Source organism: Actinomyces sp. ph3 (genome assembly GCF_000308055.1).
In the GTDB taxonomy this organism is placed as follows: Bacteria; Actinomycetota; Actinomycetes; order Actinomycetales; family Actinomycetaceae; genus Pauljensenia.
This window is the reverse complement of the sequence record NZ_CAGY01000007.1, coordinates 57,672-115,342: the sequence shown is the minus strand read 5'-3', so window position 1 is coordinate 115,342 and position 57,671 is coordinate 57,672. Positions and strand designations below refer to the sequence as shown.

At 56.2% G+C, this 57,671-nt stretch carries 49 protein-coding genes and 1 tRNA gene (2 of these 50 cut by a window edge); 32 read left to right on the top strand and 18 right to left on the bottom strand.

Features of this window, described 5'->3' with window-relative positions:
• Both HGAS_RS07220 and dnaE read left to right on the top strand, forming a co-directional pair.
• Positions 1–732, top strand: partial view of an RluA family pseudouridine synthase gene (locus HGAS_RS07220; protein WP_019127143.1) — the 3' portion only. Its footprint begins 183 nt before the window's first position; 732 of the gene's 915 nt are visible here — the last part of the coding sequence; the start codon falls outside the window, past its left edge; it ends in the stop codon at positions 730–732.
• Positions 733–789: 57 nt separating this feature from the next.
• Positions 790–4,338, top strand: a complete 3,549-nt coding sequence (gene dnaE, locus HGAS_RS07215; protein WP_026066712.1) for a DNA polymerase III subunit alpha — start codon at positions 790–792, stop codon at positions 4,336–4,338.
• A 74-nt stretch (positions 4,339–4,412) separates the two neighbouring features.
• Here dnaE and HGAS_RS07210 read toward each other — a convergent pair whose 3' ends face one another.
• The gene (locus HGAS_RS07210; RefSeq protein WP_009747979.1) at positions 4,413–4,646 is read right to left on the bottom strand and encodes an RNA-binding S4 domain-containing protein; all 234 of its coding nucleotides are present in this window, start codon (positions 4,644–4,646) and stop codon (positions 4,413–4,415) included.
• A 160-nt stretch (positions 4,647–4,806) separates the two neighbouring features.
• Between HGAS_RS07210 and HGAS_RS07205 the strand changes: the two genes are divergently transcribed.
• The 6 genes from HGAS_RS07205 to HGAS_RS07180 all read left to right on the top strand — a co-directional run bounded on the left by HGAS_RS07205 (position 4,807) and on the right by HGAS_RS07180 (position 8,593).
• Positions 4,807–5,415 carry a hypothetical protein gene (locus HGAS_RS07205; protein WP_051007870.1) on the top strand — a complete coding sequence of 203 codons (609 nt, stop codon included), beginning with the start codon at positions 4,807–4,809 and terminating at the stop codon, positions 5,413–5,415.
• Positions 5,415–6,179 carry an SseB family protein gene (locus HGAS_RS07200; protein WP_019127140.1) on the top strand — a complete coding sequence of 255 codons (765 nt, stop codon included), beginning with the start codon at positions 5,415–5,417 and terminating at the stop codon, positions 6,177–6,179. Before HGAS_RS07205 ends, HGAS_RS07200 begins: the two co-directional genes overlap by 1 nt.
• A gap of 241 nt (positions 6,180–6,420) precedes the next feature.
• Positions 6,421–7,095: a translation initiation factor IF-3 gene (gene infC, locus HGAS_RS07195; RefSeq protein ID WP_009747982.1), complete on the top strand. Its 675-nt coding sequence runs from the start codon at positions 6,421–6,423 to the stop codon at positions 7,093–7,095.
• Between the two features lie 43 nt (positions 7,096–7,138).
• The gene (rpmI, locus tag HGAS_RS07190; RefSeq protein WP_009747983.1) at positions 7,139–7,333 is read left to right on the top strand and encodes a 50S ribosomal protein L35; all 195 of its coding nucleotides are present in this window, start codon (positions 7,139–7,141) and stop codon (positions 7,331–7,333) included.
• 29 nt (positions 7,334–7,362) lie between these two features.
• Entirely contained in the window at positions 7,363–7,743 is a 381-nt protein-coding gene (rplT, locus tag HGAS_RS07185) for a 50S ribosomal protein L20 (RefSeq protein ID WP_009747984.1), read from the top strand.
• Between the two features lie 7 nt (positions 7,744–7,750).
• Entirely contained in the window at positions 7,751–8,593 is an 843-nt protein-coding gene (locus HGAS_RS07180; protein ID WP_019127138.1) for a TrmH family RNA methyltransferase, read from the top strand.
• A gap of 98 nt (positions 8,594–8,691) precedes the next feature.
• On the opposite strand, the gene HGAS_RS07175 is transcribed toward HGAS_RS07180, so the two are convergent.
• From HGAS_RS07175 to rpmB, 3 genes are all read right to left on the bottom strand, one after another.
• The gene (locus HGAS_RS07175; RefSeq protein WP_019127137.1) at positions 8,692–9,993 is read right to left on the bottom strand and encodes an MFS transporter; all 1,302 of its coding nucleotides are present in this window, start codon (positions 9,991–9,993) and stop codon (positions 8,692–8,694) included.
• A gap of 19 nt (positions 9,994–10,012) precedes the next feature.
• A complete protein-coding gene (gtfA, locus tag HGAS_RS07170) occupies positions 10,013–11,518 on the bottom strand; it encodes a sucrose phosphorylase (RefSeq protein WP_019127136.1) in 1,506 nt (501 codons plus the stop codon).
• A gap of 338 nt (positions 11,519–11,856) precedes the next feature.
• Entirely contained in the window at positions 11,857–12,048 is a 192-nt protein-coding gene (rpmB, locus tag HGAS_RS07165) for a 50S ribosomal protein L28 (protein ID WP_019127135.1), read from the bottom strand.
• 239 nt (positions 12,049–12,287) lie between these two features.
• Here rpmB and HGAS_RS07160 point away from each other — a divergent pair, with 239 nt between their 5' ends.
• Genes HGAS_RS07160 through HGAS_RS07125 form a run of 8 tightly spaced genes read left to right on the top strand, consistent with a single transcriptional unit; the run spans position 12,288 to position 19,807 of the window.
• Positions 12,288–13,895: a hypothetical protein gene (locus HGAS_RS07160; protein WP_019127134.1), complete on the top strand. Its 1,608-nt coding sequence runs from the start codon at positions 12,288–12,290 to the stop codon at positions 13,893–13,895.
• On the top strand, positions 13,892–16,048 hold the full coding sequence (locus tag HGAS_RS07155) for an ATP-dependent DNA helicase RecG (protein ID WP_019127133.1): 2,157 nt from the start codon (positions 13,892–13,894) through the stop codon (positions 16,046–16,048). The genes HGAS_RS07160 and HGAS_RS07155 overlap by 4 nt, the downstream gene beginning before the upstream one ends.
• Before the next feature lie 14 nt (positions 16,049–16,062).
• The gene (gene rsmD / locus HGAS_RS07150) at positions 16,063–16,635 is read left to right on the top strand and encodes a 16S rRNA (guanine(966)-N(2))-methyltransferase RsmD (protein WP_019127132.1); all 573 of its coding nucleotides are present in this window, start codon (positions 16,063–16,065) and stop codon (positions 16,633–16,635) included.
• The gene (gene coaD / locus HGAS_RS07145) at positions 16,632–17,141 is read left to right on the top strand and encodes a pantetheine-phosphate adenylyltransferase (RefSeq protein WP_019127131.1); all 510 of its coding nucleotides are present in this window, start codon (positions 16,632–16,634) and stop codon (positions 17,139–17,141) included. Before rsmD ends, coaD begins: the two co-directional genes overlap by 4 nt.
• A complete protein-coding gene (locus HGAS_RS07140; protein WP_019127130.1) occupies positions 17,134–17,850 on the top strand; it encodes a hypothetical protein in 717 nt (238 codons plus the stop codon). Before coaD ends, HGAS_RS07140 begins: the two co-directional genes overlap by 8 nt.
• Positions 17,843–18,406, top strand: a complete 564-nt coding sequence (locus HGAS_RS07135; RefSeq protein ID WP_019127129.1) for a YceD family protein — start codon at positions 17,843–17,845, stop codon at positions 18,404–18,406. Before HGAS_RS07140 ends, HGAS_RS07135 begins: the two co-directional genes overlap by 8 nt.
• The gene (gene rnc / locus HGAS_RS07130) at positions 18,406–19,158 is read left to right on the top strand and encodes a ribonuclease III (protein ID WP_019127128.1); all 753 of its coding nucleotides are present in this window, start codon (positions 18,406–18,408) and stop codon (positions 19,156–19,158) included. The genes HGAS_RS07135 and rnc overlap by 1 nt, the downstream gene beginning before the upstream one ends.
• Positions 19,159–19,192: 34 nt before the next feature.
• Positions 19,193–19,807: a response regulator gene (locus HGAS_RS07125; protein WP_034234131.1), complete on the top strand. Its 615-nt coding sequence runs from the start codon at positions 19,193–19,195 to the stop codon at positions 19,805–19,807.
• Between the two features lies 1 nt (position 19,808).
• On the opposite strand, the gene HGAS_RS07120 is transcribed toward HGAS_RS07125, so the two are convergent.
• The 5 genes from HGAS_RS07120 to HGAS_RS07100 all read right to left on the bottom strand — a co-directional run bounded on the left by HGAS_RS07120 (position 19,809) and on the right by HGAS_RS07100 (position 27,719).
• Positions 19,809–21,449: a GAF domain-containing sensor histidine kinase gene (locus HGAS_RS07120; RefSeq protein ID WP_019127126.1), complete on the bottom strand. Its 1,641-nt coding sequence runs from the start codon at positions 21,447–21,449 to the stop codon at positions 19,809–19,811.
• Complete coding sequence (gene cydC / locus HGAS_RS07115) at positions 21,446–23,239, bottom strand: thiol reductant ABC exporter subunit CydC (RefSeq protein WP_019127125.1); 1,794 nt, start codon at positions 23,237–23,239, stop codon at positions 21,446–21,448. Before cydC ends, HGAS_RS07120 begins: the two co-directional genes overlap by 4 nt.
• A complete protein-coding gene (gene cydD / locus HGAS_RS07110) occupies positions 23,236–24,945 on the bottom strand; it encodes a thiol reductant ABC exporter subunit CydD (protein ID WP_019127124.1) in 1,710 nt (569 codons plus the stop codon). Before cydD ends, cydC begins: the two co-directional genes overlap by 4 nt.
• Before the next feature lie 87 nt (positions 24,946–25,032).
• Positions 25,033–26,154, bottom strand: a complete 1,122-nt coding sequence (gene cydB / locus HGAS_RS07105) for a cytochrome d ubiquinol oxidase subunit II (RefSeq protein WP_019127123.1) — start codon at positions 26,152–26,154, stop codon at positions 25,033–25,035.
• A gap of 14 nt (positions 26,155–26,168) precedes the next feature.
• The gene (locus HGAS_RS07100; RefSeq protein WP_019127122.1) at positions 26,169–27,719 is read right to left on the bottom strand and encodes a cytochrome ubiquinol oxidase subunit I; all 1,551 of its coding nucleotides are present in this window, start codon (positions 27,717–27,719) and stop codon (positions 26,169–26,171) included.
• A gap of 417 nt (positions 27,720–28,136) precedes the next feature.
• Here HGAS_RS07100 and HGAS_RS07095 point away from each other — a divergent pair, with 417 nt between their 5' ends.
• The 10 genes from HGAS_RS07095 to HGAS_RS07050 all read left to right on the top strand — a co-directional run bounded on the left by HGAS_RS07095 (position 28,137) and on the right by HGAS_RS07050 (position 37,475).
• Positions 28,137–30,584, top strand: coding sequence for an Rne/Rng family ribonuclease (locus tag HGAS_RS07095; protein ID WP_019127121.1), 2,448 nt, complete (start codon positions 28,137–28,139; stop codon positions 30,582–30,584).
• Between the two features lie 174 nt (positions 30,585–30,758).
• Positions 30,759–31,079 carry a 50S ribosomal protein L21 gene (gene rplU, locus HGAS_RS07090; RefSeq protein ID WP_034251010.1) on the top strand — a complete coding sequence of 107 codons (321 nt, stop codon included), beginning with the start codon at positions 30,759–30,761 and terminating at the stop codon, positions 31,077–31,079.
• Between the two features lie 29 nt (positions 31,080–31,108).
• On the top strand, positions 31,109–31,369 hold the full coding sequence (rpmA, locus tag HGAS_RS07085; protein WP_009748005.1) for a 50S ribosomal protein L27: 261 nt from the start codon (positions 31,109–31,111) through the stop codon (positions 31,367–31,369).
• 98 nt (positions 31,370–31,467) lie between these two features.
• The gene (gene obgE, locus HGAS_RS07080) at positions 31,468–32,991 is read left to right on the top strand and encodes a GTPase ObgE (RefSeq protein WP_019127119.1); all 1,524 of its coding nucleotides are present in this window, start codon (positions 31,468–31,470) and stop codon (positions 32,989–32,991) included.
• Entirely contained in the window at positions 32,992–34,101 is a 1,110-nt protein-coding gene (proB, locus tag HGAS_RS07075) for a glutamate 5-kinase (RefSeq protein ID WP_019127118.1), read from the top strand.
• Between the two features lie 3 nt (positions 34,102–34,104).
• Complete coding sequence (locus HGAS_RS07070) at positions 34,105–35,385, top strand: glutamate-5-semialdehyde dehydrogenase (RefSeq protein WP_019127117.1); 1,281 nt, start codon at positions 34,105–34,107, stop codon at positions 35,383–35,385.
• A 9-nt stretch (positions 35,386–35,394) separates the two neighbouring features.
• Positions 35,395–36,006 carry a nicotinate-nucleotide adenylyltransferase gene (nadD, locus tag HGAS_RS07065; RefSeq protein WP_019127116.1) on the top strand — a complete coding sequence of 204 codons (612 nt, stop codon included), beginning with the start codon at positions 35,395–35,397 and terminating at the stop codon, positions 36,004–36,006.
• A gap of 93 nt (positions 36,007–36,099) precedes the next feature.
• Positions 36,100–36,525 (top strand): ribosome silencing factor, encoded by a 426-nt coding sequence (gene rsfS, locus HGAS_RS07060; protein WP_009748010.1) that lies wholly within the window; start codon positions 36,100–36,102, stop codon positions 36,523–36,525.
• Positions 36,522–37,301: a histidine phosphatase family protein gene (locus HGAS_RS07055; protein ID WP_019127115.1), complete on the top strand. Its 780-nt coding sequence runs from the start codon at positions 36,522–36,524 to the stop codon at positions 37,299–37,301. Before rsfS ends, HGAS_RS07055 begins: the two co-directional genes overlap by 4 nt.
• A 101-nt stretch (positions 37,302–37,402) precedes the next feature.
• Positions 37,403–37,475 (top strand) — tRNA-Ala (locus tag HGAS_RS07050).
• A gap of 166 nt (positions 37,476–37,641) precedes the next feature.
• Here the strand turns inward: HGAS_RS07050 and HGAS_RS07045 are convergent.
• A complete protein-coding gene (locus tag HGAS_RS07045) occupies positions 37,642–39,663 on the bottom strand; it encodes an OPT family oligopeptide transporter (RefSeq protein WP_019127114.1) in 2,022 nt (673 codons plus the stop codon).
• A 169-nt stretch (positions 39,664–39,832) separates the two neighbouring features.
• On the opposite strand from HGAS_RS07045, the gene HGAS_RS07040 reads away from it, so the two are divergent.
• Positions 39,833–41,113 carry an MFS transporter gene (locus HGAS_RS07040; RefSeq protein WP_233993738.1) on the top strand — a complete coding sequence of 427 codons (1,281 nt, stop codon included), beginning with the start codon at positions 39,833–39,835 and terminating at the stop codon, positions 41,111–41,113.
• Between the two features lie 66 nt (positions 41,114–41,179).
• Here HGAS_RS07040 and pepN read toward each other — a convergent pair whose 3' ends face one another.
• Complete coding sequence (pepN, locus tag HGAS_RS07035; RefSeq protein WP_019127112.1) at positions 41,180–43,738, bottom strand: aminopeptidase N; 2,559 nt, start codon at positions 43,736–43,738, stop codon at positions 41,180–41,182.
• 144 nt (positions 43,739–43,882) lie between these two features.
• A complete protein-coding gene (locus tag HGAS_RS07030) occupies positions 43,883–45,847 on the bottom strand; it encodes a M13 family metallopeptidase (RefSeq protein ID WP_051007869.1) in 1,965 nt (654 codons plus the stop codon).
• 201 nt (positions 45,848–46,048) lie between these two features.
• Between HGAS_RS07030 and glpA the strand changes: the two genes are divergently transcribed.
• From glpA to HGAS_RS07010, 4 genes are all read left to right on the top strand, one after another.
• Complete coding sequence (gene glpA, locus HGAS_RS07025) at positions 46,049–47,716, top strand: anaerobic glycerol-3-phosphate dehydrogenase subunit GlpA (RefSeq protein WP_026066708.1); 1,668 nt, start codon at positions 46,049–46,051, stop codon at positions 47,714–47,716.
• Positions 47,709–48,956: a glycerol-3-phosphate dehydrogenase subunit GlpB gene (gene glpB, locus HGAS_RS07020; protein ID WP_019127109.1), complete on the top strand. Its 1,248-nt coding sequence runs from the start codon at positions 47,709–47,711 to the stop codon at positions 48,954–48,956. The genes glpA and glpB overlap by 8 nt, the downstream gene beginning before the upstream one ends.
• A complete protein-coding gene (locus HGAS_RS07015) occupies positions 48,953–50,227 on the top strand; it encodes an anaerobic glycerol-3-phosphate dehydrogenase subunit C (RefSeq protein WP_009748025.1) in 1,275 nt (424 codons plus the stop codon). The genes glpB and HGAS_RS07015 overlap by 4 nt, the downstream gene beginning before the upstream one ends.
• A 64-nt stretch (positions 50,228–50,291) precedes the next feature.
• Positions 50,292–51,050 (top strand): SDR family NAD(P)-dependent oxidoreductase, encoded by a 759-nt coding sequence (locus tag HGAS_RS07010; protein WP_019127108.1) that lies wholly within the window; start codon positions 50,292–50,294, stop codon positions 51,048–51,050.
• Positions 51,051–51,094: 44 nt separating this feature from the next.
• On the opposite strand, the gene HGAS_RS07005 is transcribed toward HGAS_RS07010, so the two are convergent.
• The 4 genes from HGAS_RS07005 to HGAS_RS06990 form a co-directional block, all read right to left on the bottom strand.
• On the bottom strand, positions 51,095–51,910 hold the full coding sequence (locus HGAS_RS07005) for a sulfite exporter TauE/SafE family protein (protein ID WP_019127107.1): 816 nt from the start codon (positions 51,908–51,910) through the stop codon (positions 51,095–51,097).
• On the bottom strand, positions 51,900–53,183 hold the full coding sequence (locus tag HGAS_RS07000) for an anaerobic sulfatase maturase (RefSeq protein WP_019127106.1): 1,284 nt from the start codon (positions 53,181–53,183) through the stop codon (positions 51,900–51,902). Before HGAS_RS07000 ends, HGAS_RS07005 begins: the two co-directional genes overlap by 11 nt.
• Positions 53,180–54,337, bottom strand: coding sequence for an ROK family transcriptional regulator (locus HGAS_RS06995; protein WP_019127105.1), 1,158 nt, complete (start codon positions 54,335–54,337; stop codon positions 53,180–53,182). The genes HGAS_RS07000 and HGAS_RS06995 overlap by 4 nt, the downstream gene beginning before the upstream one ends.
• Before the next feature lie 68 nt (positions 54,338–54,405).
• On the bottom strand, positions 54,406–55,935 hold the full coding sequence (locus HGAS_RS06990; protein ID WP_009748030.1) for a sulfatase-like hydrolase/transferase: 1,530 nt from the start codon (positions 55,933–55,935) through the stop codon (positions 54,406–54,408).
• A 257-nt stretch (positions 55,936–56,192) separates the two neighbouring features.
• On the opposite strand from HGAS_RS06990, the gene HGAS_RS06985 reads away from it, so the two are divergent.
• Positions 56,193–56,879, top strand: a complete 687-nt coding sequence (locus tag HGAS_RS06985) for a hypothetical protein (protein ID WP_019127104.1) — start codon at positions 56,193–56,195, stop codon at positions 56,877–56,879.
• A gap of 51 nt (positions 56,880–56,930) precedes the next feature.
• Here HGAS_RS06985 and HGAS_RS06980 read toward each other — a convergent pair whose 3' ends face one another.
• Together HGAS_RS06980 and HGAS_RS06975 are read right to left on the bottom strand one after the other, a co-directional pair.
• Positions 56,931–57,662 (bottom strand): TIGR03943 family putative permease subunit, encoded by a 732-nt coding sequence (locus HGAS_RS06980; RefSeq protein WP_019127103.1) that lies wholly within the window; start codon positions 57,660–57,662, stop codon positions 56,931–56,933.
• Positions 57,659–57,671, bottom strand: partial view of a permease gene (locus HGAS_RS06975; protein WP_019127102.1) — the 3' end only. Its footprint extends 1,001 nt past the window's final position; 13 of the gene's 1,014 nt are visible here — the last part of the coding sequence; its start codon lies beyond the right edge, outside the window; the stop codon is at positions 57,659–57,661. Before HGAS_RS06975 ends, HGAS_RS06980 begins: the two co-directional genes overlap by 4 nt.

The following is a 57,671-nucleotide window of genomic DNA, read 5'->3' as shown; positions in this document are numbered from 1 at the left end:
GAAATTACGATCCCTGAACCGGAAACTCCTGTAACTCCAGTAGTGGGGATGGATATTCTCTACGACGATGACGATATTGTCGTTGTCAACAAGCCGGTTGGTGTTGCAGCGCACTCGGGTCCAGGATGGACAGGACCTACCGTTGTTGGCAACCTCGCGGCAGCGGGATATCGAATCACTACTCATGGACCAGTTGAACGTCAAGGAATTGTTCATCGACTGGATGTAGGAACCTCGGGCGCAATGATGGTGGCCAAGTCTGAACTCGCGTACTCGGTGATGAAGCGCGCCTTCAAGGAACGGACTGTACGCAAGATCTACCACGCGGTGGTTGCAGGACACCCAGACCCGGCCTCGGGAACGATTGACGCACCGATTGGACGCCACCCCTCGAGGGAATGGCGCATGGCGGTGATTGACGGGGGAAAGCGAGCGGTGACGCACTACGACACCCTCGAGCTCATGCCGGGTGCCGCGCTCTTGGATGTGCATCTGGAAACGGGACGTACTCACCAGATTCGTGTGCATATGGCTGCTATCGGCCATCCCTGTGTCGGTGATGTCTTCTATGGGGCCGACCCCACGAAAGCAGAACAATTGGGCTTGGACCGTCAGTGGCTGCACGCGGTTGAGCTGGGATTTACGCATCCGCGAACTCAACTTCCCGTGACGGTACGGGCCCCTTATCCGGATGACCTCAATCACGCTTTGGAGATTTTGCGTCACGCCTAAGCATTTTCCTTCACGCTTCGCCCAGTGTGCTGGCTCAAGAAACACTAGACTGACACCATGGCACCAGCGGACTCTTTCGTGCATCTGCACAATCATTCGGAATACTCGATGCTCGATGGAGCAGCACGAATCAAGCCGATGGTTGCAGAAGCTGCAAGGCTGGGACAGCCCGCAATTGGCCTGACCGACCACGGCTATCTCTTCGGCGCTTACGAGTTTTACGACGCTGCGAAAAAGGCTGGTATCAAGCCCATCATTGGCTTGGAAGCCTATGTCACTCCGGGTACTTCACGTTTCGATCGTCAAAAGGTGACGTGGGGTGAGCCGTGGCAACGCAGCGACGACGTATCAGCCTCGGGTTCCTATAACCACCTGACTTTGCTTGCATACTCAACAGAGGGAATGCACAACCTTTTCCGCTTGGGAAGTTACGCCTCGGTCGACGGGCAATTCGGTAAGTGGCCTCGCGCCGATAAGGAACTGCTTGAACGCTTCCACAAGGGACTGATCGTTTTCACCGGTTGCCCTTCAGGTGCAGTTCAGACACGCATGCGTTTGGGCCAATGGGACGAGGCCGTGGCTGAGGCCGCAGAGCTGCGCGACATTTTTGGACCTGAGAATTTCTACGTCGAAGTGATGGATCACGGGATTGAGTTTGAACGCCGTACCCAAAAGCAGCTTCTTGAACTAGCCAAACTCATGGATGCTCCGCTGGTAGCGACCAACGATGCGCACTATGTGAAGAAAGAAGACCGCGGGATCCAAGACGCGCTCTTGTGTATTAACTCGGGGTCGCGGATTTCTGACCCTGATCGCTTCAAATTCGACGGCGATGGCTACTACATTCGTCCCTCCGAAGAAATGCGCTCGATATGGAAAGAACTTCCCCAGGCGTGTGACTCGACGCTTGAGATTGCCGAAAGATGCGAGGTCCACTTCCGTACCACCGCGGAAGGCGCCTCGTATATGCCTGACTTCCCGGTGCCCGAAGGAGAAGACAAGACCTCATGGTTCATCAAGGAAGTTGAAAAGGGACTTCAGGAGCGATTCCCAAAGGGAATTCCGGATGCTGTGCGTAAGCAAGCTGAATACGAGGAAGACGTCATCATCAAGATGGGTTTCCCCGGTTACTTCCTGACGGTTGCGGACTACATCAACTGGGCGAAGAGCCAAGGAATCCGCGTGGGGCCGGGCCGTGGTTCCGGTGCAGGATCCATGGTCGCCTACGCGATGAAGATTACGGAGCTTAACCCCCTCAACCACGGGCTCATCTTCGAACGCTTCTTGAACCCCGAACGTATTTCGATGCCCGACTTCGACGTTGACTTTGACGAACGTCGTCGCGATGAAGTCATCGAGTACGTCAAGCAAAAGTACGGCGAAGACCGTATTTCTCAAGTCGTTACCTACGGTCGAATCAAGACGAAACAGGCTTTGAAGGACTCCGCGCGTATTTTGGGGCGCGACTTCAAAGTGGGGGAGCAGCTGACGAAAGCGCTACCTCCATCGGTTATGGGCAAGGATATCTCGGTTGCGGGTATCTTCGACGAGAAGGATAAACGCTACGCCGAAGCTGCAGAGTTCCGTAAGTACTATGAAGAGAACCCCGATGTCCACGAGGTTGTTCAGTACGCACTGGGGCTTGAAGGCCTGACCCGCCAATGGGGTGTCCACGCATGTGCGGTCATCATGTCATCGCATACGCTGACGGACATTATCCCCATCATGAAACGCCCTCAAGACGGGGCGATCATCACCCAATTCGACTACCCGACCTGTGAAGGTCTGGGACTCCTGAAGATGGACTTCTTGGGACTGCGTAACCTGACGGTTATTTCTGATGCTCTTGAAAACATCAAACTCAATGGCAAGCAAGATCCCGATCTAGACCATGTGCCGCTAGATGATCCGGCAACATATGAGTTGCTGGGCCGCGGCGATACCTTGGGCGTTTTCCAGCTTGATGGTGGCGGTATGCGTGACCTTCTCAAGCTGATGAAACCGGATAACTTCGAAGATATCTCCGCTGTGGGTGCGCTCTATCGCCCCGGTCCTATGGGTGCAAATTCGCACACAAACTATGCTCTGCGTAAGAATGGGCGCCAGGAGATCACTCCGATCCACCCCGAACTCGCAGAGCCTTTGAAGGACATTCTGGGCACGACCTACGGTCTGATTGTCTATCAAGAGCAGGTTATGCAGATTGCCCAGAAACTTGCGGGCTACTCTCTTGGCCAAGCAGATATCTTGCGTAAGGCCATGGGTAAGAAGAAGAAGGAAGTTCTGGATCAACAGTTCAAGGGCTTCCGGCAGGGCATGCTTGATAACGGCTATTCCGAAGAATCCATCAAGGCTCTGTGGGATGTGGTTGTTCCCTTCTCGGCCTACGCATTCAATAAGGCTCACTCTGCAGCCTACGGTTTGGTGTCGTATTGGACTGCCTACCTTAAAGCAAACTATCCCACCGAGTACATGGCCGCTCTTTTGACCTCGACGAAGGACAATAAGGACAGGCGTGCGCTCTATCTGGCGGAGTGCCGCCACATGGGAATTACCGTCCTTCCTCCGGATGTCAATGCCTCGATGGGCACCTTTGCCCCTGATGGCAAGGACATTCGCTTTGGTTTGAACGCTATTCAGAATGTTGGTGCGAACGTTGTCGACGCGATCGTCGAGACGCGTCAGGAGAAAGGCAAGTTCACCACCTTCCAAGACTTCTTGGACAAGGTTCCACAGGTAGTTTGCAATAAGCGAACGATTCAGTCGCTTGTGCGTGCAGGCGCTTTTGATTCGCTGGGTTACACGCGGCGCGCTCTTCTGTCGCGCTGTGACGAGGCTGTGGATGCGGTGATCGACGTCAAGCGTAACGAGGCGATCGGGCAGTTTGACCTCTTTGGTGGAATGGGCATGGGGGAGGACTCGGGTTCTTCTCTTGCAATTGAAATCCCGGATCTTCCTGAGTTTGACCGTCGTCAAAAGCTCGCTGAAGAACGCGAGATGCTGGGCCTCTACGTTTCGGACCACCCTCTGCGTGGACTTGAAGGTGCCTTGGACCGCCATCAAGACGTTGAAATCGCGCAGATTGTCGGCGGCGATGAGAGCATGGTCGACCGCACTGTCAAAATTGCGGGCTTGGTTTCATCGGTTCAGACCAAGGTCACCAAACAGGGTAACCCGTGGGCAATTGCGACGATCGAAGACCTGAGCGGTTCGGTCGAAGTGCTCTTCTTCCCGCGCGCCTATGAGACAGTGCAAACCTTCCTAGCTCCTGACCTTGTCGTTCAGATTGAGGGTCGTGTCAACACTCGCGATGAACAAGTGTCAATCTATGGCCAGTCGATGAACATCCTCGAGCTGCGCGAAGACGGAAATGTTCCCCTTGACTTGGAACTAGCTGCCTCGCGCTGCACTCCTGAGCTTTTGCGTGAATTGAAGGAAGTGCTGGAAACCTTCCCGGGCTCCTCACCCGTACGTCTGCACCTGCGTGAACCTGGACGGGTGACAATTGTCGAATTGGATTCGTCCCTGCGCGTCACCCAATCGGGTCCATTCTTTAGCCACGTGAAGGCGGTTGTCGGCGCTGACGGGGTGCTGACCTCACACTGAGGCCTGCGCTCGGGCAGGCCTCGTGGCCTCGGGAAAGCAAGCGAGGCGCGAGCTGAGGGCGTTGGCCTCGGCTGCTAGTCGATGACGCGAACTTTAGCGGCGAAGACTCCCTGTGGCGTGCGAAGCTCGACGAGCTCGCCATCTTCTAGGGCGTGCCCGCGGCGGGTTTCAACTTCACCGTTGACACTAACGTCACCGCTTTGAATCAAGTCGCGTGCTTCTGCACCGTCCTCAACCAGACCAGCGCGCTTGAGGAATTGGCCTAGTCGGATTGAGCCGCGGACCTCGATAGTAGGGATGGAAGGCATGTGCGCTCCTGTGCTTGAGGGCGTGTTTTTCGCTTTGTATTATCACACGCCTCTATGTCGCGATACGATAAACGCTGTTACCCAACACGAAGTGGAGGCCCTTGTGTCTGAAGACAAGAATCGGGATCTGGATGCGCAGTTTCGTGATCTAGTCGCAGACATGGAGTCCGATCTCGAGGGGGACCTGCCACAAGACGCGGGAGAGAATGCCTCGTCGACACGAGATGCGCTGGATACTCCCGTTGATGAGTCGCTTCACCTTGAGGGTGGCAAGCTTTCCGTTGCCCTAGTACTTGCCCCCATCCCTTCCGCTGAGGCCCTCCACTCGCTGCTTGCTCTTTCCGGTATTCACGAGGCCGTGGTGCGTTTGAAGCCGTGGACGGGGGTGTGGCTGCGTGTGCAGACCCAGACAACTCAAGAAGAAGAACTCAATGTACTTTTGACGGGGCGTCGTCCGATGCCACCGGAAGTCGATCGGATTGCATCGGTAATTTCACGCTTGTCGAAGTATGGTGCCGTTGCGATTATGTCCTGGCTGGTCGAGGGTGATGGCGTGGAGCCCGGCGTATCAGGCCAGATCACTGCACAGCGCTACGTCAATGGAAGTAGCGAGGACGATATTCCGGCTGGGCTGCTGCTGGGGGCAATGCCTCAGGCGACCGAGGATCTATTGCTTGGCCGAACTCTTCCCTCCGACTATCCCGATTCCATTCAAGCGGATGGAAAGGGAGGCCGCCGCGGTCCCTTCTCGTGGTTTAGGAAGCGTTGATGGCCGAGGCGATTGGCGAAGAACAGAAGAACCGTTTGGCGCAGCGTCTTTCGATGGCTACGCAAAACCGAGATGATCATGGGCAGGCTCTGAGTAAAACTCAGCATGCGCTTGAGTGCCCTAAAGATAGTGCACAACAACTCGAAGAACTGGTCCATGCTCTCGAGGATGAGCGTGTGATTGTCCCGATCCGTGTCGAAGAGGATCCTCGAGTAACTGGAGTCCATGCGGGGGAGTTGGGGCATGATCCGGCTGGCTTTCTCGTGATTGAAACCTCTGCGGGGCCAGCGATCGCTGCGTTTAGCTCTTCTGCATCACTTTCGGATTTTGATTCGAGTTCGCGTCCTATGGGACTTCCCTTCAAGCGAGTTGCACTGGTCGCTTTGGTTGAAAGCGCAGGGCGTGTTGTCTTTGACCCCCAAGGTGCCGATATCGTGATTCCCAGAAGTGCGACCGCTGCTCTGGCTCAGGGCGATCATTGGCTTCCTGCTTGGAAAGATCGGGACTTAAAGAACCTGCTACTTGAGCAGGCAAGCCGGGAATTCTCGCCAATAAGTGATCTCCACGTGGAATATGCCGGTCAGGAAATCTGTCGTATCATTCTTGAAATTGATGCCTCGAAGGTACGTAGGAATGATGGCGATCTGACGCGATCTGAGCTGCGAGAAAAAGTCCAGGGTGTCATTGAGGGGCTCAGTGCGCTTCCTAGGCTGCGCGCTGTTACCGATCAGATTCAATGGTTTCCTCGGTGGGTGGGGATGTGAGTCATTCCATCGCATTGCCCTCAATCGGATATCGCCCTTGAGGAATGAATTTGCTAAGATATTAGCGACCAATCGGGGATTTCGCCCCGATCGTGCAAGCGGAGTTTCTCCCACCTTGATTCCCGCCCGAGTTTTCGGGTTGCCCACGTAGAGCCAGGGGATCGGGTTAAACGGTAGCATCCGGACGGATGTTGTTGCCGGGATAAGCCTTCGTGCGCACAGTGGCACGAAGGCCTTTTTCGTGTCACGGATACGACTGTGGAAGGAGCCACTCATTAGCGAGCCTCGCATCAATGAGCGGATTCGAGTTCCCGAGGTACGTCTCGTGGGACCCGGAGGAGAACAGGTTGGTGTTGTCCGCGTGGAAGACGCGCTGCGTCTTGCCGAAGAAGCGGGCCTCGACCTGGTTGAGGTTGCACCCGACGCTAAGCCGCCGGTTGCAAAACTCATGGACTACGGAAAATACAAGTACGAAGCGGCCCAGAAGGCTCGCGATGCTCGCCGTAATCAGGCGAACACGCAGCTCAAGGAGATTCGCTTCCGCCTGAAGATTGATGACCACGACTTCTCGGTGAAGAAGGGACACGTTGAGCGTTTCCTTTCCGCCGGTGACAAGGTCAAGGTCATGATTATGTTCCGCGGTCGTGAACAGTCACGACCTGAAGCGGGCGTCCGACTCCTGCAGCGTCTCGCTGAGGAAGTTGGAGAACTCGCCACTGTCGAATCGATGCCTCGCCAAGACGGCCGCAACATGACCATGGTTCTTGCGCCTACGAAGCGCAAGTCCGATGCGGTCAATGAGCAGCGCAAGCGTCGCGAAGCCGAACGTGAAGAACGTCGCGGTAAGCGTGCAGAACGCGCCAGTAAGGACCAAGCTCGTGTGGCCTCGCAAGAGGCAGATGCACAGAAGAAGTGAAGGTTGGGGTTAAACCCCGTCCGGAAGAAGAAGGATCAAAATAATGCCGAAGAATAAGACGCATTCCGGTTCCAAGAAGCGTTTCCGCCTCACCGGAAAGGGCAAGATCATGCGCGAGCAGGCTGGTGCACGCCACCTCCTCGAGCACAAGTCCTCCCGCAAGACCCGTCGTCTGGCCTCGGACCAGGTTCTGGCCACCGCCGACGTCAAGCGCGTCCGTACCCTGCTGGGCAAGTGACCGGCACCTTCGACAAGGAGATTTAGAAAATGGCACGTGTTAAGCGTTCTGTTAACGCCAAGAAGAAGCGTCGCACCGTACTCGAGCAGGCATCCGGCTACCGTGGCCAGCGTTCGCGCATGTACCGCAAGGCCAAGGAACAGGTCACGCACTCATTCGTGTACTCCTACCGTGACCGCAAGGCGAAGAAGGGCGATTTCCGTCGCCTGTGGATCCAGCGCATCAACGCTGCTTCCCGCGCACAGGGCATGACCTACAACCGTTTCATCCAGGGCCTGAACCTGGCCGGTGTTGAGGTCGACCGCCGCATGCTCGCCGAGCTGGCCGTCAACGATATCGCCACCTTCAACGCTCTTGTTGAGGTTGCGAAGAAGGCTCTGCCCGCCGACGTGAATGCGCCCAAGGCCTGAGCATTCAGTGAGCAGCTTTTCCGAACGCCCGTCCATCCTCGATAATCCTCGCGCTGATCGCGTGAAGAAAGTCGCGGCATTGGCCGGGCGTTCGGCGCGCTCAAAGCAAGGAAAGATCCTTGTTGAGGGACCCCAGGCAGTTCGTGAACTGATCCGGCATCGTTCTTCCTTCGTTGAGGACGTGTATTACTCTGCATCTGCAGCGCGCCTACACAGCGAGCTTATTTCCGAGGCAAAGCAGGCCTGCCGCTGGGTTCATGAAGTCAGTGACGAGGTCTCTGAAGCGTTGAGCCGCGATAGCCAGGGAATTTGCGCAGTTGCACGCACAGAGGCAATTGAGTCCGTCCTTCCCGAAATTCAAAGTGGGGATACTCTGGTTGTCATTGCTCAGGGGAGAGACCCGGGTAATGTTGGCACCATCATACGTACCGCGGATGCGATGGGGGCTCGGGCAATTGTCAGCGTCAAGGGAAGTGTTGATTCTTCCAGTCCAAAGGTCATTCGCTCCTCTGCTGGCTCGGTTTTCCATCTTCCCATCGTCCCCGCTGCGTCTTTTGGCGAGGCCTGCCAGACTTTGCGCGGCATGAATGCTGTAATCCTCGGGACTTCCGGTGCGCAAGGTGCCTACAGCCTGACCTCATTAATGTCGTATGCCGCCTGGGAAAGACGCGGCTGGCTTGCTCAAACCCACGCATGGGTCTTCGGAAACGAGGCACAGGGAATGAGCGATGATGAAATGGCCGCATGCGATGCTCTGGTGATGATTCCGATGAGCGGCCAGGCAGAGTCCCTCAACGTTGCAAGCGCCGCTGCGATGTGCCTCTTTGCGTCGCAGAGCGCGCGCGTGTAGGGGAGTAGGGGTTCTTCAGCAGCTGCTGCCTCGATAAAAAGCCCGGCGCATCGGTTGCTCAATAGGCAACTGACGCACCGGGCATTTGTGTTTATGGCTTACTTGACCTTCTTGATTCGCATGATGAGCCATGCCGCAATCAGGACGATAACGATCGCAACAATGAAGACGATCGTGTAGGCCGAGGTTGGCGTTGTCGTTGTATTGGTGGCCTTCTTGACGATCACGACGATTGCAGAGGTCATCAAAGAACCAACGACCATCGATAGCGTGTTCGCCAGATTCAAAATTCCCAGGTCCTTTCCGGCCTCGTCGGGGTTGGGAAGGACCGAGACATTGAGCGCCTGATCGATCGCGTTGTACACGCCGTATCCAAGGCCGGCGATTCCCGCAAAAAGGTACATACCTAGCGCAGAATGGAAGATTAGCGGCATTGCGGAACCGATGGCGAAGAGGACGCTTGCAAGCGCCACGGGGAGCTTACGACGGCCGATGTAGTCGGTAATCGGACCCGCGCCTAAAGCCGCGACCAGTGACACTGCCAGAGTAATCACTGCCATCGAGGCGATGAGCTCCGCCGCAAGTGTGGTTGCATTGGAATTACCTGCGAAGATGTAGTCCTTAGCGATGTAGAGCAGGTAGGTGTTGATCATCCAGTAGCCGCCCATCATCAGGGTGCGGCCAATAAGTGCGTAGTAGAAATCAGGAGCGTTCTTAGGTGGACGGAAAGATTCTAGGATGCGCTTTGCTGAGAAGCTCTCATCAGATTCGCCCCGATTATCGCCTTCTCGTGGCCAGATGATCACGGTGACAATGCCGATCGCAGCAAAGACAGCAGCGCCCAGAAGCCAGCCGTGGGTCAGGCCATTGTCTTGCTTGAGAAGGCGAGCTCCAACCAAGTTACCGATGGTTTGGCCCGCCGCGATTCCGGCTCCATAGAAGCCCGAAATCGTTCCGCGGACTTCGTCGGGAATACGGTCGGACATCGTTGCCACGAAGGGCGCAAGCATGACGTTGTATCCCAGCTGGGCCGTGCACCACAGCAGGAGGATCATCGGGAAGGAGTTCTGGTTCAGCGCAAGCAGTGCCATCGCGCCACCGGCAATGAGACCACCGATGATGATCCAGGGAGTGCGCTTGCCGAAGCGAGAACGCGTCAGATCAGAGAAAGTCCCGAAAACAACGTTTGCGAACAGAGCAACTACCGAACCCACCGCGTTGATTGTGCCCAGCATCGATTCTTTGCCAGCAGCATTAATGTTTTCAAGCACTGCCGGCAAAATCACGGAGGTCAAGGCGACCCAGGGGATCGCGCAGGCAACAGCGCTGAGCGTGAAACCGACACCGAGACGGATGAGGTTGATCCGCTTCTCTCTTGGTTGTCTGGAAACCTTGTTCATCTTGGCTCCTTATGGCTTGTCAGATGTGGGCAACCGGCGGATGGGCAAGCAGATCGTCAGTGTGGTGTTGGCCTTCACTGTCGGTCCACGTTAGGGAAGCAATAGACCCGGTCTCGGAGGGGGTAGCGGGATTGAAAGTCAACTGTGCGCTGGAATCCTTTGCTTCCCAAGTCAGCGTGAGCACTTCGCCATCTCGCTGGTAGGAGAAGTCACCGTCAAAGGCCGGAAGAGTATTGCGGAATGCGCACAGCGCATTGAGGGCCTGAACAACGGGACGTTGAAGATTTTCTTCGACCTCTTGTGCGGTGTAGTAGTGACGGTTAATGTCGCGGCCAACATTGGTGCGCTTGAGCAGTTCCATGTCGTTTGCACCAGCGAGAGCGCCCACGTAGTAGACCTGAGGGATCCCGGGTAGGAAGAACTGAACTGCTCGCGTGGCGAGGTAGTGTTGATCGTTGCATCCCAGGGCGGAGTAGTACGTGGAGTTGACTTGGTAGAGATCCAGGTTCGAGGCCGCCGCACCGGTAGCTTCGCGCGATTCCCCGTGGGTGTTTGAGTGGATTGTTTCGACGAGGCGGTCGACGTCGGGATCTGCAACCAAGCCCTTGAGAGACCGGTCCAGTTGGTCCGAACCGATGTCGATGACGCCGATTCCATCGTGGGTATCCAGTACGGTTACCGCATTATTGGGACGCACGTTGATCCAGTGCTCAAGAGCATCGACGCTGCCCGAGAAGATTGAGTGGAGCAAGAGCGGAGGAAGGGCGAAGTCATAGACGCGGTCGACCTTGCTGGCAATGTCGATTTGCTTCTTGTAGTAGGAGTGAACCTCAATCAGAGTTTCCAGGCCCCTCTTTGCGCCCTCTTCCTTGATGCGTTCGATCAGTCTGAAGGTCTTAGGAATCATGAAGCAGGAGGTGCGTGCTTCCTTAGCTCCATATCCGACTGCATCAAGGCGGATCGAGGAAACATGGCTTGCCCCCAGCTGGTCAAGGATTGACATGAGGTAATCCCAGCCCTGCTTCGAATCGGTATCGATATCGACCTGCTGCGGCGTGAAGGTCGTCCAGACCAGACGGGTCTTATTGCCCCAGGTGTAGTGGGTGAGCGGAAGGCCCGGGCGAGGACGGTAGATGCCAGCGAGCTCTTCTTCAGTGACACCTTCGGGGAAAACGCTCGACAAGGTCAGGAACATTGGCGCGAAAGGACTATTTTCGCCGTTTTTCATGACGTCTTGGAACTGCTCGGATTCCCATGAGACGTGGTTAACGATGGTGTCGACCATGATTTCGTGGGTCTTTGAGAGCTCGGCTACGTCATCCCAAGAACCAAGACGCGGATCAACCTTTGTGTGGTCAACTGGGTCAAAACCTGCATCTGCACCATCGAAGGGCGTGAAGAAGGGAAGAATATGAACGCCTTCGTACACACCCGAAAAATGCCGACGCAGTGTTTCCGTCAGCGAGGAAATCGTGTCGCCACCGAAACGGTCGGCGTAGGTGATGAGCTGAACCTTATTTTGCATGGTTTCCCCTATTCTGGTGGTGTGCGATCAGTGCACATTCCCCCTCAAAATGGTGTTCCCAAACACATAACATCTGTGAACACTTTTAGAATAGCGGTTAGTTAACTAAATGCTTCGTGGAGTCCACGATCTGTAGCAAGCAAATAAATGCGTATTCGCTGGAAAATTTCTGGGAAGAGTGTTCCTTTGTCTCTCAAACCCTATTTAAGCTGCGTTTTCAGGAAAATGAGTTGCTGAGGTTGCTTCTATGAGGGGTGGGACCAAGGGCGGAGCGTTCGTGGGATAGGTAAAAGAAAAGGCCGAACTCGCAAAGCGAGCTCGGCCGATCTCAGTCTGGATCAGGCAGCGCGAACGACTCGATCAGACTTCAGGCACTTGGTGCACACGTTCAGGCGCTTGGGCGTCCCATCGACCAGGGCGCGAACGCGCTGAATGTTCGGATTCCACCGGCGGTTGGTACGAACGTGCGAGTGCGACACGCTCTTGCCGAAGCCGGGTCCCTTACCGCACACGTCACAAACGGCAGCCACGATGTTCTCCTCGGTTTTTCTTACACGATTAGTTGTCTTGATCATGACGATCAAGAGGCCATTGGTGACAGCTCACCGCAGGCAACTATGACACCTTAACTGATTTCGCCCCGAATAACCAAGTCCACAGAGGGAAATATGCGTGTCATGTGGCACACATGTGCCCGAAGGCGCAACAATGTTGAAGGTATCCCATTTCGCAGCACTATCAGGTTGAGACATCGTTATAAGGACAAGTTGTGGCACTAGATTCTGGAGTTTTGGCGCGTAGCTTCCAGATCGCGGCTGATGAAATGACAAAGCTCGCCCCTTTCATCGATGACCTCGACGGAGTCGGCGGGGGAGACTGCGATACCGGAACAAATGCGCGTGTCACCTTCCAAACCCTTGCTCACGGATGCGAACAGCTTTCCGACAGCGATCCACTCTCCGTTGGCCTCGACTGTGCAATCCAATCGGGAATCCGCGGAGCTCTGGGACACTGCGGTGTGCTTCTCGTATCGATCCTTTCTTCTTGGCATTCAGCGCTTGATGATGCCTCCATCACTCCGGTTGTTCTTCGTCGCATGCTCTTGGCGACCCCTTCCGCTCTGAAAGCTGCGCATGCTCAGGGAAGCGCCACAGATGCCATGCTGCGTGAGGCATGTTCAGAACTCGAAGGACTTGGCGATACGCTCCCCGAGGTTCCCCAAGAACTCTCGGCGTTCTGCGCTGCAGCACAATTCGGCCTCGTCGAGGCCGCTGGATCTTCCAGTACCGCCATCGACGCCGGTGCTGCGGTCGTTGCGCTCATGTTCAGTGCCCTCGATGCTGCCTGTCGCGATGATCTGGGGATGCTCGAATCTCTTGCCGCAATGCTCGCGGAATTGGCGGGTCATGGAAGCAACCGGGTCCGTCCACATGCGCCGACACCTGATCGGGCATTCACGGTCGATGTCATTCTTCAAGGAACCTTGGATGACGTCGATGCTCAGCGTCGCCAGCTAGATGCACTAGGAGCGCGTTATTCCTGGGCCGGGCATGCCGATCTTTTTGGATTGGGCGAGTGGCGCTTCCATATCGATACCGCCGCACCTTTATCTGTCCATCCCAAACGCGGTCGGACACTTCGCTTCCACGTTGCTGATGCGCGTCCCGATGAAACAATTGGAATCGATACCCTTGCTGATGGCGTGACGCACCGAGGCATCAGGCTCTTGGAACGCCAGCCCATTCGCAGAGTGGAACGCGCTGCAGTCGTTGTCTGCACTCGGGTTGCGGGAATGGTTGAAGATCTTGCCCTCAGTGGTGCCCAAGTTTTCCTCGATCCTCAGCTTGAAGATCTCGAGGCGCTTGTTCTTCCTGCGCGCTGTGCGTCGACTCGGGTGGAACTCATCGTTCCCAGCGATAGGGAGTGCCTAGCGCTTGCTCAAAGGATTAGTGCCTCTTATGTGCGAATGGGGGAGGAAGAACTCGATATTTCTATTGCTTCCTCTACAAATGAGTTGGAAGCATTGGCGATCAGTCGGACCTGTGCACCACTCTTTGTACCTCAACCCGGAGGACGCGCCGTCGCGTCTAAGCTCCGTGCGCTTATCGACGAAAATGCCCACAGTGCGCTTCTTGCTCAGCACACGACGGAGATTGACACAGAGTGGCAGGTTGAGGACGTTTCTCGCGCCCTTCAAGATCTCGCATCCTACGCGCCCATGCGCTGGGTATTACTTGCTGGAAATGAAGATGCGGCAACTTTGATTGCGGTTCTGCGTCAGCTTCTCGATAGTCTTACCCCTGAATCAACCAGCGTGGATCTTGAAGTGATCGATGCCTCTCCTCAAACCCGTTCTCTTCTGCAGGCGCTCGCGTGAATCCACTTGATACTCCTCTGAGCCTTCGCCTTCCTGCCAAGCTCGCAAAGAAGCTCGAAAAAGCGGGCATCGTGACCGTTGGCGACCTGCTCTACGAGGCACCTCGGCGCTACTACCATTGGGGTGCGCTCACGCCAATGCACGTCCTGCGTCCCGGAGAAGACGTCACTATTTTGGCCGAAGTAGTCAGTGCTCGGCTGATCCCTAACCGCTCGCGTGCAGGGGTGAGATTCGAAGTTCGTCTGACCGATGGTTCCTCGGAAATGACTGCGACTTTCTTTGCCAGTAGTCCCTATAAGCTCAGCGTGCACGAACGCCTTCTTCAACCGGGAGAGAGTTTTCTTTTTGCTGGAAAAGTCGGGGAGTACCGGGGGAATTTGCAATTGGTGCACCCCGAATTTGAGGGCGTTGATGATGAACAGGCAACCCCCGATATCGAAAAACGCTCGAACCGTCCCATTCCCATTTACTCCACGCGAGGTGGTGTCACTTCGTGGGTGATTGCGCGTGCAATTGCCGTTGTACTGGATTCTTTGGACTTGGATGCGCTCCCAGACCCTGTTCCTATGCAAGTCCGATCGCGTTTCGACATTGAAGCGCTGGGAAATGCCCTGCGCCTTCTTCACCAGGGCAGTACGGATCAGGACGTCGCACGCGCCAAACGCAGCATGCGTTGGAGAGAAGCTTTTGTTTTGCAAGCTTTCTTGGCAAAACGTCGACTGGGAAATGATGCTTTGCGTGCGCAAAGCAGCCCGGAAAACCCTCCGGAACTTCAAGCTTTCCTTGGCGGGCTTCCCTTTACTTTGACGCCCTCGCAGCGCAGCGCCATCAGCGCCATCGGGGCTGATATCGCCTCGTCGCATCCCATGCAACGCCTCCTTGAAGGGGATGTGGGATCGGGAAAAACTGTGGTCGCGTGTGCCGCCTTGATTCAGGTGATTGCCGCTGGTCATCAAGGTGCTCTACTTGCTCCTACCGAAGTCTTGGCACGGCAACACGCGGACTCGATTCGAGCACTGCTTAAACCCCTTGAATCCGCAGGTTTCCCCCTGGATCTGCGCCTCCTCACTTCCTCGACACCAGCCCCAGCCAGACGCGAAATCGAGCGTCTATTGGCCTCGGGAATGCCGATCATTGTGGTCGGGACGCATGCCTTGCTCTACGCGCGCAATCTCTTTGCTGACCTTGCCTTGGCGGTGATCGACGAGCAGCATCGTTTTGGCGTCCAGCAGCGAGATGCTCTACGTGAAAGCCGAAATGATGGCCTGCTTGTCCATCAGCTGGTGATGACCGCTACTCCAATCCCTCGAAGCGTCGCGATGACGATTTTCGGAGATCTGGATGTCACGGTGATGAAAGGCTTGCCCTCGGGTCGAAAGCCGGTGACAACTTTCGTTGTCGATGCGGGAAATGCCGTGTGGATGGAACGCATGTGGCAACGGGCGCGCGAAGAAATTGACGGTGGCGGGCGCGTTTATGTCGTCTGTCCGCGGATCGATGAGGATGATCATCCCGATGAGCTTCTTGAAGAAAGCACTGCACCCCTTGCGTCAGTGACAGCAACTATGGAGATGCTCGCGGGGGTTCCTTCGCTATCGGGAGTGAAAGCGGTGAGCGTTACCGGTAAAGATAATAGCGAAGAAAAAAGCGCCGCGATGGAGGCTTTCTCCAGCGGGCAGGCGCCAATTCTTGTTGCGACAACGGTGATTGAAGTTGGCGTCGATGTCCCCGAGGCGACCATGATGATTATCTTGGATGCGCAGCAATTTGGGTTGTCGCAGCTCCATCAGCTGCGCGGCCGCGTGGGACGTTCCTCGAAACAAAGCATCTGCATGGCTGTTCATCCTTCGGTCATCAGCGATACTTCTGCGCAACGCTTGGAAGCCTTCGCGTCATCAACCGATGGTTTTGTCCTTGCCGAGGCCGATCTTGCCTTGCGTCGAGAAGGTGACGTTTTGGGGTCGGCTCAGTCAGGAAAAGCTTCGAGACTACGCTTCCTGAGCGTTGTCCGTGATGGCGCGATCATTGAAGAAGCCCGAGAAAGCGCAGGCGAACTCATCGCAGCAGATCCTTCTTTGGCCTCGTATCCCGAATTAGCGACAAGTCTCAATGACGCTTCCAGCGAAGAGCTTGTGTGGATGGAACGCAGCTAACGTAGTCTTTAAGCATGACACGAATTATTGCCGGCACTTTGAAAGGTCGGACCCTACATGTCCCGCCTTCAGGGACACGCCCAACCTCTGAGCGCGTACGTGAGGCAATGTTTTCGCGCCTTGAACACATGAACGTTATCGAAGGAGCTCGCGTTCTTGACCTGTATGCGGGAAGTGGAGCTCTGGGTTTTGAGGCGCTTTCACGCGCTGCAGATCAACTAACCCTGGTTGATTCTGCTCAGGGTGCGCTGCGAACTCTGAAAAAGAATGCGGCCTTGGTTGCTCCGGGCAGCATCGTTATTGGCGCGGATGCGCTCGCGGCAGTTTCTGGACGGCTGAGCGGCCAATATGACCTAGTTTTTATTGATCCGCCCTATGAGTGTGAGAGCACAACTATCACCGAGATCCTGACAGCACTGTGTGCGCATTTAAGCCCAGATGCCTCGGTTGTCGTTGAGCGATCGACTCGCTCGAGGGATATCGAGCTACCTGAAGGACTCATCTGCGAGGATCAGCGCGATTGGGGGGAGACTCGCGTCCTTTTTCTTGCACCCCCACTTCCACAAACCGCTAAGGAGAGCGAATGAAAGCCGTCATTCCGGGAAGCTTTGATCCACTCACCATCGGACATCTGGACTTTATTACTCGAGCGTCACGTCTTGTTGACCACCTGATCGTTGCAGTTGGAGTGAACTCAGCCAAGGCCTCGGCCAGCGATATCCGATGTCGTGTGGAGAGCGCCCGCGCGGGGCTGGCTCACCTGCCGAAGGTAGAAGTCCTCCCAATGCACACGCTTTTGGTTGATTTTTGTCGCACACATGATGCGGATCTGGTGATCAAAGGAGTGCGTGGAAACGGTGACTTGGAGTCGGAGATGGCTCAGGCCGTGACAAATCGAGAGATCGGGGGAGTGGAAACACTGTGGATCCCCACCGATCCAGCACTGGGACACGTGTCTTCATCTCTTGTTCGCGAACTTTTTGCGTGGGGAATGGACGTCTCTCGGTATGTTCCGGCCCCAGTTTTGGCCATATGGGGAGAAAATAGAGAAGCAGTGTACGCGCAGAACCCAATTGGAGGAGACAATGGCTGAAAACCATGATGAGCACGCGGAATCCTCGCAGCAGTGGGAGGATCAGACCGTGTACGGTCCCTCGACTGTGATTGCGGCTTTGGACCGAATTGAAGACCTCCTTGAGGCTGCGCGCGCAGTTCCGCTGTCTGCTTCGGTAATGGTGAACCGAGCGGAGGTCCTTGACCTCCTCGATCAGGCTCGTGAAGCTCTGCCCGATGACCTCAAGGCCGCAGACGCTGTTGTTGCCGACGCGGACGCAGTGCTTGTACGCGCTGACTCGGCCGCAGAGACGACCATTGCCGAGGCTAACGCCCGCGCCCGTTCCACCATCGACGAGGCCCGTGAAAAGGCTGATCAGTTGGTTGCCGAGGCCGAGGAGCATGCCCAGAAGACCCGTGAAAAGGCCGAAGAAGACGCGAAGCGTGTGCGTGAACAGGCCGAGGCGGATGCGGAGAACACCCTTGCCGACGCCAATGCGCAGGCAGAGCGCCTTGTATCCGGAGAAAACATCAAGCAGATGGCTGAAGAGCGTGCGCGTGAGATTGTTGCGCAGGCGCGTGCAGCTGAGAAGCAGATGCGTACCGGTGCCGATGAATACGCTGCCTCGTCGCTTGCAGAACTATCTGCACTTCTTCAAGAACTTCAACGCCGTACCGATGCTGGTCGGCGTGCCATTGCCGAACGCAATGGCCGCGATATTACGAATGTGACTTTAGAACATGAGTGAACCTTTAGAGATTTCTCTTCGTGATCTTTCGCGCTCGCCTGGTTCGACGCGCGACTATCACCTAACTTGGCAGGTCCCTGATGATCTGGGAACCTCGGTTATGCGAGTGGCTCCGGGAACTGAGTTACCTATCGACGTGACTATTACTTCGGTTGATGATGGAGTTCTGGTTCGTGCGCATACCGATGTTGATATCGAGGGAGAATGCGTGCGTTGTCTTGATGAACTCACGCGTCACCATTCGGTCGATGTCGATGAACTTTTCTTCGAGCCGAAGGCTGCGCAGCGTTTGCGTAGTGAAGAAGATGAGGAAGCAGAAGATTTCCCGACCATCTCGGCGCGCGACACTGTCGATATTGAAGGAATTGTGCGTGACGGCATCGTGACGCTGATGGAAGACCGGCCTCTGTGTAAGCCGGATTGTCAGGGGCTTTGCCCAGGATGCGGCGAAAAATGGGAAGATCTTCCCGATGATCATGAGCATGTGGTGATTGATCCGCGTCTTGCGGGGCTTTCGGGTCTTCTTGATCAGCTCACCGCGCGGGATGAGAACTGATGGCTCGTCGTTCAAAGCTTCCTGTACCCCCGCGCCCCAATACTGATACCTTGCTTGAAGCATGGGGAACTCCCGTGCGCCAGGATCTATTGGAACTGGCACTAATCCACCGTTCGTATGCAAATGAAGCCGGCGGAATTGCCCATAATGAACGCCTTGAGTTCCTGGGTGACTCTGTCCTTTCGATTGTCGTGGCCGACGAGCTGTATCACCGCCATGGCGACGTCCCCGAATCTGAATTGTCGCGGATGCGGGCAGCAACTGTTTCTCAAGAACCCTTAGCGCAGGCAGCTCGGCACATTGAGCTGGGGGAGTACATCTACTTAGGGCGTGGGGAAAGTACGCACGGTGGTCGAGACAAAGACTCCATCTTGTCTGATACTTTCGAAGCCCTGGTTGGCGCAACCTATCTGAGCGTAGGTATTGAAGGCGCGCGTGCAACTATTTTGCGGCATCTGGGCTTCTTGTTGGTACACGCAGTCGAACGTGCTGCCGAACAGGACTGGAAGACAACACTGACCGAGTTTGCCTTCAACCACGACCTAGGGGCGGTGACCTACGAGGTAGAGGGCGAAGGCCCAGACCACCAGAGGGTCTTTACCGCTCACGCCTTTGTTGCCTCAAGGGACACCGAAGTTGGCCAAGGCGTTGGTACTTCAAAGAAACACGCTGAAAATGCGGCAGCAGCAGATGCAGTTGCCCGCCTCAGCGGTGAGAAGCGCGTCGATGAACAAGGAGAAAAACGTGACTGAAAACGATACCCCTTTGCAGACCCCGATCCGAGTCATGATCGTTGATGATCATGAGATTGTTCGTCGCGGAATTGCAGAGATTGTCGATCGCGCAGATGATCTTGAAGTGGTTGCAGAGGCCGGGACAGTTCAAGATGCTCTGCGCCGTGCCCAATTGGTCAGTCCCGATGTGATTTTGGTTGACCTCCAGCTTCCCGACGGAACGGGCATCGACATCATGGAATCTCTGGGGCAGACAAACCCCGAGATCCGCCCGATTGTTCTGACTTCTTTTGATGATGACGAGGCCTTGGCAGAGTCCCTCGCAAAGGGCGCACGTGCCTACGTGCTCAAGACCGTTCGCGGTGCAGAAATTACCGATGTCATTAAGGCAGTTGCACAGGGACGCATCCTTCTTGATGAGCGAACTCTAACCCGCAGGCGTGCAGATCATGATGATCCGACCGCAGACCTGACTCCTTCAGAGCGTAAGGTCTTGGAGCTGATCGGTGATGGCCTGTCGAACCGTGAAATTGGCGCAAAACTGGGCGTTGCAGAAAAGACCGTGAAAAACCACATCACGTCCTTACTGTCGAAGATGGGGCTTCAACGACGCACTCAGGTTGCTGCATGGGTAGCCGGACAGCGCGCTGCCGCTTGGCGTAACTGAGCTAGGCCAGGGGAACGCTCCAGGTAATCTTTGTTCCTTTTCCTTCAAGGCCGGTACCAACGGTGAAGGTTCCGCCGTTGAGGCGTGCACGTTCTGCCATGTTTGCAAGGCCTGAATTGCGTGTATGTGCGGGGTCAATCCCGACTCCGTCATCGGAAACGGAAACCGTGAGCCTACCTGTTTTCCCGCTTCCCTGAAGTTCAACATTGACCGCACCCGCGGTCGCGTGTGCGTGACGGGCAATATTGGACAGTCCCTCTCGGACGATTGCAACCGCATCATCGCTTCGTGAATCATCAACGCGAGAATTAAGTAGTTCAACGCGGTGATCTTCGCATTCTTTCTGTTCGTTGACCGATTGGCCGTCGACAGAAATGAGGAGCGAGGGCGCAAATCCTAAAAATGATCGCGAGAGGGAGGACTCTCGACGGATACGCTCGACCAAGCCAACGTCAGAATCGGGTTCGCGCAGATTATGGACGATTGCGCGGATCTGACGCACGGCCTCGTCAATGGAGGCTAGGGACAGGTCAAGAGCGTGGATGACCTCATCGACGCCGACCTGTTTTTCGCTGATCTTTTGCTTGGTCGAATCCAATTGCATGCCCGCCGCAAAGAGCTGCTGGATCGCAAAATCATGCAGATCGCGGCCAATTCGATCTCGTTCGTCAAGGAGGGAAGCAACGTCTTCAGCATGGCGGGCCGAGGCGAGCTCCAGTGCAAGCGCAGCTTGAGCGGCCAGTGATTCCGCTAAAGCCAGCTCGGAGTAGTCAAATTCTGGTTTTCCTGGAAGACGGAGCAGGATGAGGACACCGGCGGGCTTTCCTCTTCCTCGAAGAGGCGCATAGAGTGCTGGACCGAATTCGGAAAATTCGGGGATACGCATGGTCTGGGCGCGCGCGAGGGAATCAACGATCATGCCGGTCCCTTCGTTGAGTACCGACATCGCACGGCCTTCGTGGGGGAAGACAACTCCTAGCAAACGATCAGCGTGATGACCATCGGTGATTTCCGCAGCCCAGGTATCTTTCACTGAGGGCAAGACGATAATCGCGGTATCCGCCTGCGAGACATCACGAACGGTTTGAGCGATCAGGGTCAAGCCTTCTTCCTCGTCTGCTCCTTCGAGCATCGAGGTGGTCAGCTGCTGCGATGCTCGAATCCAACGCGCGCGCCTTCGAGCATCTGCATAGAGGTGGGCGTTTTCAACGGCAATACCGGCGGCTGCCGCCAAAGTCTGCACAATGCGAAGTGCGCTGAGTCCGAAGCCTCCCAGGCGATTAACCAGGTATAGGCGCGCATAGATTTGCCCCTTGAAAGTGACAGAAACTCCCAGGAAGTTCTCAATTCCTTCGGCATTGTTGAGAGAGGCGGGGTCGTTGAGAATCGCATATCCCTCATCGGTAATGCGTTGTACCAACTCGTCGGGAAGATTTGAAGCCTCACCGGCTGGAGCATCGCCGTATTCCACGAACATCGTCGTATCGCCCCAGGTATCAAGAACCGATAGTCCTGCATAGCGTGCACCGGTTAATGCACATGCACGCTCGACGAAATTCTCAAGGACTCGTTGAAGATCTAGGCTTGAGGTGACATCAAGAGCAGCTTCAAGAAGTCGTGAATCGGTCCTTTCGGGGCTCATTCTTCCTCCTGCTTGAGTGCCCAACGGAAAGCTTCGCTCCTTGCGATGAGCTCATCACGTGTTCCTCGTTCAACGATGCGTGCAGGACGCAGGCGAGGAGCATCGTGAGGATACCCCATCAGGATAATCTCATCTGCTATGTCAAGAGCGCTCAAACGGTGCGTGACGAGCACCAAGCCCTTGTCAACTGCGTGTGCCCGTATGGTTCGCATCAGCGCATCTGCGCTGTGAGGATCCAGGTGTTCGCTCGCTTCATCCAAGAGCATGACGGGCGCGTGTGATGCAAGCGCTCGGGCGGCAAGAAGGCGGCGACGCTCACCACCGGATACTCCCGTTGCCCCAGCCCCAATTACGGTATCGACTCCCTGAGGAAGAGAAGCACACCAGTCCTTCAGGCCAACGGTGTTCAGAAATTCCTGAGCCTCTTCCTTCGAAAGGTCAGCGCGTGCGACGCGAAGATTTTCGTAGATGCTGGTTGCGAAGATATGGGCATCTTCAGCGGTTACCTGAATGACGCTCGCACTTTCCTCGTGGGGGATTTCCCTAAGAGGAACGCCGTTGAGAGTGAGATGCCCACCGCGTGCGGGGATCAAGCCAGCCAGAGTATTCAGGAGTGTTGTTTTACCAATTCCTGAAGGGCCAACGATCGCGACGCAGCGACCGGGGACTACATCAAGATTAAGGTCTTCGACCAAGAGCGGGCCATCGGGCCACCCGATCGCTAGGTCACTCGCTTGAAGATGGGGGTGGCATGTCGCATCTTCGGGAAGCGGAGTCTGCGCGATCTTCGAGGCCGTGGTGGTCGGTGCCTCCGAGCCGATAAGTTCGCGGATCCGCAGTGCTGCCTGTGCACTACGGACGAGTTGTGCCATCGCGGAGTTCATCTGAGCCGAGGCCTCGAAAGAGGATAGGGGAGTGAGAGTAATGACTGCGAGAGCGACCGCGCTGAGGATCTGAGCCTGAACGGATGGAACTCCAACGAGGAGCGCCCCGACAACCGCCAGTCCCATAGATGCACGATCGATGAATTGAGCCCAAGCAGAGGCGCGGGCGGCCCCTCGCCGAGATGACTCAATGTCGTCCTCGCTGCGTTCGAATTCGCCGCGCGCACGGTCAATGAGCCCGTTAATCGCCAGCTCATCGTAGCCATCGATCAAGGTGACCAGCGAGCTGCTCAGGGCGGCACGTGCCTGGATTCCTGCGACTTGAGCTGCGCGTTGCGCTCGAGCGGTGATAACGGGGGCAACGATCCCAGAAAGGATTAAGCAAATTGCCAAAATGACTGCGGCGCCGGGAGAAAGAAGTGCCAGAGCGCCGACGGTCGCGCACCCTACAATCGCTGCGACACCTGCGGGAAGGACAGACTTCACAATAAAATCGCCGACCTCGTCGACATCAGATCCCATACGTGCCAGCAGGTCACCGCGGCGAAGTGAGATGACTCTGCCGAGATCGGAAGAGGCTAGGGCGTCGTAAAGGCTCAGTCGTAGATGGTCCATGCCCTCGAGTGCAACGCGGTGGGAAATCAGGCGTTGAACATAACGCAACAGGGCACGCGAGACGCCAAAAAGACGTACTGATGTTGCAGCAACAGAAAGCACTAAGACGGGAGGCATCTGTGACGCTCGCGCGATGAGCCAAGCAGATGTTGCACCCAGAGCGATCGATGAACCAATTCCTAGGCTTGCCAGAAGGAGTGCGCCGATAAAACGCCACTTATCAACTCGGAGTAGTGACAACGCCCATCGCAAGGAGGATGCTTCCTCAGAAGTGAGAATTCGCATTTTCATTGCTCTCCTCCAACTTCTGCCAATTCGGCCTGATCCTTAACCCGTGAATGAACCTTGATCACTTGGTCTGCTGCATCGATAAGAGCCTGGCGATGCGCAATCGCGATGACCGTTCGACCTTTCTTGCGCAGAGCCTCCATTGCCTTCAAAACGATCTCTTCACTCACAGCGTCCAAGTGGGCCGTCGGTTCATCCAAGATGACAATGGGAGTGCGTGCTAGCAAAGCACGGGTTAGGGCAAAACGTTGTCGTTGGCCAACGGAAAGACCGGCCCCATCTTGGCCAATTTGCGTATCCCAACGCTTGGGAAGCGTGTCCAGAACTTCGCTGAATCCGCAAAGTGCTGCGGCAGCCTCGAGTTCTTCATCTGTTGCAGGTGGAAGCTGCTCGCGTAGGCTTCCGGGAAGCAAAGAAGGGTGCTGTGGTACCCAGGTTATGGCTTCCCACAGTTTTTCTTTGGGAACGTTTTGAAGGGGAATCTCTTCTCCTTCGCGGGTGCAGACCATGAGATGTCCACGCTGAATCGGAAGCAGCCGCATCAGTGCGTAAATTGTGCTGGTCTTTCCTGAGCCTGAGGGGCCCGCAAGGACGCTCAGCGTTCCTGGCAGGATATCCGCGTTCAACCCTGCAGGCGCCCAAGTGCCGCGTGCCTCAATCGAGAGATTGCGCAATGAGAAGGCTGCTAAAGCCCAGTCGATATCGTGATCATCCTGAACTAAGTCTTCCTCTTCGGAGTCTTCACCCAGTGAAGGAATGGGGGTTTCTAAAATCTCGAAGGCTCGTTCGGCCGCGGCGACACCATTCGCGGAGGCATGAAACTGAGCTCCGACCTGACGTAGAGGCTCGAAAACTTCCGGCGCGAGCATGATGACCGCTAGGCCGGTAAATAAAGAAACATGCCCAAAAACCATTCGGAAGCCGACCTCGACGGCCACCAGGGCAACGCAGAGCGTGGAGAGAAACTCCAACACCGCACCAGAGAGGAAAGCAATGCGCAGCGTCGACATTGTCGCGCGCGTATTAGAGCGCGAGAGAGATTCTAAATGCGCTCGAGGAGCGCTTTCGCGTCCCAAAGCGCGAAGGGTCGGTAGCCCTGCAATCAAATCCAGCATTTGTGCACCCAAGCTCTGCATCGTTTCCAGTTTTTCTGCGGAAGCGCTCTGGGTGAAACGCCCAATTAAGGCCATAAAAATTGGGATTAGGGGAACAACGATTGCGGCAATGAAGGCTGACCAGAAATCGAGGAAAAGGATTGTCGCCAGGGCCAGGGGAGTCACAGTTGCTGTGAGGACCAACTGGGGAAGGTAGTCGACGAAGTATGGGGAGAGGTCTGTCAGGCCTCGGGAAAGGAGGGTCGAGGCCTCAGGACCGTGAGTGGCGCGCCAGCGTGGCCCCAGGTTTGAGATGTGTGTCAGGACGCGTCCACGCAACTCGCGGATTGTCCGGTCTGCTGCTCGGTGTCCCAAGGCCTCGCGAACTCCGATGACTGCTGCGCGCACGATAACGATAGCGACCAAGAGAAGAAGCGGCGTGCGTACCTGAGCAAGTGATGCACCGGATGTGACAGCGGGGGAGAGGGCAGCAGAAAGAGCAAGGGTCTGTGCAATCACCAAGACTGCCGTCACAATCCCCAAGAGTGAAATGAGGATGATATGACGACGCGCGCTCGAAGCGTACTTGAGAAGACGGGGGTCCAGTGGGCGCATTCTTCTATTTTCTGTCCTTGGAGAAGGTCCTGCTCGGTGAAAAAACTGGTGGCCCCGGTTTCCCGAGGCCACCAGTGCTGCGGACGATCAGCCCGCGAGGAAATTCTGATCCAGTCGGATCTTGTTCAAGATCAAACCGGTATTCGTTGAAACATCCGAGGAAGAAACGCGAGAGCGGAACTTCCAGTAGGACCACGCGGTGTAGACAAGAACCACGGGGACCAAGCAGAGAGCAACGATCGACATCACGGTGAGAGTTCCCGTAGTCGACGAGGCCTGTGCGATGGTCAGCGAATAAGCGGGATCAATGCTCGACTTCATGACGTTCGGCGCCATAGCTGCGAAGATCCATGCAACTGCTCCGGCCATTGCGAGGCAAGAGAAGAGGAAGGACAGGCCTTCGTTACGCAAGACAGCCTGCGAGAACACCGTCGAGGCGATGAGGCACAGCGCCGCGATGAGCAGCGGGATCCATGCCAAGACGTTCGTTGAGTACGCGAACTGTCCCCAGATTACCCACACCGCAGCCAGAGCGGTCGCAACCACTGTCGCGGGAGCAGCGAAACCATTTGCGCGCTCCTGCAGGTCGCCTTGGGTCTTGAGGGCCAAGAACTGAGCGCCGTGAGCAAGGCACAGGGCAACCAGAACAAGACCACCCAAGAGGGTGTAGGGAGTGAGCAGAGAGAAGAAACCACCGGTCAGCTGGTGAACAGCTGTATTGAGGGAGGAAGGGACGTCCGCAGGTGCAACGACCGCGTTCGTTCCGTGAGTGACAACCTCAATCTTCATTCCCTGAACCAGGTTGGCGAATGCCACACCGAAAAGAAGGGGAACAAGCAGAGCGGAGACGGCGTGAACGCGATCCCACGCACTGCGCCACTGCTCAGACTTGAGCTTCGAGCGCCATTCAATTGCACAAACGCGAACGATGAGCGCCAGTAGAATGAGGAAGAGTGCCAGGTACATTCCCGAGAACATGGTTGCGTACCATTCGGGGAATGCTGCGAAGGTCGCGCCACCGGCGGTCAGCAGCCAGACCTCGTTACCGTCCCAGTGAGGGCCGATTGTGCGTAGCGCTTGGGTGCGCTCGCGATCATCGCGTGCGAGGAAGCCCTGGAGCATTCCCACTCCGTAGTCGAAGCCCTCGAGGACCAGGTACATGGTCCACAAGACAGCGATGAGGATGAACCACAAAATACTCAAAGTCATGGTTTTTCCTTTCCTCAGTAGCCGAATGAGAGTGCGCCAGAGACTGCTTCCTTATCGGTAGCGTCCTTGGGGCGGGGGTGGAGTCCCTCGACGGCGTAGCGCTTCATGAGGATGAACCACACGACACCGAGGATTGCGTAGAGGATGGAGAAGACGCTCATCGACACCAGGACCTGCCAGGCGGGAACAGCGCTGGAGATACCGGCAGATGTCATCATCATGACCGATCCGACGGGATCGCCGCTTTCAAGGCCTGCGAGGTTGGGAACAACAACCCAGGGTTGACGGCCCATTTCGGTGAAGATCCAACCGAAAGATGCACCGAGGAAAGGCATGGGGATTGAAACGAGTGCGAAGATCCCCAGGGCCTTCGATGCGGAAGTCTGTCCCTTACGGGTTGCCCACAGACCCCACAGTGCGAGTGCTGCGGAGAATGCTGCAGTACCGATCATCAGGCGGAATGTCCAGAAGGTCACCATCTGCGGGGGACGAAAATCGTATTGCTTCGCGTCGCCGTAGGTCTTGACAAAATCCTCATTGGAGTTGAGGAGCTCAACCATGCGCTGCTGCTCATCTGCAACACCTTTAACGTCTGCAGAGAAGGAGTTGTGAGACATGAAAGCAGCGACGCCGGGAACCTGAATGAACTTGGTCGGCTGCTTGCCGTCATCGCCCAAGGGGCAGTCGCCGAATTGAGCAACGGTAAATGCTGCGCCTTGGGTATCGACGCAGACGCCTTCTGCAGCTGCCATCTTCATGGGCTGGATCTTGACCAGTTCTTGGCCCTGGAAGTGGCCGCTTGCTGCGGTTCCGAGGCCACCGATGAGGATCACCAGCAGGCCGAAGCGTGCGATAGGACGCCACATAGATGAGGCTTCCTTTGCTCCCTCTTCACCACCGAGGCGCTTGGCGCGGGTCATCCACCAGAATGCGATGCCTGCAACGAAGGTGCCGGCAACAAGCCAAGCAGAGGTGATGACGTGGGAGTACTCCCACACGAGGACCGGGTTGGCGACGACCTTGAGGAAGCCAGCTACTCCGTCGAGCTCAGCGCGACCCGTTTCGGGGTTGAAGCGCGCGCCGACGGGGTGCTGCATCCAAGAGTTTGCGCCCAAGATCCACAGTGCCGAGAACATCGTGCCGAAGGAAACGAGCCAGATGCAGGCAAGGTGCCATCCCTTGGAAAGGCGGCCCCATCCAAAGATCCACAGACCCAGGAAGGTTGATTCGAGGAAGAAGGCCAGAAGGGCCTCGACTGCGAGCGGAGCGCCAAAGATATCGCCGACGTAACGCGAGTACTCCGACCAGTTCATGCCGAATTGGAATTCCTGCACGATACCGGTGGCAACGCCAAGGGCGAAGTTGATCAAGAGCAACTTGCCGAAGAATCGAGTTGCCTGGAGCCATTCCTCTTTACCGGTCTTGTGCCACACGGTCTGCATAATTGCGACCAGGAGTGACAGACCGATGGTGAGAGGAACCAAGACGAAGTGGTAAACGGTCAGGATGCCGAATTGCCATCGTCCCAGTGTCAGCGCATCAAGTGCTGCTGGAGCAAAGGTCATGGTCATAGTCCTGTCTCAGGGAAATTGTGTTCAGGGTGTGTCATAAGTTCGTCACGGCTGTGGCAAAACTTTGACGACGTTGTGTCAACAAATATAGTTCCCCACCGTGTTTAATGCTGCTTTTCTGAATAAAACTGCAGCTGTGTCGTTTTATTTAAAGTGATTCTATGGTGACGCGGTGAACATTGGAAGAACCGCCGTGAAAGTGCCCGGGCATGCCTGCAATCCCTATGAGAGAATGGGGAATACGAAATGGGTGGAGCGCACTCTCCGTCCATCGCAGGGCGGCCTGTTTGTAACAGATGAACGCCTGCGGTTGCCAGCTGCAACTTCGATAAGACTTCCGCTTCATTGCGTGTAATACAGACCCAGCAGTGCGAGCTCGGTCAACATACTGACATTGTGAAAGAAGAGGCCATGCCTGAAACTCCAGCAGCAACTCTGCTTTTCCAGGCTCCGACATTCCAGGAACCGACTTTTTCTGCCCCCGCAAATACCTCGCAGAGTGAGACGGAAGAAAAGCCCCGCCGTCGCTCGCGTACTCGCGAAGTAAAAGCGGAGGAAACGACTGAAGAAACAACGCCGAAGAAGCGCGCGCGTTCGCGAAAGAAGGCTTCAGACGAGGATGTCTCCTCCGAGGCCGCACAGCCAAAGCGTCGTCGCTCTCGGCGTAAGGATCAGGACGAAGAAACGCCCGAGGTTGCCGAGAAGGAGCAGGCAGCACCTGCTAGTGAGGCTGCTGACAGCGCGGATAGTTCTGAAAATGGTGAAGAAACGACTCGCCGTCGCCGTCGCCGTCGCGTTCGCGCCTCTGAAGCTCAAGAGGGAAGTGACGAGGTTCAGGCGCTCAAAGGATCAACCCGCCTCGAGGCCAAGAAACAGCGCCGCAAGGAAGGGCGCCGCGAGGGACGTCGTCACCACCGCATCACCGAGTCTGAATTCCTGGCTCGACGTGAGTCTGTGAACCGAAAGATGGTGATTCGCGGCCAGGACGGTCTGGATCAGATCGCAATTATCGAAGACGATCTTCTGGTCGAGCACTATGTTGCGCGCCGTACTCAAAAGACGGCAGTCGGCAATATCTATATGGGGCGCGTTCAAAATGTTCTGCCCTCGATGGAGGCTGCCTTCGTTGATATCGGCAAGGGACGCAATGCTGTCCTTTATGCCGGTGAAGTGAATTGGGACGCGGTTGGACTTGAAGGAAAGCCGCGCCGCATCGAATCTGCCCTAAAGTCCGGCGACCCGGTCCTGGTCCAGGTCACTAAAGACCCGATCGGTCACAAGGGTGCACGCCTGACCAGTCAGATCACTTTGGCTGGACGCTACCTTGTCCTGATCCCCGGTGGCTCCATGATGGGCATTTCGCGAAAGCTTCCTGAACGTGAGCGCATCCGTTTGAAGAAGATCCTCAAGCAGGTTGTCCCTGATTCTGCCGGCGTCATTGTGCGTACTGCAGCTGAAGGGGCAACGGAAGAGCAAATTCGCGATGATGTTCGCCGTTTGAGTAAGCAGTGGGAAGATATTGAATCCAAGCTTTCCACGACGAAGAACGCCCCTGTGTTGCTGCGTGGTGAGCCTGAGCTTGCGGTTCGCGTTGTCCGTGACATCTTCAATGAAGACTTTTCAGAGCTCATCATTGAAGGTAACGAAACCTATGAAACGGTCAAGGCTTACGTTGATGAGCTCTCTCCTGAGCTTTCCGATCGCGTGAGCAAGTGGGTTGGAACGGAAGATGTTTTCCATGCCTACCGCGTGGATGAGCAGCTCGCCAAGGGAATGGACCGCAAGGTCTGGTTGCCCAGTGGTGGAACGCTCATCATCGATCGCACCGAAGCCATGACCGTTATCGACGTGAACACCGGTAAGTTCATCGGTGCTGGCGGAACTTTGGAAGAGACGGTCACCCGAAATAATCTCGAGGCCGCCGAAGAGATTGTCCGCCAGCTTCGTCTGCGCGACATCGGTGGAATTGTCATTATTGACTTCGTCGATATGGTTTTGGAGTCGAACCGCGACCTTGTTCTTCGTCGCCTGGTTGAATGTTTGGGCCGAGACCGCACACGTCATCAAGTCACTGAAATCACGTCACTGGGTCTGGTTCAGATGACCCGTAAGCGTGTGGGTGAGGGGCTGGTTGAGGCCTTCTCTACCACCTGTGAGGCTTGTGAGGGTCGCGGATTCATTGTCCATCATCACCCGGTAGAGATTCAGGGTGCGGCTGAGGAGGCTCCGAAGCGTTCGAAGAAGTCTCAAAGTCGTGCGCGCGTTGAGGACAGCCCTGAGCATGAGCGAGCTCGCGAGGCAATGACTGCAATCGCAGCTGCAAGCAGTCGTGAGGAGTCAGCTCAATCCGCTGACCAGGATGACGAAGCACAAGTTTCGGATGAGAAATCTGAATCTTCACAGCAGGATGCGTCGCCGAAGCGAAAGGTTGCGCGCGAGGCCTCGGCAGAGGTGAAGCGCCAGCGTCGTTCGCGCAGGGTCACGCGTCCCCAAGAAGATGGCCCCGCTGCCAGTGGGGGAGATGCTGCTCCCGAATCTCAGGACACCCCCGCGGCTGTGCCCGTGCAAACCCAGCCGCAATCAGCAGTGGTACGTGACGAAGCCTCGGCACCCGAGAAGGCTTCTAAGCCATCGCGTCCTGCGCGTTCGCGTCGGCGTCGCGCGGTCAGTGAGGCGAGTGAACCTGCTCGGGTCCATATTGATCTTCCGGAGCCAGCGGCACCTGTTTCCGCAACCCATACGACGCAAGAGATTGTGATCAACGTTCCTCCGCGGAGCGAAGAAACAGCTCCTGTGAAGCGCTCTCGTCGGCGTCGGGTTGCGGTCAGTGAACCCGCAGCACCCCCGGTTGAAGGGTGACAGTGCCCAAGCACACACCCAAAAAACGAAAAAAATCCCTCTAGCGGTTTGCTTCAGGCGGGGTTTTCAGCTAAATTTGATCGTCGGCGCAACGAGCGCCAACGGGCTTAGTGTTTCTTGATGAGGAACGTTGTTCGAACGTGGAAGCCTAGCCCGTCCAAGTTTCGAGAAGAGATGAGCTTCAACGTGGTCTACGCGATCGTCAAGGCCGGCGGCCGGCAGGAAAAGGTGTCCGTCGGTGACGTCGTCGTCGTCGACAAGCTGGCAGAAGAAATTGGTGCCAGCATCGAACTCCAGCCTTTGATGCTGGTCGATGGCGATGCAATCACCGTCGAACCCAGCGCACTGGAGAAGGTCACGGTCAAGGCAGAGGTTGTTGACTCTGCTAAGGGCCCGAAGATCTCCATTATTAAGTACAAGAACAAGACCGGTTACCGTAAGCGTCAGGGCCATCGCCAGAAGCTCTCGGTTGTCAAGATCACTGAGATCGCCTGAACCGTTCGATATAGAAAGTAGACGTCGAGATGGCACATAAGAAGGGCCTTGGCTCCTCCCGCAACGGCCGCGACTCGAACGCCCAGCGACTGGGCGTCAAGCGCTACGGCGGCCAGCTGGTAAACGCCGGCGAAATTATCGTTCGTCAGCGCGGCACCCACTTCCACCCCGGTGAGGGCGTTGGTCGTGGCAAGGACGACACCCTCTTCGCGCTGCGCGCGGGTGCGGTTGAGTTCGCAACCCGTCGTGACCGTAGGGTTGTCAACATCGTTGAGCCGGTCTCTGCCTGAGACCGACCGCTGATTGGGGGCGTCCGGCACAAGGCCGGATGCCCCTTTTCACTATCCTGATTCGCGCTGGCGCGCACTGGCCAAGACTGGAGACCACAGTGGCAAGCTTTGTCGATCGAGTAACGATTTTCGCCCAGGGAGGCAACGGCGGCCATGGCGTTGCCTCGGTGAAACGCGAAAAGTTTAAGCCGCTGGGAGGACCCGACGGTGGAAACGGTGGCAATGGCGGCTCTGTGATCCTTGAAGTCGACCCCCAGGTCACGACTTTGCTGACCTACCACCGGAACCCGCACCAGCGCGCGGAAAATGGAACCCAGGGCATGGGCGATTTCCGTCAGGGAAGAAATGGTGCGGATACGATTCTTCCGGTCCCGGATGGCACCGTTGTGAAATCGACCCGCGGTGAGCTTCTTGCGGACCTTACGGGGGTTGGAGCTCAATTTGTCGTAGCCGAAGGTGGCCGCGGTGGTCTGGGAAATGCTGCCCTCGCCTCGAAGAAGCGCAAGGCTCCCGGTTTTGCTCTCCTGGGTGAACCCGGCGAGGAACACAATGTCGTTCTGGAGTTGAAGTCCGTTGCAGATGTTGCGCTTGTTGGATATCCCTCGGCTGGAAAGTCATCCCTAATCGCTGCGATGTCTGCAGCGCGCCCGAAGATTGCCGACTACCCCTTCACGACCCTCGTTCCAAACTTAGGCGTTGTCCAAGCCGGAGAAGCACGGTTCACCGTTGCCGATGTTCCCGGACTCATTCCCGGAGCTTCTGCAGGTAAGGGACTCGGTCTAGATTTTCTGCGCCATATCGAGCGCTGTGCAGTTATTGTGCACGTCTTGGATACTGCGACTTTTGAAGTTGATCGAGATCCGGTTTCCGACCTGCGAACGATTGAAGCAGAGCTAGCTGCATACGAGGGTGATCTGGGCGAAATCGAAGGCTATGTCCCCCTAATGCAGCGTCCTCGTGTGATTGCACTGAACAAGATCGATATTCCTGACGGCAAGGACTTGGCCGAGATTACCAAGCCCGAGCTTGAGGTCTTCGGTTGGCCAATTTTTGAGGTCTCAGCAGTAAGCCATGAAGGCCTGAAAGAATTCTCATTTGCGCTTGCACGCCTCGTTGATGAACACCGAGCGCAACTGCCCGCGCTCGAAGCGGCGCGTACTGTTCTTCGGCCTCGACCGGTGGGAAGCAAGGACGAGATTACTGTCCGCGTTGTCGAACACGCGGGGGAGACCGTTTACCAGGTGCGTGGGCGCAAACCCGAGCGCTGGGTGCTCCAGACCGATTTCTCCAACGACGAGGCCGTGGGTTACCTTGCCGATCGCCTTGCTGGTGCCGGTGTGGAAGAAGAACTGATGAAGGCGGGAGCTCACGCTGGCGATACCGTCGTTATTGGAACCCTTCACGACGGCGTCATTTTCGATTGGGAGCCTACCTTGACGACCGGTCCTGAGCTGCTTGGACAGCGAGGAACTGACCTGCGTCTGGACCGAAATGAACGCCGCACGACAAGCGAACGTCGCGAACGCTATCGCGACATGATGGATGCAAAGTCGGCGGCTCGTGAAGAACTTTGGACCGAAAGGTCCAGTGGTGTCTGGACCGATCCGGAGGATGAACGCTAAATGTCCCCAAGGGGTAGTGCGGTGCAACAGGCGCGTCGCATCGTTGTGAAAATCGGCTCCTCGTCGCTCACCCGTGAGGACGGCGGGCTGGATCTGAATCGAATCGATTCCGTTGCCCGGCTGGTTTCAGCGAAGGCAAGGCGAGGCTGCGAGATTCTCATTGTCTCCTCGGGAGCTGTCGCTGCCGGTTTGGAACCTCTTGGACTGAGTTCGCGCCCGAAGGACCTCGCAAGTGTGCAGGCCGCTGCAGCGATGGGACAGGGATACCTGATGGCCCGTTGGTCCTCAGCTTTCCAGGCCCACCATCTACACGTTGCGCAGGTTCTGCTGACCGCTGCGGATGTGATGCAGCGTGAACACTACACGAACGCGATGTCTGCACTGGATAAGCTTCTTGCCTACGGTGTTGTGCCGATCATTAATGAAAATGATGCAGTCACGACCCGTGAGGTACGTTTCGGCGATAATGACCGACTGGCCTTTTATGTCGCACAAATGGTGGGCGCGGATATTTTGATTCTGCTCACCGACGTCGATGGGCTCTATACGGCTCCTCCTTCGCAACCTGATGCTCGTTTAATTTCTGAAGTCAACGCGACCGATGAACTTAGCAACGTGGACGTCAGGGGAGCGGGCTCCTCGGTGGGCACCGGAGGCATGGCAACGAAGCTACATGCTGCTAGCATGGCGCAACATGCCGGTATCGGGGTTGTTTTGACCAGCGCGGATCGTTTGAGTGAAGCTCTGAACGGTGAAGCAGTTGGTACGTGGTTTGAACCCACGCGTCATCGCCCAGCTTCTCGCACGCTTTGGATTGCCCATGTCGCCACCTCTAGCGGCCAATTGCTGATTGACGCCGGTGCGCGCAGGGCAATCACCCATGGCAAAAAATCTCTTCTTCCCGCGGGTATTAAAGAGGTCCTGGGTGTTTTTTCAGCGGGCGATGTCGTCGACATTGCTGACGATAATGGATTGATTGCGCGCGGAATTTCGCGCTATGACTCAGATACACTGGCGCGCATCATCGACTCACACGAGGGCTCAGAAACGAATAAACACATGCGCCCAGCGGTTCATCGCGATGATCTAGCACTTCTGGTTCGGGAGTAGAACATGAGTAATGATCTGGATATTTTTGAGTTGACTGACCGCGCGAAGCGGGCACAGCGCGCGCTAGCAACTTCGACTACCGCGCAGCGCAACGGTATTCTCTTGGCAATTTCTCGCGCACTCGTCGACCACTGTGAGCAGATCCTTCACGCGAATGCGCAGGACTGCCAGCGCGCCGAAGAACGCGGTATGGCTGCTGGTCTGGTTGACCGCCTCCGACTTGATGAATCCCGTATTCGCGCGATTTCCAGTGCGGTGCTTGACGTGATTGCTCTTGAGGACCCGGTTGGTACCGTGATCCGTGGCGGCCGTACAGACGATGGACTTCGTGTGACCCAGCTTCGAGTTCCCATGGGTGTCATCGGCATGATTTATGAGGCTCGTCCGAATGTTACTGTCGACGCCTCAATCCTGTGCTTGAAAGCCGGAAACGCAGTGATTCTTCGTGGTGGAAGTGCAGCGCAGAATACCAATGAGACTCTTGTTGAGGTTATTCGTGCGGCCATTGATTCCCTTGGTTTTTCAGCTGATCTTGTCCAAACAGTTGATCTATGGGGTAGGGATGGGGCACGTGCCATGATGCGCGCACGCGGAGGCATTGATGTTTTGATTCCTCGCGGAGGCGAAGGCCTGATTCGTGCAGTCGTGGAAGAATCGACCGTTCCTGTTATCGAGACGGGAACGGGAAACTGCCATGTCTATGTTGATTCGGGAGCCGACGTTGATGCGGCGGCGCGAATCATTATCAATGCGAAAACTCAAAGGGTCGGGGTCTGTAATGCCGCTGAGACCCTTCTTGTTCACCGCGATATGGTCCCGAGCTTCCTCCCTCAAGCTTTGGAGGAGCTTACTCGCGCCGGGGTACGTATTCATGCCGATGCTGCAGTGCGCGAATGTGCCGCGCATGTGGGCAGCCTTGACCAGAGCTTGATTAGCGAGGCGACAGAGGACGATTGGCGTACCGAATACCTGTCAATGGATTTGGCAGTGAAGGTTGTCGACTCGATTGAGGAAGCGGTTGAACATATTCGTCGCTATTCCTCAGGACACACTGAAGCGATTTGTACGGCTTCAATCAGTGCGGCGAACTATTTCCGCTCAAATATTGATAGCGCGGCTATTGCTGTCAACGCCTCGACACGCTTTACTGATGGTGGCCAGCTTGGATTGGGCGCGGAAATCGGTATTTCCACGCAGAAATTGCACGCCCGTGGCCCCATGGGGCTGGCTGAGCTGACAACCAGCCAATGGGTTATCGAAGGTGACGGAGCAGTTCGAAAGTAGGGGGGAATCATGCCAACTTTGGACTCGGCCTCGGGAAAACTACGCCGCTCGATCGGAATTATGGGTGGAACCTTTGATCCGATCCACCACGGTCACTTGGTGGCGGCATCTGAAGTCATGGATGTTTTCCAGCTCGACCAGGTGATTTTTGTCCCTACGGCTATGCAGCCCTTCAAAGCGGGGCGCAAGGTGACTCCTGCGGAACATCGCTATTTGATGACGGTGATCGCGACGGCCTCGAACCCTCGATTTTCAGTTTCACGAGTCGATATTGACCGAGGCGGGACAACCTACACGATCGATACTCTTCACGATCTGCGAAAAATCTATCCGGATGCGGACTTCTACTTCATCACCGGAGCGGATGCACTAACACAGATCGTCCAGTGGAAAGACGCGGATCTTCTCTTCGAAATCGCGCACTTCATTGGGGTGACGCGTCCAGGACACGTGCTTGATGCGAAGAAACTTCCGGCTTCGTCTGTGTCCTTACTGGAGGTGCCCGCAATGGCAATTTCTTCAACGGACTGCCGCAAGCGCGTCGAACGCGGAAAGCCAGTGTGGTACTTGGTGCCCGATGGGGTTGTCCAATACATCAACAAATACAGGCTGTATCAGTAGCCCTCATGCAGTGGTTCACTTGCTGGACCATCGTGTCCTTCGGTAGCCGCGTGGCCCAGAAAATGGCAGACTGAAAACGGCGAAAGGAAAAATGTGGACGTTCAAAGCAAAGACCTGATCAGCAGTGCCCTGCGTGGCGCGGCCAATAAACTCGCGCAAGATCCAGTGTTGATTGATGTTTCTCAGCGCCTGGGGATCGCGGAGTCTTTCCTTCTGGTCTCTGCCCCTTCGTCGCGTCAGGTGCGCGCAATCGCTGAGGAAATCATGGACGAGATCGGGCGCGATTACCACATCATTCCTCAGCGCATCGAGGGCCGCAGCGAAGGCACTTGGGTGCTGGCTGACTACGGCGATGTTGTTATTCACGTGATGAGCCAGGAAGACCGCGAGTTTTACGCTCTTGAGCGCTTGTGGTCAGATCAGACAATTACTCGCCTTGAACTTCCTGATGTGGCGCCCGGCGCAGCTGTGCGTCGCGTTATGACTCCTTCGCAGGTTATTGAGGAGATGGGCGAATGAGCATCGATACTTCTTCCGTTTCTGCCGAGGCCGTGGCTGGGTACTCCCAGATCGGCGGCGCGCGGCGGATTGTTTTTCTTCGTCATGGACAGACCGACTACAACGTCGAGCATCGTTTCCAAGGGATCATTGATATTCCTTTGAACTCTATTGGTCGCGAGCAAGCCGTCGAGGGCGGTCAGGTTCTGGCTCGCAGGCTTGCTGGCGGAGGTCGAATTGGCGGTCTGAACGCCGATTATGTTTCAGCAACGGCTGTACGCCTTGTCTCCTCACCTTTGGAGCGTGCATTCAATACCGCTCAGGCATTGGCTGAGGAGCTGAAGACCTTAGGCGTCGAAGTGGGGGAGATCGCGGTCGATAAGCGCCTTCTCGAGCGTTCCTACGGCGTTTTTGAAGGTTTGGATTTCGACCAAATTGCTGAGCAATACCCCGAGTGGCTGCTTGAGTGGCGTCAGACGGGTGAAAGTGCGGGAGCCGGTGTTGAGCCCGGTGGTGTAGTGGGCGATCGCGTTCGCGAGGCCGTGCTTGAGCATGCGGCAGAGGTTCCCGAAGGTGGTACTTTGGTTGCCGTTTCGCATGGCGCTGCGATCGCGCGTGGCGTGATGTCTACGATCGGCTTGGATCCGCGTCATTTTGATTGCATTCGCGGTGTTGACAATGTTCACTGGTCAGAACTTGTCCTTGCCGGTGGCGGCGGTTCTGGTGCTTCGGGTGCCGCCCGTTGGCGTCTGGCTTCACACAATGTTGGGGCTCGCCCGGAGGTCTTTGGGGCGTAGGGGAGTGCAGATGTGTCTCCTCGCACAGCGTCTTAATTTTGCCTTGGTGGGTATCGTCCGCTATTCTTAACAGGTCCGAGCGAGAGATCGCCGGAACCTACGGGGCTATGGCGCAGTTGGTAGCGCGCTTCCATGGCATGGAAGAGGTCAGGGGTTCGAATCCCCTTAGCTCCACAAAAAGACCGCTGGATGTTTGAGCATCCAGCGGATTTTTGTATGGGAAAAGAGTTTAAACGCGCATGCGTGGCGATAAGAAGTCGTCATTGGGAGTAATCGCTGAATAAAGCAGGAGGGGAGCCGGATTGAATCCGACTCCCCTCAAACTGTAGGTGAGCGACGCTCAGTGCACGTCGATCGCTTCCTCAGCTCCGGCCTCGGGAAGGGTAGGCTCACTATCCGTGCGCGCAACCACTCCACGAATCCAGCGGTAGAGGAGGGCAATGCTTCCGATGAAGAAGATTGCACCAATGAAGGTTGCCGGCGTTGCGAAGGAATCGCCCACGACGGCAAGTGGTTCTTCACTTCCTGTCGCGCCAACAATGCCCGCGTAGATCACGCCAAAGAGGCTCTCGCCGACGATCAAGCCGGTTGCCAAGAGCGTTCCCATACGGCGAGCGCGCTCGGGATCCTTGCGAGTGCCAGACCAACGATCGTAGAAGAAGCCGATGATGCCGCCGAGGGGGATCAAAATGGTCAGCGAGGCGGGCAGGTACATGCCCATGCCCACTGCCAGAGGCGGCAGAGCAAGACGACGCTTCGTCGTGAGGTTCAAAACCTCGTCGATGATGATGACGACAATGCCGATGATGGCGCCTAGACCCAGCAGACTCCAGTCCTGGGTTCCACCGATAACACCCTTTGCGAGAGAAGAAATCAGCGAGGCCTGAGGAGCAGCAAGCGCGTCAGCACCAGCATTGGGAGCTCCCTGGAAGCCGAAGGCATTCTGCATGAGGTTCAAAACCGGAGGAATGATAAGCGCGCCAAAAACAACACCGATGACCAAAGCCACCTGCTGCTTCCACGGAGTTGCGTTCACCAGCTGACCGGTCTTGAGGTCCTGCAGATTATCATTCGAAATCGTTGCAATACAGAAGACAATCGCGGCGGTGAAAAGCGTGTAGGCAATCAGGGCTGTTGTCTCAGCGGCAGTGGAGCCGTGACCGTGAACGGCAACAATTGCCAGCGCTGTGAGGACAACGACCAAAATGCCCACGCCAGATACGGGGCTATTGGACGAACCGATGAGGCCGGCCATGTAACCACAGACCGCTGCGACCAGAAGGCCGGCAAGAAGGGTGAAGATCACCGAAACGGCAATGAGCATTGCAGTGTTGTGCGCGATTTCCGTTCCGTTTGTAAACAGCCAGAGCAGGCCGCCCACGGGGATCATCGACAGCACAATCACCAGTGCGACGATCGTGATCGGGATGTCACGTTCGGTCTGAGGAACTTCACCGCCGTCGTGACGGGTGTGCGAGGAGCGCATTGCGTCGCGGATTCCCTTGATGATGGGGGAAATGATCTTGACCAGAGTCCAGATCGCAGCAACGGCCATGACGCCGGCACCGATGTAACGCACTTGGCTGGAGAAAACTGTACTCACGATGTCTGACACATCGGAGCCATCAAGCTGACCTGCACTGAAGTAGGGGATCAGGATGAAGTAGGAGACGAACATGCCGATGAGCATCGCGATGCCAACGGTCAATCCGACGAGGTGTCCAACGCCGATCAAAGCAAGCGACAGGGAAGTGCCGATTGAGGTTGCGCCGGCGCCGAGTTTAAATGTCGCGGAAAGCGATGACGCTGCAACCTTCATGTAGGACAGCAAAGACATCACTGCGGAGCAGATTGCGCCCCAAATGATTGCGTGCAGGCCAAGAGTATTGTCGTTCGACTTCTCGTGTGCATCGCCGACTTTGAGGATCTCGGCTCCCGCAACACCTTCGGGGTAGGGAAGATCAGATCCGGTCACCAGCGCGCGACGCAGTGGGATCGAGTACATAACGCCCAGAAGGCCACCGACTGCGCAGACGGCCATTGTCGTCCAGTAGGGGAAACCGCTCCACCAGCCGACAATAACCAAGCCGGGGAGGATGAAGATCACTGCGGAGAGAGTTCCTGCAGCAGATGCAATCGTTTGGACGATGTTGTTTTCTTGGATGGTGTGATCGGCAAAAAACCGTAGAATTGCCATCGAGATGACGGCTGCAGGGATCGAGGTTGCGAAGGTTAATCCGACTTTCAATCCGAGGTAAACGTTTGCCGCGGTAAACAATAGGGTGATAATTCCACCGATAATAATGCCGCGGAAGGTCAATTCCTTCAGTGACGAGCGGGTGCTCGTTGTAGGCGTAGACACGTGAATCCTTTCCGTGTGCTGACGTTGTGGCCGCTAGCGCGGTCATCAGTCGGTCAGACTAGTGATTGCAAGTCTAATCTCCTTATGAAAATAAAGTTCAATGCATGGTCACAATTTGGGAAAATATCGTAAATACTGGGGATAATGAAATGAAGAACACACAGCGATGATGAGTGATCAGCGAAAATCGTATTCCAGAGCCGCAGTCTCGACGTCTCTTGCCTTCCTCGGTATCGTCGTCATGAGTATGACCATGCGTTCCGGGGCAACATCGATTGGACCGTTGCTTGGGCATATTTCGCAGGCCTATCACGCGGGCGCAGGTGCTCTGGGTGTTCTTTCTGCTCTTCCGTGTTTGGTTTTTGCAGGTGTTGGCCTGATGGCTGTCCCCATGTCGAAGCGCTGGGGGATGAGCCTGATCCTTACGCTTGGGACATTCATCAGCGGGCTTGGTTTGCTTCTTCGTCCCTGGGCTGGGAACTTCACTTTCTTCTGCGTCCTCAGTGTCGTTGCTCTGGTTGGGCCGGCGCTGGCTAATGTCTTGGTTCCCGCGTGGATTAAGTACCACGAGGCCGGGAGAGGGACACTGCTTGTTACTGCCTATGGGACGCTTCTTTTGATCGGCGGTGCCTTTGGTTCAGCGCTTGCTGTTCCGCTTGCTGGTAAGGACGGCAGTTATTGGCAGTATTCTCTGGCAACTTGGGTTGTCTTTGCCTTCTTGGCAGGTCTGGTCTGGATCAGGATTGCTGTGCGTACAGGTAAGGATCGCCCTGATGGCGTAGCTGAGCGCGCCGCTCATGAAGTACCCACAGACAATGAATCTCAAAAACGGGAAGAGTCTCAGCGAGCTTTGACCCCGAGGTTGCCAATCTATCGCTCACGAACAGCCATTGCTCTGGTTCTTGGATTTGGCCTTCAATCACTCAACGCCTATGTGCAATTTACCTTCCTTCCTCAAATTCTTATGAATGCTGGGTACTCTGCTTCCTTTGCTTCTCTCATGGCGGCACTGGTGAATTTGTGGGCGGTTGTTGGTGGACTGGTGATTCCCTTCATGATTGACACCGTTGGAACGCATATTCCGTGGCTCGCGGCATTCTTGGGTCTTCTCGCCTTCAGCGGGTGGATTGGACTTGCAGCCTTCCCCGGGAGTTACGCACTGATCTGGGTATCGCTCTTAGCAATCGGTGGTTTTACCTTCCCGCTGATTTTGGCGCTCATTCCAGCACGCTCTCGCGACGCTGCTGTGACTGCGGATCTGTCGGCCTTGGTTCAGCCTATCGGCTATATCATCGCTGCAGTTGGGCCGATCGGTTTTGGTCTTTTGCTCCAGTCGCTTGGGAATCAAACCATTCCATTGATTGCTATGTCTGTAACCGGTTTGCTCATGGGTGTAGCGACCTTTGTTGGCGCTGGAACAGGAATGATCGATGATGAGCTTGAAGTCTAAACTCATATAAAACAAAGCGGGGGGGCTAGTTCAGTGTGAACCAGCCCCCCGCTTATGTCTCTTATATCAGTTCAGGTCTGCAGCCTGAGCGTTCAGCATGCGCTCCGTCGTCGAAATCTGCTCGCGAAGCAGGCGAACCAAAGCAGCAGATGCATTCCGGTGGTTGGAGATCCACTCGTTTCCCTTGGCGATCGGATCGATGCCCTGGACGTATCCCGCAAGGGCCTTGGGGAACATCAAGGTGACAATATCTTCAGCGATGTGGAAGGTGTGATCCTTCCAGATCTGCTCCAGAGAATCGAAGTAGTCGGCAACTACCGGGACATACATTTCGGGGTTCGTTCGTGCCTGGGCCCAGAAGCCCGAGACCATTGCCCAACGGGTGTCATTGGGGATAGACAGGTCACGAAGAACGGCATCCCACGTCTGCTGCTTGACACCTTGATCGGGAACGGCGGCTCGCGCTGCGGCGGCCTTCTGGTGACCCGTCATCGTGTCGTCCTCGGTCTCAAGGGCTGCGATCTTGGCCTCGCCGGCAACGCCTCCGCGTACCAGAGCAATGAGGAGAGCCCAGCGCAGGTCGACATCCAGATCCAAGCCCATCAGGGTCTGGGTTCCATCGTAGAGTCCCTGAATGGCCTCGAAGTGCTCGGGGAGAACGGCGCAGTGCGCAAGCTGGCGAACGAAGAGCTGCTGTTCGTCAGAGTGTGCAGCCGCGGTGCGCGCAAGAATGAGCAAGCCTGAAGCAACGCGCTCTTGCAGAGCAGCACGCTTTGCGGGAGCGACGTAGGTCTCCAGTGCCTGGTCAAGGTGACGCAGGTAGAGGCGCAGCATAGTTGCATTGCGCTCAACAGGCAGCGCGGTGAGCAACAGGGTGAGGTAGTCGTGTGCGGGCATCTCGCCATCGCGGGTCATGTCCCAGGCCGAGGCCATGATGACACCGCGAGTCAAGGAATCCTCGAAGCGGGAGATATTGCGGATTGCAAAGTCAAGAGACTGTGGATCCAGGCGAACCTTTGCGTAGGCCAGATCCTGGTCGTTAATAAGGATGAGATCGGGGCGTGCGATTCCCTGAGCTTCTTCGACAACGGTCGAGGCGCCGTCAACATCAAGTTCCTGGCTGAAGACGCGAGAGATTGTTCCCTCTTCGTTTGCGCTGTAGCCGGAAACAATCAAGCGGTGAGGACGAAGAGAAGATCCCTCAGAGAAGGACTCCTGAAGCACAGCAAGCTTGGTGATCGTACCGTTATCGTCGACCTCGATTTCGGGGCGAAGCAGAGTGATGCCTGCTTCTTCCAGCCAAACTCGCGACCATTGCTTGAGATCGCGACCCGAAGCCTTCTCGAGTTCGTCAAGAAGATCTGCCAAGGTGGCGTTCTGGTAGGAGTGCTTGGTCAGGTATTCATGCAGGCCTGCGAAGAAGTGCTCGCGACCGACATAGCTGACCAGCTGGCGAAGAACCGATGCTCCCTTTGCGTAGGTGATACCGTCGAAGTTCACCTCGACATCGGCAAGATCGCGGATCTCAGCGGTAATGGGGTGAGTGGTGGGGAGCTGATCCTGGTTCATGCCCCAGTCCTTGCGGAGCATGAAGCCGGTCCAACCTTCTGTGTACTCGGTCGCCTCAGCCAGAGCCAAGTGGCTCATGAATTCAGCGAAAGACTCATTGAGCCACAGATCGTTCCACCACTTCATGGTGACCAGATCGCCGAACCACATGTGTGCCAACTCGTGGAGGATCGTATTGGCACGAGCTTCCAAGTCAGCAGTCGTAGGACGGGTACGGAAAATGTACTGGTCGCGGAAAGTGACACAGCCGGCGTTTTCCATCGCACCCGCGTTGTATTCGGGGACGAAGATCTGGTCGTAGGTCTTGAAGGGGTAAGGAATACCGTAAGCGGCCTCGAAGAAGGAGAATCCCTGGCGGGTGATTTCGAGGATGCGATCAGAATCCAAGGAGTCGATGAGGGATGCGCGGCACCATACGCCGAGAGGAATCGTGCGGCCATCACTGGAGACCAGGGAATCGGTAACGCCCTGGTAGGGGCCAGCAATAATCGCAGTGATGTAGGTGGAGATGCGCTCGGTTTCTTCGAAACGATACGTCCAGCGATCCTCGTGAACCTCAGGCTCGGGGGTAGCCGAGTTTGAGAAGACCTTCCAGCCTGCAGGAACGGTCACCGTGAAAGTAAAGGTCGCCTTGAGGTCGGGCTGCTCGAAAGTCGTAAAGACACGGCGGGCATCAGGCACCTCAAACTGCGAGTAGCAGTAGGCCTGTGAATCCGCGGGGTCCACGAAGCGGTGAAGACCTTCGCCGGTGTGCATGTACTGGCAGTCAGCCTCGACAGTCAAGGTGTTGTGGGCCGCAAGGGGAGGAAGGGCAATGCGGTTGTCCTGGTGGATCACCGGGTCCAAAGTTTCGCCGTTGAGAACGATCGAATGAACGTTATTCGAGACTAGATCAGCGAAGGTCGCCTCGCCCTCAGTAGCGCTGAAGGTAACGGTGGTGCGAGAAAGGAAGTCCCTGTCTCCGCGAGTAAGGTCGAGTTCGACGTCGTAGTGATCAACTGAGATCACTGCTGCGCGCTGCTGTGCTTCTTCGCGCGTCAGGTTCAGGCCAGGCATTGCGTACCTTCCAATTGTGTTGACGATTCACACGCGCATGCTGCGCGTAAACGTGTTTATTTTTGCATGTTTAAGCCGATGGTGCGAACCTTGCCGCGCCATCTGTGGCATTGTTGTGACGAAATGAAAACTCAGTTGTCCGGGCTACCAAATACGAACGCGTTCATTGGGGGCGATCCACAGCGCGTCATCGGGAGCCAGATCATAGGCCTCGGCAAAGGAATCCATGTTCGCGACAACTTGATTGCAACGGAATTCGGCGGGGGAGTGCGGGTCAATGCTCAGGAGCTGTTTGGCGAATTCGCGACGGATAGCGGTCCTCCAGCCGCGTGCCCAAGAAGTGAAGAAGCGTTGAGCTGCCGTTAGTCCATCGATCGCAGGGGCAGTTTGCGGTGTCTCTCCCTTTTCCTTCAAGCGAGAGACGTAGGCCTGCCAAGCAATAGAAAGGCCGGCGAGATCTCCAATGTTTTCACCCAGAGTCAGTGCCCCATTGACGTGGAGTGGCGGCTCCTCGCCCTCAAGATCACGCGGGGTAAGCGCATCGTATTGTTCGATCAGGCGCTTTGTGCGTTCTTCGAAACGAGCGCGATCCTCCTCAGTCCACCAGTTCTCCAGATTTCCCTCTGCATCGAAACGCGAACCTTGGTCATCGAAGCCATGGCCGATTTCATGACCGATAATCGCACCGATTGCACCGAAATTTGAAGCGTCGTCGGCCTTTGGATCAAAGAAGGGCGCTTGAAGGATCGCCGCGGGGAAAACAATTTCGTTCATCGTCGGGTCGTAGTAGGCATTGACCGTTTGAGGTGTCATATGCCATTCACTGCGATCGACGGGGCCGCCCAACTTATCCCAGCGGCGTTGAACGTGGAACCTAGTCGCGGCCTCGACAGTATCAACAAGGGAAAGAGACTCGACCTTCAGCGGAGAGTAGTCGATCCAACGGTCGGGGTAGCCAATCTTCGGGGTGAAAGTGGAGAGTTTCTTAAGAGCTGCAGCTCGGGTCTCTTCACCCATCCAGTCGCATGTGGACAGGGCATTGTGATAGGCCTCAAGGAGAGAATGGACAAGCTCATCCATGATGGCCTTGTTTTCAGGAGGGAAGTGGCGCGAGACCCAAATTTCACCCATGGCCTCGCCGAGGAGGGAAGATACCAGGGAGAGTCCACGCTTCCAGCGAGGGCGAAGTTCCTCGGTCCCTGAAAGAGCTCGACCGTGGAAGTTAAAAGATGCCTCAATAAACTCACTCGACAGCAGCATCGCGTATTCGTCGATGAGCGAATGTGCCATCCACAACTTCAGCGTTTCAAGATCCGTTTGAGCCCAGAGCTGGGTTGCCTGTTCCAGGAAGTCTGGCTGGGAGACGTTTAGGGTATCGACCTTATTAATAGGAAGATGCGCGGACGCAGCCCATTCATCCCAAGGGAATGACGGATAGGAGCTGCACAGTTCCTTCCACGTCATGGGGTGATCAGCTAAGAGAGGGTCACGGTTGGAGACTGCATCGCGATGGAAGGAGGCAATCTGTGTCTCGAGTTCTTTGACCGCGTGTGCATGTTCGCTCGCCTGCTCCTCATCAATTCCGACAAGGGTGAAGAGGGTAGCAACGTAGGTTTCCCAGGCCTTGAGGATCGGGCGATGCTGCTCCTCGCGGTAGTAGGCCTCGTCGGGAAGTGAAATACCGCTTTGATAGATATCCAATTGGTGTTGGCTGGAATTGTGGGCATCGGTGCCGACATAGCTCCCGAAGAGGCCGCCAATTCCTTCGTAGCGGAAAGTCCCCATCAGACATGCGAGTTCGAGGTGCGTGCTCACGCTGCGCAGGCGCTCAAGCTTTCCTGCAATAGGGGAGTAGCCTGCGGCCTCGACAGCGTCTTCATCCATGAAGGTGCCATAGAGATGGGCAATGAGTTCTGCATTGTGTCCTGAGATCTTGCCTGAGCTTGCATCCTCGGCAATCTCTTTTTCCCACAGCTCTGATTGATCGTGGAGCTGGTTGAAGATACCGTCCATCGGGCGATCTGCAGGAATCTTGTGAGTGGCAAGCCATTGGCCGTTGATGAAGCGGTAGAAATCGTCTTGAGGACGGTAGTTTAGGGTCTGAGTCATAGGGACACTGTACGTTGCCCAGAGGTGCGATTGCACCCCCTAATGTTTAGGGATACCTAAGTTTCCTGCGAATGATTACATGGGAAACACCCCCATCTGCACATATGTGCAAAACGGTGTGGGCGGATGTGCAGAGACTCGAAAAGAGTAATGATTTAAGTGGTACATAAGCTCAAACAGAATTAAGGAACAGCGAACGCTATGAGGACGATGGAGACCGATGTCGTAGTCATTGGCGGCGGCTCAACCGGCGCCGGCGTTGTCCGCGATGTTGCAATGCGCGGATTCCGCGCGATACTTCTTGACCGAGCCGACATGGCTCAAGGAACCTCAGGTCGCTACCACGGCCTGCTCCACTCCGGTGGACGCTACATCGCATCCGATCCGGAATCGGCGACCGAATGCGCCGAAGAGAACGCAATTGTCTCGCGTATCAATGCCGATGCTGTTGAAAGGACAGGCGGCCTTTTCGTCACGACATCCGCCGATGATGAGGAATACGCCGATCTCTTCCTCGAGCGCGCGCGAGCAGCCCACGTTCCCGCCGAAGAGATTTCCCCCGCCGAGGCCCTGCGCCGTGAACCCCGACTGGACCCCCACCTCAAGAGGGCTTTCGCGGTTGAAGATGGAACCGTTGATGGGTGGCGGATGACATGGGGAGCAGCTCGCTCCGCTATTGCCTACGGTGCTGAGATCCTCACCTACACGCGAGCAACCGGAATTCAGCGGTCGGAGGATCGCATCGAAGCGGTTTTCGCGCGCGATGAACGAACCGGCGAAGACATCCGTATCGATTGCTCCTTCGTTTTGAACTGCGGCGGTCCCTGGGCTGGACAGATTGCTGCTCTTGCTGACTGCCACGGCGTTGAAGTTGTCCCCGGTGCGGGCATCATGATTGCAATGAATCACCGCCTCTCTCAGACGGTCATTAACCGTTGTATCTGGCCCGCAGATGGCGACATCTTGGTTCCGGTCCACCCGGTGTGCATCATTGGCACGACGGACCTTAAGGCTGAAGATCCGGATAAACTTCCGATTCTTGCCGACCAAGTTCAGCAGATGCTCGATGCTGGTGAAGCATTGATTCCAGGCTTCCGCCAATCACGTGCTCTTCACGCATGGGCAGGTGCGCGTCCGCTGATTAAGGACAGTCGTGTCTCCGAGTCGGATACCCGCCACATGGCACGTGGAATGCACGTTGTCGACCACCTCAACCGCGACGGTGTTGACGGTATCTTGACGATTGCTGGCGGTAAGCTCACGACCTACCGCCTCATGGCAGAACGCATCGTTGACATCATGTGTCAGCAGATGGGCGAGGATCGTCCCTGCCGCACAGCGGAAGAAGCTGTTCCCGAGGCAGAAGGAAAGTCGAACTACTACATCGGCCACCGCCTCGACGAAGTTGAACACCACGGAAAGTCACCTTCCAGCGAAGAGATTATCTGTGAGTGTGAGTTGGTCACCCGTGAGATGCTCGAACGCACCATGGATGCGCTTCCCGGGGGGCAGCTTGACGATGTGCGTCGTCAGATTCGCTTGGGAATGGGACCCTGCCAAGGTGGCTTCTGCTCGCAGCGCAGTGCGGGAATTGCGCATGAACGCGGCGATATTGATGCTCCTCGTGCGAACGAATTGCTTCGTTTGTTCCTGAAGAACCGTTGGATTGGTTTGTGGCCGATCCTCTTCGGAAAGCAGGCACGCCAGGCTGCCTTGGATAACTGGATCCACGAAGGAACCCTTGACGTCGAGCATTTGCCGACCGCCCCCGACGCGGTTCCACGTGAATGTGAATACTGGGATGCCCTTGAAGGCGAGGAAGAAAACCCCACAGCTGTGGAAGAGAAGGAAGGTCATACTCATGCGTGACGCAGTCGTTATCGGAGCGGGCCTTGCCGGCCTTGCTGCCAGCATCCGACTGGCACAGCGCGGAGCGAAGGTCACTCTTGTCACCAAGGGAATTGGCGGACTCCAACTGGGACAGGGAACAATCGATGCCCTTGGATATGCCCCCGAGTTCGTTCAGCATCCCCTCGAGGCGATTGAGAACCTGGCCAATGAACGTCCTGAGCACCCCTACGCGCGACTTGGCGTGGATTCGGTCACTCAATCATTTGAATGGATTCGTGAACTTCTTGGTCCCGAACGCCTTGTTGGATCGCTTGACCATAACGTTCGCATCCCAACTGCACTGGGCGCTCTTCGTCCCACTGCGTTGTATCAGCCTTCGATGGAGGCTGGAATTCCGGTCGGCCAGGAATTCCTGATCGTCGGTTTCAACCGACTCAAGGATTTCTACCCGGCACTGGCAGCAGAGAATCTACGCCTGCAAAAGGATGTAAACGGTAATCCGATTTCGGCGCGCTCTGCCTACGTTGATTTGGACGTACGCGGCGAAGAACGCGATACGACGGGAACCAACTTTGCCCGTGCGCTCGATCTGAAAGAAAACCGTGTTCGCTTGGTCGAACTGCTCAAGCAGATTGTTCGCCCCGGTGAAACGGTTGGTCTTCCTGCCGTACTAGGCCTCAATGATCCGACTGCTTGGAAAGACATCCAGGAGATGCTCGGTCACCCCGTGTTCGAGATCATTCTGCAGCCGCCGTCGGTTCCCGGAATGCGCCTCAACCAGGAGCTCACAGAGATCGCGAAGGCAAACTGCCGCGTCATGCTGGGATCGTCTTTGGTTTCTTACGAGGCCGATGGCGACCGACTGTGCAGCGTGACCATTTCAACCGCGGGACACCCGCGCACCATTGAAACAAAGACTCTGATCCTTGCAGCCGGTGGTTTTGAGTCCGGCGCTCTGGAGATTGATTCTTACGGCAACGTCAGCGATACCGTGATGGGCCTTCCGCTGACCGGTGTTGATACCACGTTGCTCAATGGTGATTTTTGGGGAAGCGAACAGCCTCTTTTCAAGGTTGGCTTCGATGTTGATGAGCACATGCGTGTGTGCACTCCGGGCGCAGGCCCCGTGTACACCAATGTGTATGCGGCCGGCGGAAACCTGAGCGGTGCAACCCGTTGGAAGGAAAAGTCCGGTGATGGAATTGCGCTGGCAAGTGCGCTGCGCGCAGCGGATTCGATTGTGGAGGAACTTCAATGAGCCTGGAAATGGCACCCAGCGTCGAAGAAAGTGACGTTCTGGGGATTAACGGAGGCGAATTCGGCCTTCGGTCAACCCTGGATGCCTGCGTGAAGTGCACGATCTGTGAAACACAATGCCCGGTCATGCGCGTGACAGATCTATTCGCTGGCCCCAAGTACTCTGGACCGCAATCTGAGCGCTATCGCAAAGATGGCCACATTGTTGACCACTCGATTGACTACTGCTCCTCTTGTGGTACCTGCTCGCTGGTATGCCCGCAGGGAGTGAAGGTCACTGAGATGATCCACCATGCGCGTACCGACATGAAGAAGAAGCAGGGGATCCCGCTTCGTGACCAGCTGATTGGTCGTACCGGCCTGATCGGCTCCGTCATGACTCCTTTTGCACCCATTGCAAACTGGGCACTGGATGTGAAGCCAATTCGTGTCGCGATGGAAAAGGTCATCGGTGTTGACCGTAATGCCCCCATGCCTCGTGCATATGGACGCACTTTCGAAAGCTGGTTCAAGAAGCACACTCCGCTTCCTCAATCGGGCACGAAGGGACAGGTCATCTTCTTCCACGGATGCGCCGGTCAATACTTTGAGGTTGAAACCTCGATCCACTCTGTCTTGGTCTTGGAGCACCTGGGCTACGAAGTCCTTGTCCCGCACCACGGCTGCTGTGGTCTGGCTCTTCAGTCCAATGGCCTCTACGACGAATCGCGAAAGTATGTCTCTCGCCTGACGAACGACTTGCGCAAGGCTAACCGCGATGCGCCGATCATCTCCTCTTCAGGTTCCTGTGGTGGCATGCTCCGTCACGAAGCTCACGATATTTTGGGAATGGACACCCCTGAGCTCCGCGATGTTGCCTCACGTACCTGGGATATCTGCGAGTTCCTTATCGATCTTTACGATCGCGGGGAGCTCGACATGGATATGCAGCGCATCGATGTCACCATTCCGTACCACGCACCCTGCCAGCTCAAGTCTCAAGGACTGGGTATGCCCGCCGTTGAGCTCATGAGCCTGATCCCCGGTGTAACGGTGAAGGAATCCCAGCAGCCCTGCTGTGGCATTGCGGGAACCTACGGAATGAAGAAAGAAAAGTACGCGATCGCTCAAGCGGTTGGAAAGCCCGTCTTTGACTTCGTCAAGCAGGTGAATGTCGAGCTTGCAGCGTGCGATACCGAAACCTGCCGTTGGCAGATCCGTACTGCAACGGGTGCGAATGTCGTTCACCCGATTTGGCTGCTTCACAAGGCCTACGGCCTTCCCGAAGGCTGAGATTTAAAGAGTATCCCCGGGCGGCGCGCAGACGATGCGCCCCCGGGGATATTACTGTTACCCCATGAATACCTCTCGCCGTGTCGTTGTCACAGGAGCTTCCAGTGGAATCGGGGAAGCAACCGCCCGTCTTCTGGCTGAACATGGATGGCAGGTCGTTGCCGTAGCCCGACGCCGCGAGCGCCTAGAGGCCCTTGCTGATGAGATTGGTTGCGAGTATTGGGCAGCTGATCTTAGCGATCAGGCCCAGGTAGAAGAGATGGCTGCGCGCGTCTTGGAGGGCGGCCCCGTTGACGCGCTGGTGAATAACGCCGGCGGAGCTATCGGTGTTGATCGGGTCGCCGACGCAGATCCCGCACGGTGGAGCGCAATGTTTGAGCACAATGTCCTCACGGCTTTACATTGCACGCGCGCATTTCTCCCCTCGATGCGCGAGCGGGGAGGGGACCTTGTCTTTCTGACCTCGACCGCCGCCCATGACACCTATCCGGGAGGCGGCGGTTACGTTGCAGCTAAACACGCTGAACGCATTATTGCCAATACCCTGCGCCAGGAACTGGTGGGTGAACCCGTGCGTGTGATTGAAATTGCCCCAGGTATGGTGCGGACTGAAGAATTTTCTCTCAATCGACTGGGTTCTCAAGAAGCTGCCGACCGCGTCTACGAGGGGGTCGCTGAGCCGCTTCTAGCCGAGGACATCGCCGAGGCGATCGTATGGACCCTGGAGCGGCCACGTCACGTCAATATCGATTCGATGATTGTGCGCCCGGTTGCTCAGGCGACGAATACTCTTGTGGCTCGGACTACTGCGCCGGGCGCCTAGGACTGACGCCGCAGGTCACGATCGCCTAGCCCACATTTGCTCGGTTATGCGCGTAGCGTGGCATAAGCGCTCACGCTTGCAACTGCGATCAAGAGAACAATGAATGCCCAGGCTAGCGCGGTCGAGCTTACCCTTCGAGTAAGTCGTGCTCCAACAACGCCTCCGCACATCGAGGCCGCAGCAAAGCACGCAACCATGACCCCGGCCTCGGCACTGATATCCAAGGTTCCACCCAGCGCGCGCGAAGCCAGGCCAAACAGTGCAGTAATGAGCATGATCAACAGGGATGTTGCCGATGCTTTTTTCATTGGGTAGCGCAGAACAAGGTGAAGCGCAGGAACGATAGCGAAACCCCCACCGACACCAAAGAAACCGGTGAGAAAACCGGTGATGCTTGCGAGAAGAACCACAAGGGCTGCCTTCTTGAGCGTCGACTCAAGCGAGCGTGGGGAATCCTCAAGTGCGGCCTCGTCAATCGACGAAGGGGAAGCGTCAGCGGATGCACGCAACTGTCTATGCACCATGAATACCGCGACAAACGCCAGAAGAATACAAAACTCCAGCATGAGCGTGCGCGCTGAGACCAAAGGATTAAGGGCAGAACCGCCCCAGGTGCCAACAATCCCCGCGAAGGCAAAAAGGCTTCCGTGCTTCCAATCAACGTGGCCGCTGGGCGCACGGGTCACCAACGAAACGCATGCGGTCGCACCGACGATGATGAGCGACAATGTCGCAGCTTGATGCGGATTTTGCCCCAAGAGATACACCAAGACGGGAACAGAAAGAATTCCGCCACCGGCTCCCAGCGCTCCAACAACAATGCCAATGCCGATGCCGACGATTGCCGCCTCAATGAGCACCGTGATCCTCCTTGACCGGGGGTGTGAGTCCTAGTGAATGAGCAATGGCTGGATCCATGATTTGATCAGCGCTTGCGCCGCGCGAGATCAGGAAGGTCATCGCTTTGAAGTAGGGGAGAGCGTGAGAATAGAAACGCCGGTATCCCTGGCAGAGGTAATTGTGTGAAGGCCCAGAATCTGTCGTGATGAAACGATCCTTTGGGCATCCACCCCAGCACAAACGCAAGAACGGACAGCTCCAGCATTCATCATCTAGATCTTGCTTCTTCGTATCAAAAGCACGCATCTTTTCCGAAGTCGCAAGGGTCGGGAAATCGCTGTTCGCAATGTTGCCGACAAGCCACTCGGGCTCAACCCAGTGATCGCAGGCGTAGACATCTCCGTTAAACTCCATCGCCATATTCGCCCCGCATGATGGCGCATGGACACATACGCTTGCTGAGCCAAAGAGCGCAGAGATGGAAGAATCAAAGTCTTGCACAAAGACCGAGCCCACGTCAGAGCAGACCCACTCATCAAAAATTGAGCAGAGGAAGTTTCCGTACCCTTCCGGTGAGGTGGACCGTGAGGTTACGCAGTCTCCATCTTGGCGGTAGAGGAGTGCCGAGCTTCCACTTCTCCACCCGAGTTCGGCTTGACGCAGATGCTCTCGGGGAACGCGTTCGACAATGGGGATAAATTGCATGTACTGCGCCCCGAGTTCATCTCGGAAATAGCGATAGACCTCAAGGCCGTGGTCTTCGTTAGCAGCGTGGACCGTGCACAAGATATTGGTGTCAACATCGGCGTTACGCAGGTGTTCCCATCCACGAATCACCATCGAGTGAGTTCCGTGCCCTCCCCGGTTGAGACGGTAGGCGTCATGGAGGTCTTTCGGGCCATCGATGGAGATGCCGACTAGCACGTCATTGTCTTTGAAGAAACGCGCCCACTGCTCGGTGATCAAGGTGCCATTGGTTTGGATGGCATGACGAACCTCTTGGGTGGGGCGACGATACTTTTCACACAGCTCAATGAGGCGTTCGAAAAACGGGAGGCCGCGCAAGGTCGGCTCGCCTCCCTGCCAGAGCATGGTGACTTCTCCGTCGAGGCTGGCTGATAGAAAATTCTTGACGTATGTTTCAAGAGTTTCTTCGCTCATCGACTGTCGTTTTTGATCGTAAAGCAGTTCCTTCGAAAGAAAGAAGCAGTACTGACAGTCAAGGTTGCAGGCGGCGCCCGTTGGTTTGGCGACGACTGAGAAGGGGAGCGTGGGGGCTGGGGAATGCGTCATCGGGTCCCTTCGCTTTCCTTCTTGATTGACGAGGCCGTGGTTTGGGATGCGTAGGCCGCGGCCTGAGCAGCAGCAAGTGGGCCAAGCTCGGCGCGGACGACATCGATGTGCCACTTCATTGCGGGAATTAATTCGCTCTCGAGGCCGTGGGCAATCATATCGGAGACCTGGGGGATCGCCTCGGGAAGTTCTCCGGCCACAATGATCGCCCGAGGGTTGATGAGAAGAGCGGCATTTGCACAGCAAGCACCGACTGCACCCATTGCGTGCTCAAGGATCGATAGTGTTCGGGAATCTTGATTTTTAACTTTGGTCGCCAATTCGCTCAAAGAAGAGACATCGCACTGAGCGCAGAGTGAGGGAATAGAGGCGAGGGTTTCTAGACAGCCATCTTTCCCGCATGTACATGGGGTATGCACGTTCGGAACGCGCATATGCCCCAGTTCTCCGGTGAAGCCAAAGTCTCCGCCCGATAGGCGATAGGAAATCACCAGGCTGGCGCCGATGCCGTTGGAAAGCCGAACGTAGAGGATTGATGGGTACCCCTGTCCCGCTCCCCATAGCGCCTCGCTCAGGGCAGATAAGCGGGCAGTCGTATCAATGAGGATATTCCCGTTCCAGCGGCGTGAAATGATCTCGATAACGCTTTCGCGGCTGGGGTAGGGGGAATGGGGCGAGTGGGAAATATTTGAGCCCATAGGCACGGGCAGACCGATCCCGATGGTACTCACGTAGTCAGTAATGATGCCGCGCGTCTGTGCGCGCTCGAGGAGCATCGCTCCCATGGCGTCAAGTGCTTCAAGATAGTTGATGGGACGTGAGGCGGGGACTGATTGTGCAATGAGGACATTGCCGCCTCGACTGAGTAAAACCCCAGCGAAAGAGGCTCGGCTAATCACAATGCCGACCGAGTATGCGCACAAGCGCGCCGATGTGAACAGAGTCGATGGACGGCCCGCCCCCGTTCGTTCATCCCCCTTGAGAGAGATGACGGCGTGAGCATCGATGAGTTTTTTGATTGCGCGCCCGAGCGTTGTTCTGGAAACCTCGAGAGCTTCGCACAGCTGTGAGCGCGAGGAAGGTGGATTTTCACCAAGATAACTGGTGATTTGGTCTTCCAAAGAGGGCACGGCGGCGTGTAGATCGTAGTCCATGTCCTCTCCTTCGATGTTGTGTAGTGTGGGCCTCCCGCACGCCCCGGAAGGCCCACACCGATGGTGTGTTACTTACCCATGACCTCGTCGAGATCACTTCGAGCGGTGTTGACCAGCGGAATATCAAAATCCGTCATGGCCGCCATCCACTTTGCGAAGGAGTGGTCTCCGCGCTCGCGGAGTTGGAGGTATAGGTTCGTTGCGAGTTCACGGCGAATGTCGTCGTAGACGGGCACCGTGTATACATTGTTCATCTCTGCGGGATCAACTCTCAAATCGTAGAGCTCATTGATCGACTCCGGCGAAATGACGAGCTTGAATTCCTTGGTGCGCAGCATTCGCTGTTGCAGCGGGAAGTGGTGTCCGTGGAATTCGCAGACGATGTCTTCACGCCAACCGGGTACGTCCTCACCTCGCGTCAGGTCGACGATCGAGCGTCCGTCTTCAACCAATGCTGGGTCAAGTCCAGCGATATCGAGGACAGTTGCAGGAAGATCGATCAAAGATACGAAGGCATCGGATTGGCCGACCGCAGAAACACCGGGGATGTGCGCGATGAATGGGACGTTGTAAATATCGTCGTACATCATCGGTCCCTTGTCGTTGAGGCGGTGGGAGCCGGTGAATTCTCCGTGGTCTGCGCAGAAGAAGACTGCGGTGTCATCCAGGATGCCCAGCTCGCGTGCCACGTCCATGATTCGGCCGATTTCGAAGTCGATCATGGCGACGTATCCCCAGTAGACAGCAATGAGCTTCTTCCACTGATCGTTATCGAAGGACGATGTTGACCAGTAGGTCGCGTAGTTCTGCTGGATCTGCGGCTTACCGATGAGCGAGTCACCGAAGTTTTCCGGCAAGGTGACATCGTTCGGATCGATCAAATCGAACCACTCATCTGGGAGGAAGTAGGGAAGATGCGGGCCAAAGAAGTGGACGTCCAAGCTGAAAGGCTGTCCGTTTTCCTTCCAATCGGCTGCATATTCGCGAAGCTTCTCAATGGCGCGATCAGCCAAGAAACGCTCGAATGTTGCTTCTTCTGGTTGCTCGAGGCGTGCTGCAATGATGTGTCCATCGCGGCCACCGGGGAGCTTTCCTCGCCAGAAGTCATGTGCGCGAACTGGCGGAAGCCCGTGTTCGTTGAGCCATGCGACGTACTTCTCGTTGGCAACAGGGTTTTCAGCGCCCCAGTAGGTGTCGTCATCTGCACCGAACTTGTCGGGCAGGTTTGCCCCGCAATGGTACTTTCCGACGATGCCGACGTTGTAGCCCGCATCGCGAAGTGCCTGAGTGTAGGTCCAAGTCCCAAGGGGAATCATCGTCTGGTAGGCGATGTTCCATTCGGGGTTGGCCAGCACCAGGTGCTTTCCGGGGCGCTTTCCCGTCAGCAGTGAGGCGCGTGCGGGTGTGCAGATCGCAGTGGGAGTAAAGCAGTTGGTGAAGGCGAAACCGTTGCGTCCCATCTCGTCAATGACGGGGGTTTGAGCGTGAGGGTTGCCTAGGCAGCCGATCGTATCCGTGCGATGCTGGTCCGTCATAATGACTAGGACATTGCGGACATTATCCGGGATGTCGCTGGAGCGTTCGTATGTGTCAGACATGAGGTCCGTCCTAATAGGGGAGAGGAATGAACTCATCGGATTGATCCGTGATGCCTCATCTTTGAGGCACTTACACGCTATCGCCGAGTGAATTTTGGGCGGTGGCGTGGACAAAATTAATTTCTGTGAGCTGTGTCATAAAAAATCTCTCCCTCCTCACAGGAAAACCTCAGGTGCAACATAAAACAGACATAGAGGTGGTCCATACCTTGAAGACCAAGACAACAGGGCGGATGCCCCAGAGGAAAGGAACGCACATGAGTGCAGAAGATATGAACAAGGACCACCTGGACGAGACTCGAGTCATCGAGACTCAGGCCCAGGATGCACAGGCACCTGATGCTCATGCCGACAAGACGACCTATGTGAACGTGGCCTATCAGAAGGAAGATGGAACCTATGAAGGTGCTTGGCTTCCCGCTGATGAGGTTGTCTCTCGCGAGGCCTCAGCAAAGCCCTCGTGGAAGAAGAAGGCAGTAGCCGCCGGCGCCGCAGCGGCTTTCTTGGTTGCAGGTTTTGGCGCAGGTTGGGCAACAAGTTCGGTGGCCTCTCCCGCTCCGACGCAGCAATCGCAGGCGGTGCCCGGACAGCCGGGCCAGGGTGGCCCGGGCGGACAAGGTATGCCTGGCGGTCAGGGCGGTCCTGGGGGTCAGCAAGGCCAGGGTGGCCCGGGCGGACAAGGTATGCCTGGCGGTCAGGGTGGTCCCGGCGGTCAGCAAGGCCAGGGCGGCCCCGGTGGACAAGGTATGCCTGGCGGTCAGAATGGTCAGCAGGGTATGCCCGGTGGTCAGGGTGGTCCCGGCGGTCAGCAAGGCCAGGGCGGCCCGGGAGCTCAGAATGGCTCCTCGAAGAAGGGGTCTGAGGACTCAACTGCAAAGAAGAAGGCAGCAGAGAATTCCTCTCAAAACTCTGACTCCCAGAATTCTGGTTCCTCGTCTAAGTAATGAGGAACTCCGGGTAGGGGTGCTCGTAGCCGCCATGGCGTCTGGGCACCCCTACTTCTTTTCGTAGACGAAGGGGGTATCGGGCGGATTAATTGGAGTAATGCTCGTCGCTTTCAGATAGAGAGCTTTTGAATTGCGAACTTCCAAGGTTCCTTGGATGCGAACCCATTGATCAGCCTGCGGCGCGAATGAGGTTGTGTTATTCACGGCAAAACCCAAGGCGTAAGCATCGGCTGCGCAGCACCACATGGTCATCCGGGATAAACCGAAGCTGTCATCTGGACCGAATGGCGGCATCCCTGCCTCCGAGGAGGCTTTGTCTTTGGGTAAAACGAAGCCAGATACCTCGATTGTTTTGCCATCCCACTGATCGGGGTGAGTCACCATATCGATGACGCTGTCGTAGTAATTGTTCGTGTCGATCACACGGTCGGCGTGGAACTGTGCTGCGGAAGAAACATCTGAAGATGAAGGCATGGGCGTTGGTGAAATAGCACTCGCGGAGCTCGTTGACCCAAGGAAACTCGAGGGGGCCAGAGAAAAAGGCAAGGACCACGCAACGACTGGAATAAGAAGATATGCCGCATTCGTGCGTGTGCGGTGAGTATGTTTTTCCTGCCTGCGTGCAAGAAGATCGACGATGGCCCACACAATGAAGACAACACACAAGAAAATGATGAGCGGAAGGAAACGAGGCGGGAAGAAATAGACCCATCGCCTCGAAAAGAAGAGGAAGCCTAAGCTTGCCGCAGCGAGCACAAAGATCAAAGCGCGTGTCCTCACAATGCACCT

Coding starts and splice junctions, on each gene's coding strand:
- dnaE (WP_026066712.1), top strand. CDS start 790: ATGGCACCAGCGGACTCTTTCGTGCATCTGCACAATCATTCGGAATAC.
- HGAS_RS07210 (WP_009747979.1), bottom strand. CDS start 4,646: ATGCCTTCCATCCCTACTATCGAGGTCCGCGGCTCAATCCGACTAGGC.
- HGAS_RS07205 (WP_051007870.1), top strand. CDS start 4,807: ATGGAGTCCGATCTCGAGGGGGACCTGCCACAAGACGCGGGAGAGAAT.
- HGAS_RS07200 (WP_019127140.1), top strand. CDS start 5,415: ATGGCCGAGGCGATTGGCGAAGAACAGAAGAACCGTTTGGCGCAGCGT.
- rpmI (WP_009747983.1), top strand. CDS start 7,139: ATGCCGAAGAATAAGACGCATTCCGGTTCCAAGAAGCGTTTCCGCCTC.
- rplT (WP_009747984.1), top strand. CDS start 7,363: ATGGCACGTGTTAAGCGTTCTGTTAACGCCAAGAAGAAGCGTCGCACC.
- HGAS_RS07175 (WP_019127137.1), bottom strand. CDS start 9,993: ATGAACAAGGTTTCCAGACAACCAAGAGAGAAGCGGATCAACCTCATC.
- gtfA (WP_019127136.1), bottom strand. CDS start 11,518: ATGCAAAATAAGGTTCAGCTCATCACCTACGCCGACCGTTTCGGTGGC.
- rsmD (WP_019127132.1), top strand. CDS start 16,063: ATGACACGAATTATTGCCGGCACTTTGAAAGGTCGGACCCTACATGTC.
- coaD (WP_019127131.1), top strand. CDS start 16,632: ATGAAAGCCGTCATTCCGGGAAGCTTTGATCCACTCACCATCGGACAT.
- HGAS_RS07140 (WP_019127130.1), top strand. CDS start 17,134: ATGGCTGAAAACCATGATGAGCACGCGGAATCCTCGCAGCAGTGGGAG.
- HGAS_RS07135 (WP_019127129.1), top strand. CDS start 17,843: ATGAGTGAACCTTTAGAGATTTCTCTTCGTGATCTTTCGCGCTCGCCT.
- rnc (WP_019127128.1), top strand. CDS start 18,406: ATGGCTCGTCGTTCAAAGCTTCCTGTACCCCCGCGCCCCAATACTGAT.
- HGAS_RS07125 (WP_034234131.1), top strand. CDS start 19,193: ATGATCGTTGATGATCATGAGATTGTTCGTCGCGGAATTGCAGAGATT.
- HGAS_RS07120 (WP_019127126.1), bottom strand. CDS start 21,449: ATGAGCCCCGAAAGGACCGATTCACGACTTCTTGAAGCTGCTCTTGAT.
- cydC (WP_019127125.1), bottom strand. CDS start 23,239: ATGAAAATGCGAATTCTCACTTCTGAGGAAGCATCCTCCTTGCGATGG.
- cydD (WP_019127124.1), bottom strand. CDS start 24,945: ATGCGCCCACTGGACCCCCGTCTTCTCAAGTACGCTTCGAGCGCGCGT.
- cydB (WP_019127123.1), bottom strand. CDS start 26,154: ATGACTTTGAGTATTTTGTGGTTCATCCTCATCGCTGTCTTGTGGACC.
- HGAS_RS07100 (WP_019127122.1), bottom strand. CDS start 27,719: ATGACCTTTGCTCCAGCAGCACTTGATGCGCTGACACTGGGACGATGG.
- HGAS_RS07095 (WP_019127121.1), top strand. CDS start 28,137: ATGCCTGAAACTCCAGCAGCAACTCTGCTTTTCCAGGCTCCGACATTC.
- rplU (WP_034251010.1), top strand. CDS start 30,759: ATGAGCTTCAACGTGGTCTACGCGATCGTCAAGGCCGGCGGCCGGCAG.
- rpmA (WP_009748005.1), top strand. CDS start 31,109: ATGGCACATAAGAAGGGCCTTGGCTCCTCCCGCAACGGCCGCGACTCG.
- proB (WP_019127118.1), top strand. CDS start 32,992: ATGTCCCCAAGGGGTAGTGCGGTGCAACAGGCGCGTCGCATCGTTGTG.
- HGAS_RS07070 (WP_019127117.1), top strand. CDS start 34,105: ATGAGTAATGATCTGGATATTTTTGAGTTGACTGACCGCGCGAAGCGG.
- nadD (WP_019127116.1), top strand. CDS start 35,395: ATGCCAACTTTGGACTCGGCCTCGGGAAAACTACGCCGCTCGATCGGA.
- HGAS_RS07055 (WP_019127115.1), top strand. CDS start 36,522: ATGAGCATCGATACTTCTTCCGTTTCTGCCGAGGCCGTGGCTGGGTAC.
- HGAS_RS07040 (WP_233993738.1), top strand. CDS start 39,833: ATGAGTGATCAGCGAAAATCGTATTCCAGAGCCGCAGTCTCGACGTCT.
- pepN (WP_019127112.1), bottom strand. CDS start 43,738: ATGCCTGGCCTGAACCTGACGCGCGAAGAAGCACAGCAGCGCGCAGCA.
- HGAS_RS07030 (WP_051007869.1), bottom strand. CDS start 45,847: ATGACTCAGACCCTAAACTACCGTCCTCAAGACGATTTCTACCGCTTC.
- glpA (WP_026066708.1), top strand. CDS start 46,049: ATGAGGACGATGGAGACCGATGTCGTAGTCATTGGCGGCGGCTCAACC.
- glpB (WP_019127109.1), top strand. CDS start 47,709: ATGCGTGACGCAGTCGTTATCGGAGCGGGCCTTGCCGGCCTTGCTGCC.
- HGAS_RS07015 (WP_009748025.1), top strand. CDS start 48,953: ATGAGCCTGGAAATGGCACCCAGCGTCGAAGAAAGTGACGTTCTGGGG.
- HGAS_RS07010 (WP_019127108.1), top strand. CDS start 50,292: ATGAATACCTCTCGCCGTGTCGTTGTCACAGGAGCTTCCAGTGGAATC.
- HGAS_RS07000 (WP_019127106.1), bottom strand. CDS start 53,183: ATGACGCATTCCCCAGCCCCCACGCTCCCCTTCTCAGTCGTCGCCAAA.
- HGAS_RS06995 (WP_019127105.1), bottom strand. CDS start 54,337: ATGGACTACGATCTACACGCCGCCGTGCCCTCTTTGGAAGACCAAATC.
- HGAS_RS06990 (WP_009748030.1), bottom strand. CDS start 55,935: ATGTCTGACACATACGAACGCTCCAGCGACATCCCGGATAATGTCCGC.
- HGAS_RS06985 (WP_019127104.1), top strand. CDS start 56,193: ATGAGTGCAGAAGATATGAACAAGGACCACCTGGACGAGACTCGAGTC.